Below are 57,671 nucleotides of genomic sequence, written 5' to 3'. Positions count from 1 at the left end.
GTGGTCATCCACCTGCACCACGACGTCCTGATCCTCCACACCGCGGAGCAGGCCCTGAAAGTTACGGCGCCCTTCGAAAGGCGAACGCAGCTTGACTTTCACTTGTTCGCCCGCGTGAGCGGCGAACTGTTGCAACGTGAACAGCGGCCGGTCCATACCAGGAGATGACACCTCCAGGGTGTACTCCGCACTGATCGGATCCTCGACATCGAGGACACCGCTGATCTGCCGACTGACCTTCTCGCAATCTTCAATGAGAACGCCATTGGCGTGATCGATATAAACGCGCAGCAACGAATGCCGCCCTTGCGACATAAACTCGATGCCCCAGCACTCGTAACCGAGCGCCTCGACCACAGGGGCCAACAAGTCCTGCAACTGTTCTAGCTTGCTCGACACCTGAACCCCTCGCGCATGCTGTGCAAATAAAAAATGGGCGAAACGCCCATCCATCAAACCGCCTAAACGGCTGTAAACCTGTCGTCCAGCTAGCAAAAAGCCCCTGAGAAAGGGGCTCCGCTACTACTGGTTGCGGGGGCTGGATTTGAACCAACGACCTTCGGGTTATGAGCCCGACGAGCTACCAGACTGCTCCACCCCGCGTCAAAGCTGGGGCCGAAGTATACGGCTGAACCCTCTACAGGGTCAACCAAACCTCCAGCGACAAGAAAGCCCGCATCGAGCGGGCTTTCTTGTTTAATTGGTACCGAGAAGGGGACTCGAACCCCTACAGCCTATGGCCACTACCACCTCAAGGTAGCGTGTCTACCAATTCCACCACCTCGGCAAAACTGCTTTTACTACGTTACTGCTGCTCTGGAGCTTGAGGTACGTCAGCCGCATCACTTGCCGGCTTTTGCTCTTCGAGCACCGGCACATCTTCAACTGCCGGTTTTTGTTGCACTTCCAACACAGCTGGATCAGGCAAACCGACCTGAGCCAACGCATCAGCCTTTTGATTAGCAAAGAACGCTAAGCCCAAGCTAGTCATGAAAAAAGCGGCCGCAAGTATACCAGTAACTCGGCTCAGAAAGGTAGCAGTTCCTTGGCTACCGAAAACGGTAGACGAAGCACCCGCACCAAATGAAGCACCAGCGTCTGCACCCTTGCCCTGCTGCAAAAGAACCAGCGCAACCACACCGATGGCGCCCAGCAGATGAAAAACGACTACGACTGTTTCCAGCATTTTTTCAGTTTCCTGCGGCGCGACAGATCGCACCGAATTCATCCGCATTCAGAGAGGCTCCACCAACAAGCCCCCCATCGATATCCGGCATACCGAACAACTCGGCTGCACTGGCGGCCTTAACGCTGCCGCCATAAAGAATTCTTGCCTGCTGTGCGACTTGCGCACTGCAAACGGCCAACTGCTCACGTATTGCTGCGTGCACTGCCTGCGCCTGCTCGGGAGTAGCCGTCAGGCCAGTACCAATAGCCCAGACCGGCTCATAGGCGATTACACCACCTACAAAAGCATCTACGCCCAATGCGTCAATTACCGCAGCAACCTGAGCCTTAACCACAGCAAAGGTTTGCCCAGCTTCTCGCTCGGCAAGGGTTTCCCCCACACACAACACAGGCACCAGACCTGCATCACGAGCCACTGCAAACTTGCGCACCAGCAGTGCGTCAGACTCAGCCAACAGCGAGCGACGCTCCGAGTGACCAATCAGCACATAACGCACACCAGCATCAACCAACTGCTGCGCAGCCACTTCACCAGTAAGCGCACCCTGCTCAGCTTGCGCCGCACAATTCTGCGCACCTACCGCTACGACCGAACCATCCAGCGCAGCAACGGCCTGGGTCAGATGCAACAGGGTGGGAAACACCACCACATCGACATCATCAGCAAACGCCTGACGCGTAAGACCTTCGATCAGCTCTGCGACGCTGGCGCGGGTACCGTGCATTTTCCAGTTACCAGCTACCAATGGGCGACGCATGCTTTACCTCGTCGGTCAAAGAGGGCGCAGATGTTACCCAACGAAAATCCTACTGGCAAGCCGAATCAAGCACATACCTGTGCAACAATTTTAGCCAATTCATCGGCATAGCCTCGCACCTGGGTTTCGTCATCACCTTCGACCATCACCCGAACCAGCGGCTCGGTGCCGGATTTGCGCAGCAGCACCCGCCCACGGCCTGCCATTTGCTCGGTCACCCGGGCACTGGCCTCCTGCACCGCCGGGTGCTCCAAAGGGTCCACAGTGCCAGCAAAGCGCACATTCACCAGGACCTGCGGACACTTGCGCAGCGCAAGGCGTGCCTGCGCCAGGCTCTGCCCATCGCGCCGAACCGCCAGCAGCACCTGTAGAGCCGCAATGATCGCATCGCCTGTGGTGGTGTGCTGGAAGCACACCAGATGCCCGGAGTTCTCGCCACCGATCTGCCAATCACGCGCCAGCAACTCGGCGATCACATAGCGATCACCGACCTTGGCGCGCACAAAGGGAATCTCCAGCTCAGCGAGCGCAAGCTCCAAGCCCAGGTTGCTCATCAGGGTACCGACCACACCACCGCGCAGCTTGCCGCGCTGCTGCAGGTCACGGGCGATGATAAAGAGCAACTCATCACCATCGACCAAGGCTCCCGTGTGATCAACCATCAGAACCCGGTCAGCATCGCCGTCAAATGCGATACCCAAGTCCGCCTGCTGTGCCACCACCGCCGCCTGCAGGGCTGCCACATGCGTCGAACCGCAGTCAGCATTGATATTCAGGCCGTCGGGCTCAGCCGAAAGCACCGACACCTGAGCACCGAGTTCACGGAATACACTCGGCGCCACCTTGTAGGCCGCACCGTTGGCGCAATCAAGCACCACCTTGAGGCCGGCGAAGCTGGTATTGCTCGGCACACTGCTCTTGCAGAACTCGATATAGCGACCAGCGGCATCGTTGATTCGCGAGACCTTGCCCAACTGGCTCGACTCAACAACGCTCATGGGCGCATCGAGCAACTCCTCGATCATCAGCTCGACCTCGTCCGGCAACTTGGTGCCCTGGCCCGAGAAAAACTTGATGCCGTTGTCGTGGTGCGGATTGTGCGAAGCGCTGATCACGATGCCCGCCTGCGCTTGAAAAGTGCGTGTCAGGTAGGCAATAGCCGGAGTGGGCATAGGCCCAAGCAACATCACATCGGCACCTGCAGCGGACAACCCCGCTTCCAGGGCCGACTCAAACATGTAACCGGAAATCCGCGTGTCCTTGCCAATCAAGATGCGGCACTTGCCATGCTTGCGAAAAGCCATGCCTGCCGCCCAACCTAACTTGAGCATAAAGTCGGGGGTGATCGGGAACTCGCCAACACGCCCACGAATACCGTCGGTGCCGAAATATTTTCTGCTCATGCTGCACATCCTTTCTATTATTCGGCCGCTTCGACAGCGGCAATCATCCTTACCACATCCACAGTCTCGGCCACATCGTGTACCCGCAGGATCTGCGCTCCCTTGGCGACCGCCAGCGCGGCCAGACCAAGACTGCCATACAAGCGGCCACCGACCTCATGCCCCAGCACTTTGCCGATCATGCTCTTGCGTGAGACACCGACCAGCACCGGCAGACCAAAGGCATGCAGCGCCTCCAGGTGCTTGAACAGACGCAGATTGTGATCCAGGGTCTTGGCGAAGCCAAATCCGGGGTCGAGTACCAGCCGCTCGCGGGCGATACCTGCCGTCACACAGGCCTCAATCCGCGCCTGCAGAAAGCTTTCGACCTCACTGACAATATCGGCGTACTGCGGATCCTGCTGCATGGTAGTGGGCTCACCGCGCATGTGCATCAGGCACACCGGCAACCCTGACTCCGCCGCCGCCGCCAACGCACCCGGACGCTGCAGTGCACGCACATCATTGATCAACCCGGCGCCGGCCCGCGCCGACTCGCGCATGACCTCAGCAGTCGAGGTGTCGACGGAAATAATCACATCCAGCTCGGCGGCAATCGCCTCGACGACCGGGATCACCCGCGCCAGCTCTTCCTCAGAGGAAACGGCAGCGGCGCCGGGACGGGTCGACTCGCCACCCACGTCGATCAGCGTTGCGCCCGCAGCGACCATAGCCGCTGCATGGCGCAGCGCCGCATCGCGCTGGCGGAACTGTCCTCCATCGGAGAACGAATCAGGGGTTACATTGAGAATCCCCATCACCTGCGGATGGGTCAAATCAAGAAGCCGGCTACCACAAGGTAGCCGGCTCAGGGACAAGGCAGTGGACATCTCAGGCCTTAATGCTCGGCAGCAGGACCGCCGATGGGCGTTTCGGGACGCGGCACATCATCGTTGCCAGCAACAGGTGTACCGCCCGTGCTACCACCACCGCTCCAGTCTTTCGGCTCACGGGCCGGACGACCGTTCATGATGTCGTCGATCTGATCGGCATCAATGGTTTCGTACTTCATCAGCGCTTCGGCCATGGCATCGAGCTTGTCGCGGTTTTCCTCGAGCATGCGCTTGGCGGTGGCGTAGCACTGGTCGATGATGCTGCGCACCTCCAGGTCGATCAGCTTGGCGGTGTCCGCCGAGATATTGCTGTTCTGGCTGCCCATGCTGCGACCCAGGAAGACTTCGCCTTCCTCTTCGGCATACATCAGCGGACCGAGCTTCTCGGACAGGCCCCACTTGGTCACCATGTTCTTGGCCAACTGGGTGGCGCGCATGATGTCGTTGGAGGCGCCGGTGGTGACACCGTCGAAACCCAGGGTCATTTCTTCGGCGATACGGCCACCGAACAGCGAGCAGATCTGGCTGGTCAGCGCACGCTTGCTCAGGCTGTAACGGTCTTCTTCCGGCAGGAACATGGTCACACCCAGGGCGCGACCGCGCGGGATGATCGACACCTTGTAGACAGGGTCATGCTCAGGCACCAGGCGCCCAACGATGGCATGACCTGCCTCGTGAAACGCGGTGTTGAGCTTCTCCTTGTCGGACATGACCATGGTCTTGCGCTCGGCACCCATCATGATCTTGTCTTTGGCCAGCTCGAATTCCTTCATCTCGACCAGGCGCTTGCCAGAACGTGCGGCGAACAGCGATGCCTCGTTGACCAGGTTGGCCAGGTCGGCACCGGAGAAGCCCGGTGTACCGCGCGCAATCACGGCAGGGGCAACGTCATCACCCATCGGCACCTTGCGCATGTGGACCTTGAGAATCTGCTCACGACCACGGATATCCGGCAGACCGACCACGACCTGACGGTCGAAGCGGCCCGGACGCAGCAGCGCCGGATCGAGCACGTCAGGACGGTTGGTCGCGGCGATCACGATGATGCCGTCATTCATTTCAAAGCCGTCCATCTCCACCAGCAACTGGTTGAGGGTCTGCTCACGCTCGTCGTGGCCACCACCCATACCGGCACCACGGTGGCGACCTACGGCGTCGATTTCGTCGATGAAGATAATGCAGGGCGCGTGCTTCTTGGCCTGCTCGAACATGTCGCGTACACGGGATGCACCGACACCAACGAACATTTCCACAAAGTCCGAACCGGAAATGGTGAAGAACGGTACTTTCGCTTCGCCAGCAACCGCCTTGGCCAGCAGCGTCTTACCGGTACCCGGCGAGCCGACCATCAACACGCCACGGGGGATACGCCCGCCGAGGCGCTGAAACTTGCCGGGATCACGCAGGAACTCGACCAGCTCACTGACCTCTTCCTTGGCCTCGTCGCAACCGGCGACATCGGCGAAGGTGGTCTTGACCTGGTCTTCGGAAAGCAGCCGGGCCTTGGACTTGCCGAAACTCATCGGCCCGCCCTTGCCACCTGCACCGCCCTGCATCTGGCGCATGAAGAACATGAATACGGCAATGATCACCAGAATCGGGAAGCTGGCCACCAGTAGCTGAGTCCAGATGCTCTGCTGCTCGGGCTGCTTGCCGACGATCTCGACGTTATTGTCCATCAGGTCCTTGATCAGGCCATTGTCCTGAATCGCCGGACGTACGGTCTCGAAAGACGAACCGTCGCCACGCACACCGCTGATGATGAAGCCATCAACCGTGACACGCTTGACCGTACCATCCTGAACCTGCTGGATGAACTCCGAGTAATTGAGTTTGGTGGACTCACTCGGGCTTGAGAAGTTGTTCATCACCGTCACCAGGACGGCGGCGATGATCAACCACAGGATCAGATTCTTTGCCATGTCGTTCAATTCGCTACCCTCTGCAGCAGGCCTCGTGACGAAGCGTGCTTCGCATGACGACCAGTTATGTACCGATCTAACTTACTACACAACGCCTGCCCCTGGCAGGCGCCGTCTGTAACCCTTTATTTGACCCTTCACTGCCTATGACTGGGCAATTACATCAGGGTTGCATCGTTTCGCTCGCCGCGGAAGCCGCGGGCCAGCATGTACTGCTCACGCGAGCGATCGCGCGACGACAACGGCTTGCGCATTTGCACCTTGTCGAACATCTGGCGCACCTGCTTGTGGTACTGGTCGAAGCCCTCGCCCTGGAAAATCTTGATCAGAAAGTCACCGCCCGGCCGCAGTACGCGGGCCGAGAGGTCCAGCGCCAGCTCGCACAGATACATCGCGCGCGGCTGATCGGACTCCCTCACCCCACTCATATTGGGGGCCATATCGGAAATCACAAGGTCTACGGGTGAATCACCGATGGCCTCGAGCAACTGGGCAAACACGGCGTCATCGGTGAAGTCGCCCTGGATAAAGGTCACATCCGGAATGCTGTCCATTTCCAGGATGTCGGAGGCAATCAGCGTACCGCGATCGCCAATCACCCGACTGGTGACCTGCGACCAGCCGCCCGGCGCCGCACCCAGGTCGACCACGGTCATGCCCGGTCGCAGGATGCGATCCTTTTCCTGGATCTCCAGCAGCTTATAGCTGGCGCGCGAGCGATAGCCGTCCTTCTGCGCCATCTTCACGTAGGGATCGTTGAAATGCTCTTTCAGCCAACCTTGACTGGTCTTGGAACGGGCCACGCGTTACCTCTAACTGTACTGGGCATGAATATCTGGGCGGCTCATCGGGCGCTCGGGTAAACTGATCGCCGCTTTTACCAGAGCTGTTTTTTTACCAGATTGCAGGAAACTGATTATGCCGCTCACTCAAGAGCAGAAGAAACAATTCAAATCTATCGGCCACCACCTGAAACCCGTATTGATCGTGGCTGACAATGGTTTGACCGAAGGCGTGCTGGCCGAGCTTGAGCGCGCCCTGAGCGACCACGAGCTGATCAAGGTGCAACTGCGTATCGTCGAACGCGAAGGCCGCATCGCCACCATTGAGGCGCTGTGCAAAGCGGGCCACGCGGAAGTGGTACAGATCATCGGCAAAATGGCGCTGATCTACCGCAAGAACCCCAAGGTCAACAAGAACCTGTCCAACGTACACCGCCATCAGGGCTAAGCCGCACTGACAGCAAGCACCTCTCAGACTGTACCCGGTGGCTCCTGGCCCCGCGGTACCGGCTGTAGCACCAGCAGCAACCCGCAAAATGCCATCGCCAGGTAACTGAACAGCAGCCACTGCTGCAGGCCAGGCAGCATGCTGCGCACCAGCAGGTAACTGGCGGCCGCCAGGATCACCACCAGCAGCAACTGCCCGCGCGAATCGCGCCACAGAGCAGTCAAGCCCCGATCAATCAGCAGAATCAAGACCTGTAGCCCGGCACAAACCGCTGCCAGACCGACCAACAGTGGTCGCAAGGTCGCGTCCAGTTCCTCGATCAGTAGCGGCGCCAGCCCTGTCTTGGCGATGGCTGGCAGCAGCAGAAAATGCAGCAGCCAAAGGCCACCAACCCAGAGCGTCTGGGTCAGCAGCCAGGCCACTGAAGCGGCCCGCAGGCCCACAGCGTTAGAGATGGCGAACCTCGACAATCTCATATTCGAGCTGGCCACCAGGGGTCTTGACCAGCACCACGTCGCCTTCTTCCTTGCCGATCAGGGCGCGGGCGATAGGCGAACCGACGGAAATCTTGCCCAGTTTGATGTCGGCTTCATCCTCACCGACGATCTGGTAGGTCACGCTTTCATCAGTTTCGCAGTTGGCGATTTCCACGGTGGTACCGAAGATCACCTTGCCGGTATGGGCAATGGTGGTCACATCGATGATCACCGCATTCTGCAGACGCCCTTCGATATCACGGATACGCGCCTCGACCATGCCCTGCTGTTCGCGCGCGGCATGGTATTCGGCGTTTTCCTTGAGGTCACCGAGCTCGCGCGCGGTGCCGATATCCTGGCTGAGCTTGGGACGCACCACCTTGGTCAGGTGTGCATGCTCTTCTTCCAGGGCGCGCGCGCCCTGGACGGTCATCGGGTATTTAGTCATGCGTTGATTCCTGCATGCAGATCCTGCAGCCGGCGCACGGTCTTCTCGGGACCAAACTTCAGCGCTTCACAGATCGCCTGGCCCGCCGCAATGGTGGTGGTGCAGTAGATCTTGTGCTGCAGAGCGTTACGACGAATAGAGTAGGAGTCAGCAATCGACTGACGACCTTCAGTAGTGTTGATGATCAGGGTGACTTCGTCATTCTTGATCATGTCGACCACATGCGGACGGCCTTCAGTCACCTTGTTGACCCGGCGTACGGGCAAGCCCGCCGCTTCGATCAGCTTGGCAGTACCGGCAGTGGCCACCACCTCAAAGCCCAGCCCGATCAGGTCACGCGCCACGCCCGCCACTAGCGGCTTGTCGTCATCACGCACACTGATAAAGGCCACACCGGCATTCGGCAGGATTTCGCTGGCACCCGACTGGGCCTTGGCAAAGGCTTCGCCGAAGGTATCGCCGACGCCCATCACTTCACCGGTGGACTTCATTTCTGGGCCGAGGATCGGGTCGACGCCTGGGAACTTGGCGAACGGGAACACCGCTTCCTTGACGCTGAAATACGGCGGGATGATCTCGGCGCTATAGCCCGCTTCTTCAAGCGACTTGCCGGCCATAACGCGAGCAGCCACCTTGGCCAGCGAGACGCCAACGCACTTGGAGACGAACGGCACGGTACGCGAGGCGCGCGGGTTCACTTCGATGACGAAGATGTCCTCGCCCTGCACGGCCATCTGCACGTTCATCAGGCCGACCACATTGAGCTCCAGGGCCATTTTCTTGACCTGGTCGCGGATCTCGTCCTGGATGTGCATCGGCAGCGAATACGGCGGCAGCGAGCAGGCAGAGTCACCGGAATGCACGCCGGCCTGCTCGATGTGCTGCATGATCGCGCCGATCACCACGGTTTCGCCGTCGCACACCGCATCCACGTCCACTTCGATGGCGCAGTTGAGGAAGTGATCGAGCAGAACCGGGCTGTCGTTGGAGACTTTCACCGCTTCGCGCATGTAACGCTTGAGCTCGTCTTCCTGGTAGACGATTTCCATCGCCCGGCCGCCCAGTACATAGGACGGACGCACCACCAGCGGATAACCGATGACTTTCGAGGCCGCCAGGGCTTCGTCTTCGCTGCGCGCGGTGGCGTTGGCCGGCTGACGCAGGCCCAGACGCTGAACCATCTGCTGGAAACGCTCGCGGTCTTCGGCGCGGTCGATGGCGTCCGGGCTGGTACCGATGATCGGCACACCCGCTTCTTCCAGAGCACGACAGATCTTCAGCGGGGTCTGGCCGCCGTACTGCACGATCACGCCTTTGGGCTGCTCGACGCGGACGATTTCCAGTACGTCTTCCAGGGTCACCGGCTCGAAGTACAGACGGTCGGAGGTGTCATAGTCGGTGGAGACGGTTTCCGGGTTGCAGTTGACCATGATGGTCTCGTAACCATCTTCACGCAGCGCCAGCGCCGCGTGTACGCAGCAGTAGTCGAACTCGATGCCCTGACCGATACGGTTAGGGCCGCCACCGAGGATCATGATCTTGTCGCGGCTCGACGGATTGGCTTCGCACTCTTCCTCGTAGGTCGAATACATGTACGCAGTGTCGGTGGCGAACTCGGCGGCGCAGGTGTCAACGCGCTTGTACACCGGCAGCACTTTGAGCTTGTGACGGTGGCTGCGCAGGTTCTTCTCGGTCACACCCAGCAGCTTGGCCAGGCGAATGTCGGAGAAGCCTTTGCGCTTGAGCTTGTACATCGAGTCGCGATCAATGCTGGACAGCGCCAGGGTCTTGATGCGCTCTTCGTCCTTGATCAGGTCTTCGATCTGCACCAGGAACCACTCATCGATATTGGTCAGCGCGAACACGTCGGCCACGGTTTTACCCGCGCGGAAGGCATCAGCGATGTACCAGATACGGTCCGCGCTGGGCACGGTCAGTTCGCGGCGCAGGGTGCTCTCGGCTTCAGGATCGGCCAGGTCGAGTTTTTCATCGAAACCGGCGACGCCGACTTCCAGACCACGCAGGGCTTTCTGCAGGGATTCCTGGAAGGTGCGACCGATGGCCATGACTTCACCAACCGATTTCATCTGGGTGGTCAGACGAGCATCAGCTTTCGGGAATTTTTCGAAGGCGAAACGCGGGATCTTGGTCACGACGTAGTCGATGGCCGGCTCGAACGAGGCCGGGGTGCGACCGCCGGTGATGTCGTTGCTCAGCTCATCGAGGGTGTACCCCACGGCCAGCTTGGCGGCGATCTTGGCGATCGGGAAGCCGGTGGCCTTGGAGGCCAGTGCCGAGGAACGCGACACCCGCGGGTTCATCTCGATCACCACCATACGGCCGGTGTTCGGGCAGATGCCGAACTGCACGTTGGAGCCGCCGGTTTCCACGCCAATCTCACGCAGCACCGCGAGCGATGCGTTACGCAGGATCTGGTATTCCTTATCGGTCAGGGTTTGCGCCGGTGCCACGGTGATCGAGTCACCGGTGTGCACGCCCATCGGGTCGAAGTTCTCGATGGCGCAGACGATGATGCAGTTGTCCTTCTTGTCGCGGACCACCTCCATCTCGTATTCCTTCCAGCCGATCAGCGATTCGTCGATCAGCAGTTCGCTGGTCGGCGACAGATCGATACCGCGGGCGCAGATTTCTTCGAATTCTTCGCGGTTGTAGGCAATGCCGCCACCGGTGCCGCCCATGGTGAAGGACGGACGGATGATGCAGGGGAAGCCGACCTTCTCCAGCACCGCGTAGGCTTCTTCCATGTTGTGGGCGATGCCGGAAACCGGGCAGGCCAGGCCGATGTCTTTCATCGCCTTGTCGAAGCGCGAGCGGTCTTCGGCCTTGTCGATGGTGTCGGCGTTGGCACCGATCATCTCGACGCCGAATTTCTCCAGCACGCCGTGCTTTTCCAGGTCCAGGGCGCAGTTCAGCGCGGTCTGGCCGCCCATGGTCGGCAGCAGCGCGTCGGGACGCTCCTTCTCGATGATCTTGGCCACGGTGGACCACTTGATCGGCTCGATGTAGGTCGCATCGGCCATGGCCGGGTCGGTCATGATGGTCGCCGGGTTGGAGTTGACCAGAATGACGCGGTAGCCCTCTTCTTTCAGCGCTTTACACGCCTGGGCACCGGAATAATCGAACTCGCAGGCCTGGCCGATAACGATGGGGCCGGCACCGAGGATGAGGATGCTTTTGATATCTGTACGTTTTGGCATAGCGGTTACTCGAATCCTTGGGTCAGTCGGCGAGGTTTAGCGGCGGTTGGCCATGGCTTCGATAAAACGGTCGAACAGCGGCGCCACATCGGCTGGGCCGGGGCTCGCTTCGGGGTGGCCCTGGAAGCTGAAGGCGCTCTTGTCGGTACGCTCGATGCCTTGCAGGGAACCATCGAACAGCGACTTGTGGATCGCCCGCAGGTTGCTCGGCAGCGTGGCTTCATCCACGGCAAAACCGTGGTTCTGGCTGGTGATCATCACCACACCCGTGTCCAGGTCCTGCACCGGGTGGTTGGCACCATGGTGGCCGTGGCCCATTTTCAGGGTCTTGGCGCCGGAGGCCAACGCCAGCAGCTGGTGACCGAGGCAGATGCCGAAGACCGGGATATCGGTTTCCAGCACATCCTGGATCGCCTGGATCGCGTAGTCGCACGGCTCGGGGTCGCCCGGACCGTTGGACAGGAACACGCCATCGGGATTCAGCGCCAGCACCTCGGCTGCCGGGGTTTGTGCCGGCACCACGGTCACGCGGCAACCGCGCTCGACCAGCATGCGCAGAATGTTCCACTTAACGCCGTAGTCGTAGGCCACCACATGGTGGGGCAAGTCGCTGGCTGGGATTTCCGGGTGGCTGTCGTCTTTCAGGTTCCACACGCTGGAGCGCCACTCGTAACGCTCGGTGCAGCTGACCACTTTGGCCAGGTCCATGCCCTTGAGGCCAGGGAAGCTGCGCGCCAGTTCCAGTGCTTTCTCTTCGGTGGCGTCATCGCCGACCAGAATGCAGCCGTTCTGCGAGCCCTTCTCACGCAGGATGCGGGTCAGGCGACGGGTGTCGATGCCGGCAATGGCGACGGTGCCGTTTTCCTTGAGGTACTCATCCAGTGGCTGCTTGTTGCGCCAGTTGCTGGAGGTCAGTGGCAGGTCGCGGATAATCAGGCCGGCGGCCCAGACGCGATTGGATTCGGCGTCTTGCGGCGTAGTGCCGGTGTTGCCGATGTGCGGATAGGTCAGGGTGACGATCTGCTGGGCATAGGAAGGATCGGTAAGGATTTCCTGATAGCCGGTCATGGCGGTGTTAAAAACCACCTCCCCAATAGTCTGGCCATCGGCACCGATGGCCTCGCCGCGAAAAATACTGCCATCAGCAAGAGCCAAAATGGCAGGTTTAAGGGCTGGCTTACTCAAGAAAACCTCCGAAAATTAAATCGTGAAGCAAACGCAGATTGTAAAAAAGCGGGATGACGTATCAACCGTCACCCCGCTTTTTTATCTGATTCATTCTGCGTAACTTTTAGTGGACACACTAAAGCGGGAAGCTTACAGAAAAATGCCTTTTTGGTCCACCGCCTGAAACGATTAATGACTCAGCAGTCGATTTTCCACCTGAATTTCAATGCAGGCCCAGCACATCCTGCATGTCGTACAGGCCTGCCTCGCGCTTGTGCAGCCACAGCGCAGAGCGCACCGCACCCTTGGCGAAGGTCATGCGGCTAGAGGCCTTGTGGGTGATTTCCACGCGCTCGCCGTCAGCGGCAAACAGCACGGTATGGTCGCCCACCACATCACCTGCACGCACAGTGGCGAACCCGATGGTGTCGCGCGCCCGCGCGCCGGTCTGGCCTTCACGGCCGTAGACCGCGACCTTCTGCAGATCACGCCCCAGGGCATCGGCGATTACCTCACCCATCCGCAGTGCGGTACCGGACGGCGCATCGACCTTGTGCCGGTGATGCGCTTCGATGATCTCGATATCGACTTCATCACCGAGCACCCGCGCAGCCGTGTCGAGCAGCTTGAGGCACAGGTTGACGCCCACACTGAAGTTGGCAGCGAAGACGATAGGAATGTCATTGCCCGCCTCGGCCAGCAGCTGCTTTTCCTCTACGGAAAAGCCCGTGGTGCCGATGACCATGGCCTTGCCGGCGCGGCGGCAGATGTCCAGGTTCTTCAGGGTCACCGAAGGATGGGTGAAGTCGATCAGCACGTCGAACTGGTCCAGCACGGCGCTCAGATCACCTACCAGATTCACACCCAGCTTGCCCAGCGCAGCCAGCTCACCCGCATCGGCACCCACCAGGCTGCTATCGGGCCGGTCGACGGCCGCACTGAGCTGCGCGCCCTCGGCTTGTTGCACCGCCTCGATCAGGGTCTTGCCCATACGCCCGGCGGCGCCCATTACTGCGATACGTTGCATAGATAATCAGCTCCAAGCTTCACGCTTAAAGCTGCAAGCCCGAGCGGCGCCGACGTGCAGCTTGCCGCTTAGCGCTTGCAGCTATTTGACCTACAAATCGCCGAAGAAGCGCTTCACGCCCTCGAACCAGCCATTGGCCTTGGGCGAGTGCGAGCTGTCGCCTTCCAGGGATTTGCGGAACTCCTCCAGCAACTCGCGCTGACGCCGACCCAGGTTGACCGGCGTTTCCACCGCGACCCGGCACATCAGATCGCCCGCGCCACCACCACGCACAGGCGCAACGCCCTTGCCACGCAGACGGAACAGCTTACCGGTCTGGGTGCCTTCCGGAATCTTCAGCTTGACCCGACCATCCAGCGTCGGCACTTCCAGCTCACCACCCAAGGCCGCATCGGCAAAGCTGATCGGCACTTCGCAGTACAGGTGCTTGCCGTCGCGCTGGAAGATCGCGTGCTCGCGCACGTTGACCACCACATACAGGTCGCCCGCCGGGCCACCCATGGCGCCGGCTTCGCCTTCGCCTGAGAGGCGGATACGGTCGCCGGTATCGACACCAGCCGGCACTTTTACCGACAGGGTCTTGTGCTCTTCCACCCGGCCGTGGCCGTGGCAGGAACCACAAGGATCAGTGATCATCTTGCCGCTGCCGTGGCAACGCGGGCAGGTCTGCTGCACCGAGAAGAAGCCCTGCTGCATGCGCACCTGGCCAATACCGCCACAGGTGGTACAGGTGACCGGCGCGGTGCCCTTCTTGGCACCCGAGCCATCGCAGGTTTTGCAATTGACCAGAGTCGGCACGCGAATGGTCACGGTGGTACCGCGCACCGCTTCTTCCAGATCCAGCTCGAGGGTGTAACGCAGGTCGCTGCCACGCTGGGCGCCACCACGCGAACCGCCGCGGCCACCGCCGCCAAAGAAGTCGCTGAACACATCACCGAAGATATCGGAGAAGTTCGCGCCGCCAGGACCTGCGCCACCACCCATTTGCGGGTCAACCCCGGCATGACCGTACTGGTCATAGGCCGAGCGTTTGGCCGCATCAGAGAGCACTTCGTAGGCCTCGTTAGCCTCCTTGAATTTCTCTTCGGACGCTTTGTCATCCGGATTACGGTCCGGGTGATGCTTCATCGCCAGGCGTCGGTAAGCCTTTTTCAGCTCCGCTTCACTGGCGCCGCGCTCGACACCCAGCACCTCGTAATAGTCACGTTTTGCCATAAGTCTTCAACACCCTTAAATCGTCTACTCCAGACACGCCAACGCGGGAGCAAGCCCCCGCGCGGCGAATCGTGTCGGTCATGACCTGCGCCCCGACCGGCTGGAGCGGCAGGCAGCAGGCGCCTGAACACCTGCTGCAGTACGAGCCTGGCTCGTTATTTGTTGTCCTTGACCTCTTCGAACTCGGCATCGACAGCGTCATCGGCGCTGCCCTTGCTGTCGCCGGCGTCCTGGGCCGCAGCACCTGGTTGCGGCTGTTCGGCATACATCTTCTGGGCCAACGGCGTGGTCGCCTCGGACAGAGCATTCATCTTCGCCTCGATAGCGGCCTTGTCGTCACCCTTCACGGCAACCTCCAGCTCACCCAGGGCTTTCTCGATGGCAGCCTTCTCGTCCGCGGTGGCCTTGTCGCCCGCCTCGGTGATCATCTTGCGCGTGGCGTGTACCAGTTGGTCGCCCTGGTTGCGCGCAGTCGCCAGCTCTTCGAACTTGCGGTCTTCCTCGGCATTCGCCTCGGCGTCGCGGACCATCTGCTCGATCTCTTCCTCGGACAGACCGGAGTTGGCCTTGATCACGATGGACTGGGTCTTGCCGGTGGCCTTGTCTTTGGCGCCGACATGCAGAATACCGTTGGCATCGATGTCGAAGGTCACTTCGATCTGCGGCACGCCGCGCGGCGCTGGCGGAATCTCGGCCAGGTCGAATTTACCCAGGGACTTGTTGCCGCTGGCCTGCTTACGCTCCCCCTGCAGCACGTGAATGGTCACGGCGCTCTGGTTGTCGTCAGCAGTGGAGAACACCTGGGACTTCTTGGTCGGGATGGTGGTGTTCTTCTCGATCAGCGCGGTCATCACGCCGCCCATGGTTTCGATACCCAGGGTCAGCGGCGATACGTCGAGCAGCAGCACGTCCTTGACGTCACCCGCCAGAACCGCGCCCTGAATGGCAGCACCCATGGCGACGGCTTCGTCCGGGTTAACGTCCTTGCGCGCTTCCTTACCGAAGAACTCGGTCACCAGCTTCTGCACCAGCGGCATACGGGTCTGACCGCCGACCAGAATCACGTCGTTGATCGCACCGATGTCGATGCCGGCATCTTTCAGGGCGATACGGCAGGGTTCGATGGTGCGCTGCACCAGGTCTTCCACCAGCGCTTCGAGCTTGGCGCGGGAGATTTTGACGTTCAGGTGCTTAGGACCGGTAGCGTCTGCAGTGATGTACGGCAGGTTGACGTCGGTCGACTGGCTCGAGGACAGCTCGATCTTGGCTTTTTCAGCCGCCTCTTTCAGGCGCTGCATCGCCAGCGGGTCACCCTTGAGGTTCATGCCGGTTTCTTTCTTGAATTCGTCGACGAGGTAATCGATCAGACGAATATCGAAGTCTTCACCGCCGAGGAAAGTGTCGCCGTTGGTGGCCAACACTTCGAACTGGTGCTCGCCATCGACTTCGGCGATTTCGATCACCGACACGTCGAAGGTACCGCCACCCAGGTCATAGACGATTACAGTGTGGTCGCCCTTGGCCTTGTCCATACCGTAAGCCAGCGCAGCGGCGGTCGGCTCGTTGATGATGCGTTTGACGTCCAGACCGGCGATACGGCCAGCGTCTTTGGTGGCCTGGCGCTGACTGTCGTTGAAGTAGGCCGGCACGGTGATCACCGCTTCGGTCACTGGCTCGCCGAGGTAGTCTTCGGCGGTCTTCTTCATCTTCTTGAGAATTTCAGCCGAAATTTGTGGCGGTGCCATTTTCTGGCCGTTCACTTCGACCCAGGCGTCGCTGTTGTCAGCCTTGACGATCTTGTACGGGACCATCTGGATGTCTTTCTGCACGACTTCTTCGTCAAAACGACGACCGATCAGACGCTTCACCGCGTACAGGGTGTTGTGCGGATTGGTCACTGCCTGACGCTTGGCCGACTGACCAACCAGAATCTCGCCATCGTTGGCGTACGCGATGATCGACGGCGTGGTGCGCGCGCCTTCAGCGTTTTCAATAACCTTGGCCTTGCCGTTTTCCAGCACGGAGACGCACGAGTTGGTGGTCCCCAGGTCGATACCGATAATCTTGCCCATGATTCACTCTCCCGAAACTTGAATATTCCCGCCGCTGAGCCTGTCAGCCGCGGTAGCACTAAAACGCTTGACTGTTAGATGGGGGCTGCTCGCCGATTTTCAAGCCTGCTCGTCGATCGACGGCGGCGCTTCGCTGGGCGCCTTGCTGACCACAACCATGGCCGGGCGCAGCAGGCGACCATTGAGCAGGTAGCCTTTCTGGAACACCTTGAGCACGCTATTGGGCTCGACATTGGTGCTCTCCTGCATCGCCATGGCCTGATGGTGCTCCGGATTGAACGGCGCGCCATGGGGGTCAATGGCTTCCAGCTGGTAACGCTTGAGGGTGTCCTGGAACAGCTTGAGGGTCAGTTCCATGCCTTCACGCACGGCCTTGATCGCCTCATCGTCAGGGCTGGACAACTCCAGGCCGCGCTCCAGGCTGTCGAGCACTGGGATCAGGTCGCCGGCAAACTTCTCCAGGCCAAACTTGTGCGCCTTCTCGACATCCTGCTCGGCGCGACGACGTACATTCTGCAGGTCGGCGGCCATGCGCAGAGCCTGATCCTGAGCCGCGCTCAGCTGCTCTTCGAGCGTCTGTACACGAGCCACCAGCTCATCGGCCGAGGCGGCCTCAGGCGCTGCGGTGGCCTCGGGGTTCTGCGGATCCAGGTTCTGTTCGTCAGCCATGCGGTTCTCCTCTGAAAATTCGACGCGAGCCTCAACTTGCGTACCTGCCGCCTATATGGGGTCGACTTGCGTCACTTCAAGGGCGCGCAGTGGATTGTCAGCCACAGGAAAAACACTGTATAAATAACCAGACAACGCCTTGGGAGACCTCGCCATGCTGGTGCACCTGTCCGTACACAACTATGCCATCGTTGAACACCTCGACCTGGAACTGGACCGCGGCATGAGCGTGATCAGCGGCGAGACCGGCGCCGGCAAGTCGATCATGCTCGACGCCCTCGGCCTGACCCTGGGCGACCGCGCCGACAGCGGCGTGGTACGCCCTGGCGCCGACAAGGCGGACATCCTCGCCAGCTTCGATCTGGACGACATTCCCGAGGCCCGCGCCTGGCTGGCCGAGCGTGATCTGGACAACGATGGCCCGTGCATCCTGCGCAGGGTGATTACTGCCGAAGGCCGCTCACGCGGCTATATCAACGGCACCCCCTGCCCCCAGGGCGACCTCAAGGCTCTCGGCGAACTGCTGATCGATATTCACAGCCAGCACGAACATCAGTCACTGCTAAAACCCGACACGCACCGCCGCCTGCTCGACGAATTCGCCGGCAGTCAGGACCTGGCACGTCAGGTGCAGCTGGCCGCGCAACGCTGGAAACAGACACGCAACGAGCTGGAACGCATCGCCAACATCGGCGACGAGCAGCGTGCCCGCCACCAGTTGCTCAGCTATCAGCTCGAAGAGCTGGACAATCTCGCCCTAGGCGAGGACGAACTCGAACAGCTCGAGCAGGAACACAAGAACCTGACCAATGCCGAAAGCCTGCTCAGCGCCTGCCGCCTGGTCATCGAGCAATGCAGCGAAAACGACGCGGGCAACGTGCTTTCGGCACTGACCACCAGCCTCAATCGCCTGAGCGCCTTCAAGGGCCAGCCTGGCGCCCTCAGCGAAGCCGGCAACCTGCTGGCCAGCGCGCAGATCCAGGTCGAAGAGGCCGTGGGCGAACTCAATCGCTTCCTCGATCACTTCGAGGCTGACCCCGAGCGCCTGCAGCAGATGGAGGAACGCCTGGACGCCATCTACACCCTGGCGCGCAAGCACCGCATTCAACCGGCCGAACTCGGCGCCTTGCAGCAACAGCTGTTCGAGGAGCTGGAAAGCCTCAACGCCGACGACCAGGCCGCCGAACGCCTCGCCGAAGAGCTGACCGCCTATTTGCGCCACTATCAGGAAAAGGCCAGCGAACTGAGCCAACTGCGCGGCGAAGCTGCCGGGCGCCTGGCCAAGGCGGTCGAAAGCGAGATGCAGAACCTGGGCATGCCTGGCGGGCGCTTCACCATCAAACTCAGCCCCCACGCCAACGACGAGCCGCACCCGCACGGGCTGGAGCAACTGGAGTTTCTGGTCAGCGCCAACCCCGGCCAGCCCCTCAAGGCTCTGGCCAAGGTCGCGTCAGGCGGTGAACTGTCACGGATCAGCCTGGCGATTCAGGTGATCACCGCGCAAACCTCAAGGGTGCCGACCCTGGTGTTCGACGAGGTCGACGTCGGCATCGGCGGGCCGACGGCTGAAGTGGTGGGCCAACTGCTGCGGCGCCTGGGCGAGCGCGGCCAGGTGCTCACCGTGACGCACCTGCCCCAGGTGGCTGCACAGGGTCATCAACACTTGTTCGTGCACAAGGTGCGCGAGCAGGACAGCACCCGCACCGCCGTGAGCAAACTGGACAACGATCAGCGGGTCGAGGAAATCGCCCGTATGCTCGGCGGCCTCGACCTCACCGCAGAGTCACTGGCCCACGCACGCAAGATGGTCAGCAGCGCTCAAGTCTGAATCCCAACCCACGCAAAAAAGGCGACCTGCAGGTCGCCTTTTCAGCTTAAGCGCCGGATTATTTCCGGGGCTTGGCGCGCACGTAGAGCACCAGATTGTGATCGACCAGCTCGAAGCCATGCTCCTGGACGATCTCTTTCTGACGCTTTTCGATCTCGGCATCGAAGAATTCGATGACGTCACCGGTGTCGACACAGACCATATGGTCATGGTGACCGCTGTCTGCCAACTCGAACACGGCATGGCCGCCATCGAAGTTGTGTCGCACCACCAGGCCTGCGGCCTCGAACTGCGTCAGAACGCGGTAGACCGTGGCCAGACCCACGTCCTCACCGGCCTCCATCAGCGCCTTGTAAACCTCTTCGGCACTCATGTGACGCTGCTCTGTGGAGTCGAGCATTTGTAGAATCTTGACCCGTGGCAGGGTCACTTTCAGGCCAGCTTTGCGTAGTTCGCTATTTTCAACCATGGTCTGCTTTCTCGCGGAAGCGGCTTCGCAGCTTCCTTTATTGCGGGTATGATCCGGGTTTACGTTGCCAAGCCAAGATAGTGGAAGTCGCCCACCGATGCAAAAAACCAAGCTCCTGCTGACCAGCCTCACCCTTTCGGGGCTCATCACGCTCGCCGGTTGTTCATTCCCCGGGGTTTACAAAATCGACATCCAGCAAGGCAATGTCGTGACGCAAGACATGATAGACCAGTTGCGCCCCGGAATGACCCGGAGCCAAGTGCGGTTTATCATGGGTAACCCGTTGATCACCGACACCTTCCACGCCAACCGCTGGGACTACCTGTACAGCCTGCAGCCTGGAGGCGGTCAACGCCTGCAGGAGCGCGTCAGTGTGAACTTCGACGGCAACGACCAGTTGGTCGGTCTGTCCGGCGACTTCATGCCCGGCGTCAGCCGTGACCAGGCGATCCTCGGTGAAGACGGCGATGCCGCCATCACTACGCCGCGCAGCGCAACGGAGCAGGCACCGGCGCCCGGCTCTCTGCTCGAGCAGATTCAGCGCGAAGTCGACGATGTTCAGGCCGTACCGGTGCCGACGCCGGAACCTCTGGACACCAACCCGCAGTAAGCCTGCTGAAATACGCTGCAGCAAAAAGCCCGACGTAGAAGTCGGGCTTTTTCGTTCCTGCCGACCTATTACTCGGCGTCAGCGCGCCCTTTGGCGGCTTTGGCCGCGCGCTGTTTGCGCACTTCTTTGGGATCAGCGATCAGCGGGCGATAAATTTCCACGCGCTCGCCCTCTTCGAGTACACGTGCGTCCGACTTGGCGACGGCCTTGCCAAAGATACCCAGCGGGCTGCCCGCCAGATCGAGGCCCGGGAAATGCTGATCCATCCCAGACTGCAGCACCGCTTCACGCACCGTGGTGCCATCAGGCACGCTGAGGCGCAGCAATTTCTGCTTGTCGGCCAGGGCATAGCCGATCTCGACCACGATCATGCGCTTATCCATACAACTGCTTCGCTCGCTGACAGAAGGCATCTACCAGGGTGTTGGCCGCCTGATTGAACAGCGGCCCCAAGGTCGCACGGACCAGTGGTCCGGCGTAGTCGAAGGTCAGATCCAGGCTGATCTTGCAGGCCTTTTCGCCCAGCGGCTTGAACACCCACTGGCCATGCAACTGGGTAAAAGGCCCTTCTTCCAGATTCAACTCGATCGATTGCCCCGGCACCAGCGTATTACGCGTGACGAAGCGCTGGCTGAGCCCAGCCTTGGACACCGCCAAGGCCGCACGCATCATGTGCTCATCGACCGCCAGCACTTCGCTGGCCGAACACCAGGGCAGAAACTCCGGGTAGCGGGCAACATCATTGACCAGATCGAACAATGCCTGGGCTGGATAAGGCAGCAGCGCCGAGCGCTGGATATGCGTGGTCATTTCACTAACTCGGCGACGAACACAATCAACACGCCCAGGGGCGCCACCACACGCATCGCCCAGTAGACCCAGGGAAACAGCCGCGGATGGCGCAACGCAAGCTCGTCGCGCACCGTCTCGCGTTGCAGCACCCAGCCGGCGAACAGCACGAACGCCAAGCCACCCAGGGGCAGCAGAATGCGGCTGGTCAGGTAGTCGATGCTGTCGAAGAAGTTACGTCCGCCCTCGGCGCCCCACTGGAACAGACGGAAGCCATCCTCAGCGAAAACGAAGAACTTGGCATCGGCGGCCACATTGAACGACAGCACCGTACCCATGCCCACCAACCAGCACAGCAGCGCCAAGACACTGGTGACGAACGCACGGCTGCGCTGCGTGCGCTCGACCAGATAGGCCACCGCCGGCTCGAGCATGGAGATCGAGGAGGTCCAGGCGGCAATCAGCACCAGAATGAAAAATACCGTACCCATCAGTTGGCCGAAGGCGATATTGCCAAAGGCCACCGGCAAGGTAACGAACATCAGCCCAGGCCCGGCACTGGGTTCGAGGCCGCCGGCAAACACGATGGGGAACAGCGCCAGGCCAGCGGTGAGCGCCACCAGGGTATCGAGCACGCCGACCGTAAGCACAGTGGCGCCGATGGACGCTTGGCGCGGCATGTAGGCGCCGTAGACCATGATCGAGCCGACACCCACACTGAGGGTGAAGAACGCATGCCCCATGGCCGCCAGCACGCCGTCGAGCAGACGATCCGGCTGGAAGTCGAAAAGAAAGTGGAAGCCCTGCATAAAATGCCCGGTGGTCATGCTGTAGCCCAGCAGCACCAGCAGCAACACGAACAGCAGCGGCATCATGATCCGCAGACCGCGCTCCAACCCTGCGACCACGCCGCGGGCGATAACGAACCCGGTCAACAGCATAAACAGGCTGTGCCACAGCGTCAGCCGCCAGGGATCGCTGGTCAGCGCGCCGAACGCGGCTCCCGCGCCCTCGGCGCTGATACCGTCGAAGGTACCGCGACCCATGCTGATGATGTAATCCAGCGACCAGCCAGCGACCACGCTGTAGAACGACAGGATCAACAGCGCAGCGACCATGCCCATCAGCGCGGCCCACGACCATTTCGGCGAGGCCCCGGCTTCCAGGGCCAGGCTTTTTAGGCTATTGACCGGGCTTTGCCGACCGCGCCGGCCGATCAGCGTCTCGGCCAGCATGATCGGCAGCCCCACCAGGAAGATGCACACCAGGTACATGATGACGAACGCGCCGCCGCCATACATGCCGGTCATGTAGGGGAACTTCCAGATGTTGCCCAGGCCGACCGCCGAACCGGTCGCCGCCAGGATGAACACCCAGCGACTGGCCCAGGCACCGTGGATCGAAACCTTGTCGCGCGTCATTGATGTTTTCCGTGATGCAGGTCGAAAAGAGCGCGCATTGTCCGGGATTCACCAGGCATTGAAAAGCGCAGCCAGGCGCCACGCGGCCCGCCACAGGTTGCATACGCCTGTCGCCAGCGGCAGCAGGACTCCCTATAATGCGCGCCCTATGGCTAAACAAACGAAACACCCTCAAGGCTCCATTGCGCAGAACAAAAAGGCGCAACACGATTACTTCGTCGAATCCCGCTTCGAGGCTGGCCTCGTGCTGGCTGGCTGGGAAGTCAAAAGCTTGCGCGCCGGCAAGGCCCAGCTGGTCGACAGCTACATCCTGCTCAAGGATGACGAAGCCTGGCTGATGGGCTGCCACATCACGCCGCTGAAAACCGCCAGCACCCACGTCATCGCCGACCCCACGCGTACGCGCAAGCTGCTGCTCAACAAGCGCGAGCTGGACAAGCTGTTCGGTGCCGTGCAGCAGAAGGGCTATACCTGCGTCGCCCTGGCGCTGTACTGGAAAGCGCACCTGATCAAGTGCGAGATTGCCCTGGCCAAGGGCAAGAAAGACTTCGACAAGCGCCACAGCGAGAAAGAACGTGACGCCGACCGTGAAGTCCAGCGCGCCATGCGCAGCAAGGGCAAGGACGAGTAACTCGTCCGTAGGGTGCGCCGCGCGCACCTGAATGCCTGTGTAGCCACAGCGGTGCGCAAGGCGCACTCTACGATTTGACCGCCCCCCGGCGCTGCGCGCGCGCCACCCGGCGCACTTCCTGCTGCACTTCGGACAAGACTTCCTGCACATAGTCGATGTGCCGATTGGACAGCTCCCGCGCCTGCTCGGCGCGCCCCTGCATGATGGCCTCGAACAACGCGCGATGCTGATTGATCAGCATGTCGCGGGTCTCGTCGCGCTGGGCGTACATGCCGCCGATATTGGTCACCACATTGCGCTTGAGCAGGTCGAACAAGCCGCGAATGGTGTGCAGCAACACGGCGTTGTGGCTGGCCTCGGCGATGGCCAGGTGAAAGCTGGCATCCGCCGCACCCTCTTCTGCACGGGTCACGCTGGCGCTGCGGCTGTAGCAATCCTGCAGCGCGGCAAACGCCTCACTGAGTCGCTGGCGGTCCAGCTCGGTGGCGCGCAACGCCGCGTAATAGGCACAGGAGCCCTCCAGCGTATGGCGAAACTCCAGCAGGTCGCGCTGCGCCTCGGTATTGCTTTCCAACAGATGCAGCAAGGGATCACTGAACGTCGAGCCCAACGATTCAGCCACGTAATTACCGCCGCCCTGGCGACTGACCAGCAGCCCACGCGCTGCCAATTTCTGAATCGCCTCGCGCAGCGACGGCCGTGACACACCGAAACGCTCGGCCAGCACGCGCTCGGCAGGCAGGCGCTCACCGGCCTTGAGCGTGCCCTCAAGGATCATGGTTTCCAGCTGCGCAACGATGTCATCCGACAGGCGGCGCTGGCGTACCTGACCTATTTCCATAACCCATCTCCATTGGTTTGACCGGCCACAACAGGCATTACCGCGGGCCAGAGCGGAAGCCTATAGCGCCGCTGATTGCCAGACAAGTCGAGTCTGTTCGACCAAAGTCGCAGAGCTGCGGATTGACATCACAGGAGCACGGCTTTTAACCTGAGCACCGCTGATTGTAAATTGGTATTACCAATTTAAACGCATGTGATAACAACTCCAAGAATGCTTCCGAGGTCCACCATGCCGCTTCGATCTGCCGTACCGCTTCGCGCCCTCCCGCCCCTGCGTCTAATGCGCCGCTGAGCGAGGAGCCTGCCATGACTACCGGACTTCTCGCGCTACTCGCCTTCTCGCCGATCCTGCTGGCCGCCATCTTGCTCGTGGGCCTGCGCTGGCCGGCCAAGCACGCCATGCCGCTGGTGTACCTGATGACCGCTGCTGTTGGCCTGTTTGCCTGGGACATGAGCGTTACCCGTATCCTTGCCTCCACCTTGCAAGGCCTGCTGATTACCCTCGGCCTGCTGTGGATCATTTTCGGCGCCATCCTGCTGCTCAACACCCTCAAGCACTCGGGCGGCATCACCGCGATTCGCGCAGGCTTTGCCACCATCAGCCCGGACCGTCGGGTGCAGGCGATCATCATTGCCTGGCTGTTCGGCTGCTTTATCGAAGGCGCTTCGGGCTTCGGTACACCGGCAGCGATTGCCGCGCCGCTGCTGGTTGCCATCGGCTTCCCGGCCATGGCGGCGGTGCTGCTGGGCATGCTGGTGCAAAGCACGCCGGTGTCCTTCGGTGCGGTTGGCACACCGATCATCGTCGGGATCAACAGCGGCCTGGATACCGCGACCCTGAGCGCGCAACTGCTCGAACAGGGCTCGTCCTGGGCGCAGTTTCTGCAGCTGATCACCAGTGAAGTGGCGATCACCCACGCACTGGTCGGCACCATCATGCCGCTGGTGATGGTGCTGATGCTGACGCGCTTCTTCGGTCGGGAAAAAAGCTGGAAAGCGGGTTTTGAAGTGCTGCCCTTCGCCCTGTTCGCTGGCCTGGCCTTTACCCTGCCCTACGTCGCCACCGGCGTCCTGCTCGGCCCGGAATTCCCGTCCCTGGCAGGCGGCCTGATTGGTCTGGCCATCGTCACCACTGCGGCCCGTGCCGGCTTCCTGATGCCGCGCAGCACCTGGGATTTCGCCCCGGCCAATGAATGGCCAAGCGAATGGCTGGGCACGGTCGAGATGAAGCTCGACAGCCTCACCGCCAAGCCGATGAGCGCACTGCGCGCCTGGTTGCCCTATGTACTGGTTGGCCTTCTGCTGGTGATCAGCCGGGTATTCCCGGCGGTGGGCAATGCGCTCAAAGCGGTGGTGGTCAACTTCCCCGACCTGCTGGGCGAAACCGGCGTCAGCGCCAACTTCCAACCGCTGTACCTGCCGGGCGGGATTCTGGTGACGGTGGTGATCGCCACCTTCTTCCTGCACCGCATGCGTTTGCAGGACCTGGGCAAAGCGGTGAAGGAGTCGTCCAGCGTGCTGCTCAGCGCCGGTTTCGTGCTGCTGTTCACCGTGCCCATGGTGCGCATCCTGATCAACTCCGGGGTCAACGGCGCCGAGCTCAGCAGCATGCCGATCCTGATGGCACGCTGGGTGGCTGACAGCGTCGGCGGCGTTTATCCGCTGCTGGCACCCAGCGTCGGCGCGCTGGGCGCCTTTATCGCCGGCTCCAACACCGTCAGCAACATGATGTTCAGCCAGTTCCAGTATGGCGTGGCCCACAGCCTGGGGATTTCCGGGGCCATGATGGTCGCGGTACAGGCAGTGGGCGCGGCAGCCGGCAACATGGTGGCCATTCATAACGTGGTCGCAGCATCGGCCACGGTCGGCTTGCTCGGTCGCGAGGGCAGCATCCTGCGCAAGACCGTGTGGCCTACCCTGTACTACGTGCTGGCAACCGGGGTAATCGCCCTGATCGCCATTTATGTACTGGGGATCAGCGACCCGCTGGTCATACCCCGTTGAGCCCCTCGCGCCGTCAGGGCAACCTGACGGCGCGAGAGCCGTTAAGCTGCACCCACAACAAGATGCCGTACGCAACGGTTTACCGCCCCCGGGCGGCCCCTTTGCCTGACTCAGGATGACGACCATGATCATTTCTTCTTCTACTGATTACCGTGCCGCCGCCCAGCGCAAGCTGCCGCCTTTTCTTTTCCACTATGCCGATGGCGGCGCCTATGCCGAGTACACCCTGCGGCGCAACGTCGAAGACCTGGCCTCGATCGCCCTGCGTCAGCGGGTGCTGCGCAACATGTCGCAGCTGAGCCTGGAGACCCAACTGTTCGGTGAGACCCTGGCCATGCCGGTAGCGCTCGCGCCCGTCGGCCTGACCGGCATGTTCGCCCGTCGCGGCGAGGTGCAGGCGGCCAAAGCGGCGGCGGCCAAAGGGATTCCCTTCACCCTGTCGACGGTGTCGGTGTGCCCCATCGAGGAAGTCGCGCCGGCCATCGACCGGCCGATGTGGTTCCAGCTGTATGTGCTGAAAGACCGCGGCTTTATGAAAAATGCCCTGGAGCGGGCCAAGGCCGCCGGCGTCAGCACCCTGGTGTTTACCGTGGACATGCCCACCCCCGGCGCCCGTTACCGCGATGCCCATTCCGGCATGAGCGGGCCGAACGCTGCCCTGCGCCGCATGCTGCAAGCCTTCACCCACCCGGCCTGGGCCTGGGATGTCGGCGTGATGGGCAAACCCCATGACCTGGGCAATATTTCCACCTACCGCGGCAACCCCACCGGCCTGGCCGACTACATCGGCTGGCTGGGGGCGAACTTCGACCCGTCGATCTCCTGGAAAGACCTGGAGTGGATCCGCGACTTCTGGGACGGCCCGATGGTAATCAAGGGCATCCTCGATGCTGACGACGCCCGCGACGCAGTGAAATTTGGCGCTGATGGCATCGTCGTATCCAACCACGGCGGGCGTCAGCTCGACGGCGCGCTGTCCAGCGCTCGCGCCCTGCCGGCCATCGCCGACGCAGTAAAGGGCGACTTGAAGATCCTCGCCGACTCGGGCATCCGCTCGGGCCTGGATGTGGTGCGCATGATCGCCCTGGGTGCCGACACCGTGATGCTCGGCCGTGCCTTCCTCTACGCCCTGGCTGCCGCTGGCGGTGCGGGTGTGAGCAACCTGCTGGACCTGATCGAAAAAGAAATGCGCGTGGCCATGGTGCTCACCGGCGCCAAGTCGATCAGCGAAATCAGCCGTGATTCGCTGGTGCGCGAGCTGGGTGTCTAGCCCGGCTGCACCCGGGCGTCGCACTGACGCCCGCTTATAAAAGGCTATGTCCCAAAACTGTGTCGCCACCTCAAATCGGCTTGTGTAGGAGCGAAGGGGGCGCCTAGCCTTTATTCGCGATTGTGCCGCGAATTTCGCGAATAAATTCGCTCCTACAGAAATAGCCTATTGAGACATAGCCTTATAACAAGGCCGCGCGAACGGCCTGTATCTACCGTGTTTTCTGGAGCCGCCATGAGCCTGCCTGCCGCCTTTCTGGCCGAGGTCGAACGCCTGATCCCGCCGACCCGCCGCTTCGATGACCCGCTGTCGACCCTGGCGTTCGGCACCGACGCCAGCTTCTACCGGCTGATCCCCAAGCTGGTGGTGCGCGTCGAGTCCGAGGACGAGGTGGTCAGCCTGCTCAAGCTGGCCAGTGCCGAGCAGGTGCCGGTGACCTTCCGTGCGGCGGGCACCAGCCTCTCCGGGCAGGCGCTCAGCGATTCGGTGTTGATCGTCCTGGGCGACAACTGGAACGGCCGTGAAGTGCGCGCCGAGGGTGCACAGATCCGCCTGCAACCTGGGGTTATCGGCGCTCAGGCCAACGCAGTACTGGCGCCCTTTCAGCGTAAAATCGGCCCCGACCCGGCCTCGATCAACGCCTGCAAGATCGGCGGCATCGTCGCCAACAACGCCAGCGGCATGTGCTGCGGCACAGCGCAAAACAGCTACCACACCCTGGCCGGCATCCGCCTGGTGCTGGCCGACGGCAGCGTGCTCGACACTGAAGACCCGGCCAGCGTGGCGGCCTTCAGCAGCCAGCATGCCGAGTTGCTCGCGCACCTGGCCGAGCTGGGTCGGGAGACCCGCGCCAACATAGAGTTGGCCGCGCGCATCCGCCACAAATACCGCTTGAAGAACACCACCGGCCTGTCGCTCAACGCCCTGGTCGACTACGACCAGCCGCTGGATATCCTCAGCCACCTGATGGTCGGCTCGGAAGGCACCCTGGGCTTTATCAGCGCGGTGACCTACGACACCGTGCCGGACCATCCGCACAAGGCCAGCGCGCTGATCGTCTTCCCCGATGTCGCCACCTGCTGCCATGCCGTAACGGTGCTCAAACAGCAACCGGTCGCCGCCGTGGAGCTGCTCGACCGCCGTAGCATGCGCTCGGTGGAGAACAAGCCGGGCATGCCCGAGTGGGTGCGCAGCCTGTCGAACAGCGCCTGCGCGCTACTGGTGGAAACCCGCGCGGCCAGCGACAGCCTGCTGCAGGAGCAGATCGCCCAGGTGATGGCGTCCATCGGCCACTTCCCGGTGGACAAGCAGGTCGACTTCAGCAGCGATCCGCTGGTCTACAACCAACTCTGGAAGATCCGCAAGGACACCTTCCCCGCCGTCGGTGCCGTGCGCCAGACCGGCACCACGGTGATCATCGAAGACGTCACCTTCCCCATCGAGTGCCTGGCCGAAGGCGTCAATCGCCTGCTGGCGCTGTTCGACCGCCACGGCTACGACGAGGCGATCATTTTCGGCCACGCCCTGGAGGGCAACCTGCACTTCGTCTTCACCCAGGCCTTCGACACGCCGGAGCAGATCGCTCGCTACGCGGCTTTTATGGACGAGGTGGCGCAGCTTGTAGCGGTTGAATTCGGCGGCTCACTCAAGGCCGAGCACGGCACCGGGCGCAACATGGCGCCCTTCGTCGAGCTGGAGTGGGGCCACGATGCCTACCAGTTGATGTGGCAACTCAAGCGCCTGCTCGACCCCAAGGGCATCCTCAACCCGGACGTGGTGCTGTGCGACGACCCGGATATCCACCTCAAGCACCTCAAGCCGCTGCCGGCTGCCGATGCGCTGGTCGATACCTGTATCGAATGCGGTTTCTGCGAACCGGTGTGCCCGTCCAAGGGGCTGACCCTGAGCCCGCGCCAGCGCATCGTCATCTGGCGCGACATCCAGGCGAAAAAACGCGCCGGCATCGACACCACCGCACTGGAGCGCGATTACCAGTACCACGGCCTCGACACCTGCGCAGCCACCGGCCTGTGTGCCCAACGTTGCCCGGTGGGCATCAACACCGGCGACCTGGTACGGGCCCTGCGCGCCCGCGCTGCGACCCACACAAAAACCGCCACCTGGCTGGCTGAGCACTTTCATCAAACGCTGCTGGCCGCACGTTTCACCCTGCACGTAGCCAATGGCGCGCGCCTGCTGCTCGGCGCCCCGCGCCTGGCCCGCGCATCGGCAGCCCTGAGCCGGGTCAGCCAGGGCCGCGTGCCGCAGTGGACGCCGGCCATGCCGCAGCCGTTGCAACGCCTCGACCTGCCCAGCCCGCGCAGCGACGATACACGCCCGCGCGTGGTCTACCTGGCGGCCTGCGTCTCCCGCGCCATGGGCCCGGCCGCAGGCGACCGCGAACAACAGCCGCTGCTCGACAAGACTCGTGCCCTGCTGGAAAAAGCCGGTTATCAGGTGATCTTCCCGGCGCAGCTGGATGAACTGTGCTGCGGCCAGCCGTTCGCCTCCAAAGGCTACGCCGCCCAGGCCGATGCCAAGCGCCAGGAACTGATCGACGCCCTGCTCAAGGCCAGCCGCGGCGGGCTCGATCCAATCTACTGCGACACCAGCCCCTGCACCCTGCGCCTGCTGCAGGACGGCCTCGATCCGCGCCTGCAAATCCACGACCCGGTGCGCTTTATCCGCGAGCACCTGCTCGATCGCCTGGACATTCAGCCCCAGGCCGAGCCCGTTGCCGTGCACGTCACCTGCAGCACCCAGCACCTCGGTGAAGCACAAGCGCTGATCGACATCGCCCGACGCTGCGCCCGCGAGGTGGTGATCCCGGAAGGCATTCACTGCTGCGGCTTCGCCGGCGACAAGGGCTTCACCACCCCACAGCTCAATCAACATGCTCTGCGCACCCTGAAAGACGCGGTACAACACTGCAGCGAAGGCCTGTCGACCAGCCGCACCTGCGAGATTGGTTTGTCGAGCCATAGCGGTATCGATTACCACAGCCTGGTGTATCTGCTTGATCGCGTATCCCGGCCGTTAGCGGCCGTTTGACAGTAAAAACATTGAACACCGGGCGCAGCAGGCCGGTCAGCTATTCAGAGCCCGAATGACTCGGGCAGACATCGACCCCAGCAGCTCCCCTTGAGCTGCTGCAAGATTTCTGCACAAGAGGATGATCTGATGAAGCGCACCGCATTGTTTTTCGCTGCCGCCGTACTCGCCGCCCCGGCTTTCGCCGACGACCTGTGCACCGTCAACCTGCAGAAGCTGGATGACAGCCTGACCACCTCCACCGTCGGCTCGCCCCTCAAGGAGCAAGTTGAAGAAGCGCACCAGGCCGCCCTGAAAGCGCAGAGCGCTGGCGACCTGCAAGCCTGTGGCACCCACGCTGAAAAAGCGTTGCAAATGCTTGAGCGCCCGAGCACTGACGGCTCCAGCAGCAGCTGAGCCCGAACACGGCGACCGGCCTGGCCGGTCGCCGTGACCTTTCATCGCCTACCCCGTCATCGCCCTCCTGCATTTCCTACAGTCAAAGCTCCCTCACACAGGAGTAATGACCATGCGCCGCCTGACCCTGCTGTTTTCCACACTGCTGCTCAGCGCTTCTGCCTGGGCCATGCACTGCCCTGCCGACATGGCCAAGATCGATGCGCTGCTGAAAAGCGATCCCCCCAGTGACGCCACTGTCCTGGCCCAAGTGCAACAGCTGCGCGCCGAAGGCGAGGCGCAGCACAAGGCTGGCAAGCATGACCAATCCGTGAAAAGCCTGGGCGAAGCGCTGCAGTTACTGGAAGCCAGTAACTGATGCTCGGCTAGAGCGCGTTAGCAGCCAAACGTAACGAGCTAACGCCCCACCCCGTTCAAAAATCGCTGGCACGGGAAGACATGGCAGCAGCGCCTAACAGCGCAGCTGCCACTCGGCGTACCTCGGCCAGATCGATCGGCTTGCTCAGGCAGGCTTGCGCGCCCTGGTCCAGAACCTCGGCGCATACGCTCTGATCGGCCGAAGCACTGATCACCAACACCGGCACGCCACTCAGGTGCGGCTCGCGGCGCATGTGCTGGAGGATGCTCAGGCCATCGCCATCCGGCAAATCGAGGTCGAGCACCACTAGATTTGGCGTGCTCTGCGCCAGTTCCGCCAGGGCGCGCTGCACCGAGCCCACGCCCCTGACCTGCGCCCATTCGCGCAGCGCTTCCTGCACGATGCGCAGACACGCGGGGCTGTCTTCGATGCACAGCACATCGGCTGCCACAGTAGCGCTGACTGCTAACGCCTGATCGGTGTCTGCAGCCATTGCTTCAGGCGGCGCGGCACCCGGCAGGTCGATCCAGAAGCGGCTGCCCTGACCGAGAGCGCTGGCAAAGCCCATCTCCCCGCCCATCAACGTGGCCAGTTCACGGCACAGAACCAGGCCGATACCCGTCCCGGGAATGCTCGAATTCTCTCGCCCCAGACGCTGAAACGGCTGGAACAGCTGCGCCTGCTGCGCGTCGCTGAGCCCTGGCCCACTGTCCTCGACCCACAGCCGCAGACAACCGGAACGGACCTCGTAACCCAGCGTGATGCAGCCGTGCGGGTTGTTGTACTTGATCGCATTGGACAGCAGGTTGAGCAGCACCTGGCGCACACGCCGCACGTCGGCCTGCACGTACAGTGAGGTATCAGCACTGGCCAAGACCTGCAGCTGTAACTGGCGCTGCTGCACTTCGGGTAGCACCAGCTCGGCGCAACCGTTGAGTAACGCGCCGATTTCCACTGGCTGCAATTGCAGCTGCTGGCGCCGGCTCTCGATGCTCGACAGGTCGAGAATATCGTCGACCAGAGACGTCAGGTGGCGACTGGCGTTGACGATCTCTCGCGCATAATCGGCCTCTTGCTGGGAGCCCGGTTTGTCCTGGGTTTCCATCTCGATCAATTGACCAAAGCCATAGATGGCATTGAGCGGCGTGCGCAACTCGTGGCTCATGCTCGAGAGGAAACGGCTCTTGGCCTTGCTCGCCTCCTGGGCGGTCAGGCTGGCGTGGCGCAACTCCTCCTCCACCTGCTTGAGCCGCGTGATATCCACGTGGGTACCGGCCACCCGCCATGCCCCGCCCTGGGCTTCGCGCTCCATTACCTTGCCGCGGCTGAGCAGCCAGACATAGTTGCCCTGGGCATCGGCATAGCGGTACTCGGCCTCGAACTGATCCTCACCACTGCTGGCAAACAGCTGGCGCAAATGGCGAATGCGCTCCAGGTCATCGGGGTGCACACGCAGGTTGAACTCGCTGAAGCTCATGCGCGCAGCAGGCAGGCCGAAGCGTTTAACGAAGCGCCCACTGAGGCTGATGGTCATGCCCTCGGCCTGGACCTCCCAGAGGCTTTCGGTGGTGCCTTCCAGCACCAGCTGGAGGATGCGCTGGGCCTCCTGGCGCTCGCCCTCACTGCTCTGCAGCTGGGCGCCGGCCTGCTGCACCGCCTCGACCAACTGAGTCATTTCCTCGATACGGCTGACCACCGGCGCGGGCGCGTAATCACCGCGCCCCAACTGGCGCATCATCGACACGATGCCCGCCATGGGCTGCGCCAACTGCTCGCTAAGACGCCGCGAGCGCAGCCACATCCAGGCGAAGAACAGCAGGTAGAACAGCACCAGCCCCGCAATCATCAAATAGCCAATGTGCAGGTAGCGCGTGGACAGCCGGTTGGTTTCACTGAACAGGTTAGCTTCATCGACCACCAGCAGCAGACGCCAGCCGGTCTGGCGGATATCGCTCCAGGCAACCAATTGGTGACGCCCACCCAGGCTCACCTCCTGCACGCGAGCGCCCGGGAGTTGCAATGCATCGAGCAGCGGGCGCAGTTCGGGGCGGCTGGCGAGGTTGAAGTCTTCGGGCTTGAGTACCTCGCGGCGTACCGCCTCGGCGTAGGAATACTCGGTCAATTCACGCAAGCCAAAATCGCGTTCCCCCGCACGCGGCAACGCGATGATGTTGTTATCGGGCGCCACCAGCATGGCGTAGCCCGCCCACGGCACCTGCAGCTCACCAATTTTCGCCAGCATCTGGTTGAGCGTGATGTCCTGCCCGACCACACCTTCGAGAAAATCACCGCGGTAAACCGGCGCCACCGCCGACATCATCCAGCCCTGCCCAGCCGGGTCCAGGTAGACATCGGTCCAGACCACCTTGCGCTCGGGGTTATGGGCCGCATCGGCCAGGTAATAGAAGTTGTACGCGGGGATGTTCATGTCATGGGGATACTGGTCCGGCGTCATGAACCACGGATAGATGCGGTTGTAACTGTCCCAACTATTGAAATACACCGCAGCCACCAGCGGGTCCGCGCGGCGGATCGAGCGCATGACTGGGTCAAGCTGCGCCAGGCGCAGCGCCTTGGCATGGTCCTGCTTGGCCACCGGCGTGCTGTTGGCATAAAAGGACGCCGCCCGACCATCGTCGCTGCGGCTATAGAACACACCGCTGGGCGTCAGCCCATGACGGCTGCGCTCCAGCGCATCCGGCACGAATGCCGTGTTGGCCAAGGCCTCGGCCGCCGCATCGCGCAGAATCTCGACCTGAGTCTCGATGGCCTGCAAGCGCCCATCGATCACCTGCCCCTCACGGACCGCTGCGGCTTCCAGGTCCTCCACTGCGCTCTGCTGCAAGTGGCCAATCTGCGCGTCACGAATGGCGGAGTTGCTGAACAGGTAGACGGCAATCAGCACCGACTCCACAAGGATCAACGGCACCAGCGCACTCTGTGCAAACACTCGCCAGATCCAGTGGCGCAACGGGTAACCGGGCGAAGATGACGGCATACGTGGGTCTCATCCAAAGACAGGGCAACAGCACAGGTCGCCATCATAGCCGCACAGAGTCCCCACGCCCACGCCGCCGCGCAGGTCGACGCAGCACAGGCTTTGGCGTAGACTAGGCCCGTCACCGCGTAACGCTGACCAGTTTTGGGGCCGATTAGGATTCGACGCCGGTAGCGAAGCTCTAGGTGCATGCCGACTTGGTAACAGAAGTCGTAAATCCACTGTTGCAACTTTCTATAGTTGCCAATGACGAAAACTACGAGGGCTACGCTCTCGCTGCGTAAGCGGCGCGACTAGTCCTTCTGGTAGCTTCGGCTCCAGCGATCACTAGGGGATGCCTGTAAACCTGAAGTGATTGTCATGCAGAACAGGATCGCCGCGTAGTACGTTGTGGACGAAGTGGCTAAAACTTACACAACTCGTCCAAAGCACCCTGCCCGTCGGGCGGCTGCGGATTAACTCAATAGACACGGCTAAGCATGTAGTACCGACAGTGGAGAACTGGCGGACGGGGGTTCAAATCCCCCCGGCTCCACCATTTTGTCTTCCCAGGAAGACCCAGAAAAGCCGTAAAGCCTAGAGAAATCAAAGCCTTACGGCTTTTTTCTTGCCCGCGTTTTCCCACCTAATCCCAGGGCATCCCACGGTTGACGGGGGCATATATGGGGGCATAAAACGCTCATCAGCTCGCTCGGAGAGGATGTGCCCCCAATGCCCCTGAAAGACACCAACTGCCGCAACGCAAAGCCTCAGGACAAGCCCTATCGCCTGTACGACGAACAAGGTTTGTACCTGGAAGTGCAGCCCAGCGGAGGCCGTTACTGGCGTTTGAAGTACCGGTTTCTGGGAAAGGAAAAGCGCTTGGCGCTTGGTGTTTATCCTGAGGTTGGCCTACAGGAGGCCCGGCGCAAGCGTGATGACGCTCGTGTTCAGCTTGCCGGCGGCCAAGACCCTTCGCTGCAAAGGCGTATGGCCAAGGTGGTCAGCCAGCTTGATCACCAGCACACCTTTGAGTCAGTTGCCACGCAGTGGTTGAGTATTCGCGAGTCATCCTGGGATCCTGAATACACCCGCACGGTGCGGCAGCGCCTTGAGCTCAATGCCTACCCCTGGCTGGGAAAACTCCCGATCAGCAGCATCAGCACGCCCATGCTGGTCGAAAACCTGCAGCGCATCATCAAGCGCGGTGCTCGCGAGACGGCGCGTCGTGTTGCACAGATCTACAAACAGATTTTCGAGTTCGCCGAAGCTGCCGGCATCACCCCACCCAACCAGATCGGGAATCTCTCGCGTACTCTCCCAGCCAAGCGGGTGAAACACTTTGCTGCCGTGACCGACCCTGAAAAGCTCGGCGCTCTGCTTAAAGCACTGGATAGCTACAGCGGAACGATGCCTGTTTGTTGTGCGTTAAAACTGGCTCCGTTGCTGTTCTGCCGACCCGGAGACCTTCGACACATGGAATGGTCGGAGGTCAATCTGGATGCTGGAGAATGGCTGATTCCCGGCCACAAGATGAAAGGGCTCACTGTCACCAAACAGGATCGCCCGGATCATTTGGTTCCCCTAAGCCAGCAAGCAATCGCTATTCTGCGCGAGCTGAAACCACTCACCGGCAGACATCGGTACGCCTTCCCCTCGGCACGAGGAGGCGACCGGCCGATGTCCAACAATGCCGTACTTAGTGCGTTACGCCGAATGGACATCAGCGGCGACGAAATGACAGGGCACGGCTTTCGTGCGACCGCGAGAACCATAGGCGCTGAGGTGCTGGGGTTTCGCCCCGACCTCCTAGAGCATCAGCTTGCTCACACGGTAAAAAATCCGCTGGGACGTGCGTACGATCGAACCACTTTCTTGCCGGAGCGGCGCGAAATGATGCAGACATGGGCCAACTATTTGGACTCGATAAAGAGCTAAATGCTCTGTCAACTGCGCCCTTGGTCGGGCCAATGCCTACCCAACCAAGGAGAGGGGCATGCGAGTTGCTATCGAACATGCTCGCATGTTAAAAATCGTTCGTCCCAAGCGATCCCTATCGATCCGCAACGGTCCGCCACGTCGCCCTGGTAACGACGTTAAAAACTTTCGCCTCGTTCGTATCCGCTGAACGGGCCGCATCAGCTGCCATTGGTTGATTTGCGTATCTGGGCAGAACACTCTCAGTCCGTTCTGCCCCTAGAAGCCTCACGGCCTAGAATTTCTGTAGCCCACAACGACCTCCGACGCTACCGAACATTAATCTCGGAAACGCGCATATATCTATGCGTGTGGCAAATGCCCGTGCTCGCTATATAGCCAGCCGATATCCGTCTTTTACCCTTTTTAGCAGTAGTGCCGGAGGACGCTGCCTCACGCTTCAGGACCTAGGACTCAAAACCTATGGCAATGCACGTTAGCAACTTTGACGACGTCGGCGACGATGACAAGATTCTTCGTTTGCGCGATGTCGAAGCAATCGTCGGCCTAAAACGGTCAACGATCTATCGGAAAATATCGGAAGGCCTTTTCCCGCGACAGCGCCTTTTGTGCGGCTCCAGCGTCGGTTGGCGTAACAGCGAGATCCAGGCTTGGATTCGGCAAAGGGAGGCGCTGTGATGCAGCGCCAAACACCTCAACAGCCGGGCTGGGCGGTAGAACTCACAGCGGCAGTCGATATTCCAGTGGAAAAAATCCAATGGATTTGGCCTGGCTGGCTACCAAGGGGAAAGCTATCCATTCTTGCCGGCGCTGGTGGATGCGGCAAAACCACCTTGTCGATCTCGCTGGCCGCCACGCTCAGTAGAGGTGGTGACTGGCCAGACGGCAGCAAAAGTGAGACTGCTGGCAACGTCGTAATTTGGAGCGGCGAGGATGGTATAGCTGACACCATCATTCCTCGCCTTACGGCTGCAGATGCAGACCTAACCCGCGTGCACATTATCGAAGGGCTCAGGGATCGGAGTGGGAACAGGCGACAATTTGATCCTGCAGCCAACTTTGCCCTTTTGAACCAGGCAGCCGCACGGATTGACGGCGTTTCATTGCTGATTTTCGACCCACTGATAAATCTCATTCGTGGGGACATGCACCGAGCCAATGAAGTTCGGCAGGGACTACAGATGGTGGTGGATTTTGCCGAACAGCATTGCTGCTCTGTGCTCGGTATATCTCACCTCAGCAAAAGCGCCTCTCAGTCCTCTGTAGCTGATCGAGTCATCGGCAGCCAGGCATTCTCAGCACTTGCTCGCACGGTACTGGTGGCCGGGAAAGCTAATAATTCTGAAGCTCGGGTGCTTGTCCGGGCCAAGTCGAACGTTTCGATCGATATAGGGGGGATAGAGTATTTCGTTGAGCCCATCGTGATAGACGAGCAGCTGGAAACAACCTGCATCCGGTGGGGAGAGGCCGTCGAAGGAAGTGCTGAAACTATTTTGGCGGATATCGAGCGAACGGGTGGAGCGAGACCAGCATCAGCGACTCAGGAAGCTTGCAGCTTTCTTGAAGCCACGCTGCAAGCAGGCCCCGTCTCGATCACTGCGCTGCAGTCTTTAGCTGAAGAGTCATGCATCTCTTGGGCATCAATTCGTAGAGCGCAGAAACAGCTAGGTATACGTTCACGCAAAACAGGTATGCAGGGCGGATGGGCATGGGAGCTGCCCGCCTATACCTGAAGATGCTCACTTCACTCGAAGGTGCTCAAAGAATATTGAGCACCTTCGTATTTTTGAACACCTTCGCTTTCCGATACCTCACAGATCATCCGAGGACGGTTCATGGCCGTATGAACCGCACGTCTGCCTAGCAAGATGCTTCTGACTTTAATACTGCGATGGCCTAGCTTATATCAGTTCCTTTTCCTCACTTCCTAGCGACCTTTTTTGATGCTGCTTTCGTATCCACACCGCGCTTGGTCAGATCGATCCCAATCACCTTGATTTCTTCGACACCTGGGAACTGTGGCGCGAGGATAGTCCAATGATTTTGAAGCGCTTCTATCAAGGCACCGAAACTCTCAGCACGTTTACCATTCGGCAGATCCCAACTGGCCTTGACTCCATGAAAAACGAGCGCAAATATCCCGCGGCTAGATCGCCGATCTCGAAGGTAGTCTCCACAAAGTTGTACCTCAAGGCGCTCAAAGAGATGCGGCCCGGTCCATTTGTCGCCGAGCTTGAGCTCTACCGGCACCGGCCCATCGAAACCAACGCCATGAAAGCGCAGGTCAGGCCTTTTGGCGTCGGCGAGCTCCTCCTCTTGTGGAATCACATATCGACCACCTGAGCGCTCTCGGCACCAGTTTCCGATATATTTTCGGATCTCCGTTTCTCGGTCTACTGGCTGCAGAATTGATGCGATGCTCGCATCGCCTTCCTCAAGATCATGCTTGAGATCAAGCATACGATCGACGGCAAGACTCCAGAGATCACGATGATTGGTCGGTGTACGTTCTAGCCGATCGTGGAAGTCGCGTACTTGCAGTGGCGACCAGGCATGAGCATCTGCATCAAGAGTCGCTTTGGCCTTGGCATAAAACGCCATCCAGGGACGCGATTTTTCGGCGGGATGCGCGCGTGAAATATCCATCAATGCAAGAAAAGCCTCTTTGCCTGGAGTCTCCCTAATAAACGAAAACAGCGCATCGCGTGCATCCTGAGCATCATCGCGCAGGCCCGGTGAGTACACACCATTTCCGGCGCGCTCGATGTCATCCTCCAGACGCACATAGTTGTGCGTCAGGAGGTAAAGCGCTTTCATGTGCTCGACCGTGCGGAAGGCTTGGCGAGTACTACTGTTTTGACGGCGATCACCAATTAGCGCCGTGATAAAACACATAGCAAAAAGTGTTTGGTTATCGATCCCCTTAATCTCGGCAAGCCGCGCAGCAAGCGCCGGAATAGCAACCCCTGGATCAACTCCCACCCACATCGCAAACCAAAGCGGCGCGGCTCTAAGGTTTTTGGTCGTTTTAGTCTTTTGTGCTGCTAGCTTCGCAATAGCCACATCGTCGACCGATGAACCTTGCACGACGCTGAGCATATAGCGCAGGTTGCCGATATTCTTCGGCTGCTTGCGTAACCGAGCGATTATTAATGGTGCGAGCCGATCCCACATCCAACTGCCGCTCCAGCTAGCGTCATAGAGCACATAGTGGCTTGAGCTATCAGAACTCTCTGTTGTGAGCTCATAGTCAATCTCGGTGATCACAACATCGATGACTACTTCGGGATAGGCCACATAGAGCCCTGGCAACCAACTAGGAAAACCGTTGAGCTCGTGTAGCGCGAAGCGGGTTGCAATATTTGCCTCCGCGATAGAGATGTCCTTGAGCCAGCCAGGGTGCTCTCGTGTCTCGATCGACAAACCTGTAAGCCCAAAGATGACGCTGAAGGGGGTGACATTAGGCTTAGCCCCCTCGGAAAGTAATGTCGGACGATGGCAGCGCCAAAAGTTAACCGCACCGTCGCGGAACGCTCGCGCAATCGACTGACCGAACTCAGGGATGAGCGAGCACCAGTCTCCCTCACTCCATTGGTTGGAACTATCGGTGTTCTCGCGCATTCGCTGGTGCAGATAATATTGGGCGTTAGTGATAACCCCCTGAGCGCCCGGATCGCGCAGCGCCTCGATATTAGCGTCGAGATGCTCCTTCCATTTGCGCTTATTCGTTTCTCGGTTCGCTACGTCCTTTGCCGCCTGCTTCTTCCAGCGCGCCTCGCGCTGCTTCCAGATTTGCCGGCCTTGGGCCGGAGGACGTAGTAACGCGTCCAGTGTTGACCTCAGCTCGCCCTCGCACTTTGCAAGGTCTTTCAAGCGAGCTCGCCACGCAGCGGGACGACCACTCTCTCGGTAGATAGAAAAGGCTAAAGTGAGTGCGACAAGTTTGTCGTCTAACAGTGTCCGGATAGCGATGTCATCACACACGGTATCGAAGCTGTCGGCACCTACCATCCAGAGATGACCAAATATGCCGACCTGCCAATAATCGATGAGACGTTCGTCTTTCTTAACCTCAAGGGCAGCGCGTGTTTCGGCAACATCGTGCCAGAACAGCGCATGATTGAGTTCGGGCCATTCGACGATACGTTTCGAAAGATCGCCACTTAAGTCGCGAAACTCGTATTCGCCATATCCCTGGGCAATAGGTAGCGTGCGCAGGATCGACAACGCAGCGGGCTCGAGTGCACTCAGATCACGAGCGTCTATAAGGCGGCGAACAGTCTGAGCTGCGGCTTGCGCCAGCCAGCTGTATCGCGTCGATATCTCACAAAAGCGCTGCTCGATGACCGGTGGCCTCTTCAGGAGGGCATGGAAGCCGGCAAGCAGTCTGGGGAGAAGCAGCAACGGCCATTCAGTGACCAGTTGCGACAAAGAGCGCATCAGGCTGTCAACTGCGAACTGTTCTTTGGCTGGCGTGCGCTCCAGCGCCGCGAGCAGCCATTCAACGGCGTTGCCGCTCTCCGGAAGCCCGGGAATCAGCTCGACGAGCCAATCGCGTCTAATCTCTTCGCTCTCGTGAAGTAAGGCGCACCGTACCTCATCATGATCAGCGGCTGATCCGACTGCCGCCAGCGCGCGAAAAGCCGCGATTCTCGTGTATTTGTTACGCGAAACCAGCGCGAAACTCTTGGCTTCGGAGGCGGCCCCCCTGATCTCCCCTTGCCAGACCATACGGAGCAAGAACGAGGAGATATCATCGTCCTCAGCATATTGGACGAGCAGCGCCTTGATATCGTCAGTGAGATCTATATTCGCAAAGCGCTGAACTGCTGAGTAATCAGTAAGTGACCGGCCATGCGCAGGCTGTGCTAGTTGCTCGCAGGCTTGACACAAGATATCGCTCCGCGTTTCGCGCGGCAGCTGGCTCGGATCACCACCCTCGAAGAGAATTTCAGGTGCGAGACGACGGACTCGGGCGAGGATACGTCCGTCTAGTATGGCGAGCCAGGGCAGTACCGGCCGCATCGTAGGGACGATAACTTCGATGCCATACTGCGACCGGAAGAACAAACTCTCAATCCGCTCACGCGAGCCTTCGTCGACGATAAGCGTATGTAGCCACTCGGCAGTGAGATATTCGCGCACCGATCGGTGATGAAAACGAACCGTACCGTAGATGCCCTCGTCAAATATTGGCCGGCTGAGTAAAGTCGCGCAATCGGTGTCGTTCCAATCGGTAAGAACCTCCCGGATAGCGATACCCTTCGCGTTGTTGACCCCATCAGGGACTCGAATCGCCGACTCCTGGGTTAGCGTAGTCGCGGCTGCCACCAGGCGCGCTCCGAGACGCAAGCTATCGCTCGAGATCGGACGCGCCTCAGAACGATCTTGGTCACGCTCCGCTAAGCGGCGAGTAATACTGCTCTGCATAAGCTCAAAACGTGAACCGATCCGCTGATGGTCATTCCAGAACTCAACGAGTTCAGCCAGATCCTGCGGGCGGGTGGTCAGCGACCAAGCATCCTTTCGATCCACAGCATCGCGGAAAGCCTTGACGTACTCCACATTTTTGTCATGCAAAAATGTGTCGATCTGTGCACCGTGAAGATCATCGAGCGCGACGATTTTAAATGGGGCAGTAAGGTTTGCATCGACCGCCACTGTGTGGGTGGCGATATCCCGCGCCTCCTCCGCTGACGCGTTCTCATCAGCAGCATTCTCGCCTGAGCGATAGGGAAGCGAGTTACTGCACAGCAGCAAATCGGTCTTCGCTCGCCATGCTGTCGTTCGTCCTGTGATGACGATATGTGCCTGTTGTGATACTGGTGCGAGCAACCGGCCGAGCTTTCTGATGGCACGTTCAAAGTCTTTGGGGTCGCGCAACCTGGCTTCGTCCACCGAGTCGAGAAGCAACCACCCTTCTTCTCCTGACGCCGCCCAAGCACTGAACTCTTCGAAACTGCCTTCTTCGAAGGCATCCTCGAAATCCTGACTAACGTGCTCAATCCGAACAAAGAAAGCAGGCTTTCCTTCTTGTCGAAGCTTGCGGGCGGTATTGCGGATTTCCTCCGTTTTACCCGAGCCAGCCTCCGACAGCAGGATTACGCGATACTCGCTTAAAAGACTGGGCCAACGAAGGCTTTCGCGCTGCCCCAGACGGCGAGTCAGATCGACATCGTCGTTCGCGTCCGACTCGAGTGCTAGCTCATGGAAAGTCCGATCGAGCGGGATGTATTCGTCTAGAGGGGCAGTCATGGAAGTCCTTTTAAAACTGTTTCCCGAGATTGAGCAGCAAGGCTATTCATAGCTGTAGGCCGTTAAGATGCCTTCGCCTGCCGCTAGACCTGAGTCGACTACCGAAGCTAACAAACGGCCGCTTCTGCGTCCATCGAACACTTTTTCCTGAAATCGCCTCTGCATCTCAGCCTACAGTGGGCTGACCGCTTGGGGCTATGGTCAGTGTAAGTTCTAAGAAATGACCGGGCGTATCCGAAAAATCAATCACGGAAAACTATCGTTCGTGGATGTTTTTACTCAGGTAACGATACAACGTTGTCCTCGAAACCCCGTAACGTGCTGCCACACTAGCAACTTGAATTTCTGGATCCTTTAGCAAGGCCTTAATTTCACGGATCTGCAACTCAGCCAGAGCCGGCTTGCGCCCACCTTTCCTTCCACGGACGCGGGCTGCAGCAAGTCCTGCGCGGGTCCGCTCGCGAATAAGGTTGCGCTCGAACTCGGCCAGCGCAGCGAACACATGAAAGATCAGCTTGCCGGCAGCGCTAGTAGTTTCGATTCGTTCGTTGATGGACTCGAAGGCCGCACCCTCCCGCTCCAAACGACTGACGATCCCAACCAGGTCAGGCAGAGAGCGCCCGAGACGATCCAGTCGCCACACGACCAAAGTATCCCCGCTGCGCAAAGCCTTGAGGCAATGCCCCAGTTCCGGCCTGTCCGCTGACTTGCCACTCATTGTCTCTTCGTAAACTACGGAGCACCCAGCCAGGGCAAGTGCATCTCGCTGCAGGTCGAGATTCTGATCATCAGTCGAAACTCGGGCGTATCCAATCCGTTTTCCCATACGTTTTTCTCACACTGATTTCGGTATGGGAAAAGTGACAGGAAAGCGGTAAATCCCAAGTCCAAAAGATCATCTGGAATAGGTGTGCCATAAACGACCGTTTACGGGACGGATACGCTCGTCAATTTCAGGCGCTAAATGCGACCGAAAACGAAGCCCAGGATATTTTTTCTCGCTCAACATTTCCTTTAGCAGCTCAGCACCTGAGCTGAATGGAGAAATGACCCATGAAGCAGAGTTTCCACTCACATTTTGATCGGGACTTGACCAAGGCCGGCTCGGCGGTACTCGGGGAGGCAGTCCGACGCAGGCTACTTGGGCAACACGAGGCCATGATCCACGACCAGCAATGGGCGCAGTTCTGTGTTTATGCCAGGGACTCTCATGAGGTGGATATCCTGGAATTCGTCAATAAAAAACTTGTGAGGGAGTACGGGGAAGAGCTGTACATCCAGGCATACCAAGGGAACCTTCCGCAGCAAAACGTAATCGCTCTGCTTGAGACTGTACATTCAGTAATGAGCTTCGCAAGTGATGGACGCTGGAAGGGCTCAGCGGCTGATGCTGGTAGCAGGCTTGGCTTTCCAAGCCATGCACGGATTACGGTACCTCGCGGTCTTGACCGAACTAGGTTTGAAGCCGCGATGGTAGATATTCAGGCTCTCCACTCAGAGCAGCTAGCAACATTGATCAGATTGGTTCGATACCTCGGCATGTCAATGCTAGACGCTTTTTTCTTCGACGCAGAAGATGCTCATAAAGAAGCCGAGGCGGAAAACATCTTTTATGCGTTCAGCAAAGATAAGCGTGAGCATCGGATCATTAATATTTCTGATCCTGAGCAAATTGTCATTCTGGATAAGGCCGCAGCATTTCAAAAACGACATGGCAGCAGGCGCCCGAAGCCTGCAGCTTGGCGTACATGGAAATCAAAGAACCTACCTGCAGCGCAAGAGCTTTTACTTTCTCACGGACTAAACATTGATGACTGTCGCGCAGCATATGCCTGCGAGCTCTACCAGCGGTCGTCTGGTCACCACGCCCCGATTCTTGGAGGAAAAGCACCCGACGATGAGGATCTGGAGGCTCGGAATGACGTCGCCTACGAGTTAGGGCATTTGCATATTTGGGAAACTGATGCGTACGTCGGTGCTAGGGCCTACATGCGGAAAGAGCCTGCCGGCACCGGGCGCAAAGCCGTCTCACAGTAGATTTGGGATTCGATCAAAAGCCCTTAACCTTTAGACCTCAAATCAAAGGAGTAAGGGCATGGATCGTTTTGAGCTGCTTGTATATGCCGTGCTTGCCGTCGTCAGTGCGCTGACCATCGCAGGCGCTATTGGCTAATTGGTCGCAGCGCGTCTGGACAAAAAGCGTGGCGACGACTGAGTCTTCAGCGGTACGGCCAGCTACCAGCAGCAAACTGCCCGCTGCCTCTTTTGGCAGCGGGCGCTGATCCAAATCCAACGGCAGGGCACCCTACCGCTGCGATACGCAGTATTTTCCCAAGCCTGTGAGGTCATGGGATGACTTCGGAAGGGCTGTCAGTTTCGGCACCCTAGCGAAAGTGAGCAAAACGCCGAAGCGTTTAGATCAGCTACATGTACGCACGCCATATGGCGAGCTAGCTTGCCCAGCAAGATAAACTCGTGCGCCGACTCGCTGACAACAGCTGACCTTGGGTTTTCAGGAAGTTACCGGAGAGTGTCTAGCGACCTCATCTATCCGGAGCACAAGCATGGAATTTCGTCACCTCAGTAACGGGCAATACTTCCCACCTATTGCACCAAACGGTCGGGTTTACGCTGTACCTCTTGGGCAGGAAACCCAGGTACAGATTTTCTGCCTGGCCCCAGTAGGCATCATGGGCGCGGGCATCCAATTACACTGGTCAGAAATCCTTGGTTGTTACTACGACGACGAATCATGGGAGATCATCCCGCGCAACTACTCGGGACGAGGGATGCGCTTCCGCAGAGGCCTATCCTGCATCATGGTCATCGCAGGCAACGAGGCTCTCACGACCCACATCCAGGGCTACCCCATCCCCATCTGCGTAATGAACCGCATTGCATTCGAACAGCAGAGAGGCAGCGAGGGGTAGCGCGTTACCGTCACCACCCGCTGCGCGACACGGGTACCAGCTGGAACGGCACTTACCAATGTTTATTTTATGAAAGTGAAGCCTTTCACTACTAATACAGATCAAAGCTGGCCGGCTGACCTGGTCTTAAGCGTCACTGCTAATAGCAAATACGGCCTCCGCCCGCGCCTGCAGGGGCCTGCTGGCTGACAGCGAGTAGATTTAGCGCCCAACACTGCTTATAGCCCGAACCCGTCGCCTTCCCTGATCAAGCGCAGCAATATATCTCGCCGTAGTTCACTGCTGATACGAGAAAGCCCCGCCAGACCAAGCTGCACGGGGCTTTCGGGATTTACAATCGGGTCAAATCTGTTCGGCACTGCTTATAGGTACTCAGCCGCTACCCTGCCGAATAGAGGTCGCCATGATTAAGCGCTTGGTATCTAGACAGCTTCTTCTCATAAGCGACCAACGTCCGACGTAGCTGACGATTCTCGCTCGCAACGCGGCGAATCTCTGCAAGCCGCCCCTCAACTTGCAGAACGAGGTGACGGTATGGATATTCAACAAACTCAAACGAGGAAGCCGGGTATTTATGTTTGCCATTCCCCTTGGCAATAGTCAGGGGCGCGAATTTGTTTTTTTGTCCTTGCAGCGGCACCAGTTTGCACCAGTAGATTGAATACGCATTAGGGCTCACCTGCTTGATTGATACGCCGGCCACAACAGATTTGACCCCGGTCTTTTTGTACAGCTTCATGGACGCATCCACATAGCTTGCTACCAAGCATCTCGCGTCCGCAAGCAACTGCTCGTACTGCTGATCCAGCAGGATGACTATCGTTTGTGCTTCTTTACTCATGGCCAAGGCTCTCTTCGCTGTAAGAGCCAAAATGGTGACCGATCGCTGAGCACCCGGGATTCGATTTCAGACCGTTCTACCGTCGGAAATATACGAAAGCTGGGCGAACTGGCTCACGCTGTGACCCAGCTTCGCATCAGATGACCGACGGATGACGACATGTCAGTCGCAGTAAAACATAACATGCAAAGGATGCAGGATAGATGACGACGGCAGCCTTGACCCTGAGCGGAACAAGGTCGACTTGTTAGAAGCAGATTACAGCGAGCGGGCGTGTATCCCTGCCAAGCTGCAACTGGCCAATTTCTGCCAGTTACGACAGGCAGAAATCGGCCAAAAGCAGGCGGCCGCAAGCGTCTAGGAAGGCTGGGGCGATTCACTATTGCTCGTGACCGGTAGGCACTTGGGGATTGATCAAACGCCACTTTTTTATGGGCAAGGGATTGGTGTTCTGGTGTTTTATGAGCAAGTACCTCAAGCAGAGCGTTTTGTGGGCTGATCCCTCGCTAGACACGTCCCGGCCTATTCGAACCGCATCTGCCTGTGTACCTCGCAGCGGCAGCCGTGGACCCGCTTCAGGATGTTGTTATAGGTTCTGGGAGCGACTTCCTTGTTGGTATGGGTGCAACTGAATCGGTAGGTCACCCCAGGCTTCGTGGTTCTCCATTCGCTGTCTAGCAACGTCAATCCTAGCTTTTGGCCCTTCGATCTCAAGCTTTCGAGATGTCGAGGATAATGGACACGCATCGCGGCATGGGCCTGAGCACGTACTGTTGAATTGCGGGTCACGCAGGAGGGGCATTGAGGCCATTTTGCCTTCAAGCGTAGAGCATACGACGTCTTGAACACGTGTTCGCACGCGTTGCACGTCCAAGTGTAGTGATGGTGCTTTCCGTACCAAGCCTTCTCTTTGACCGTTAAGTTGTGCGCTTTCGCCAGATCCAGCAGGCTCTTTAACCCCTGCGCATGGAGCATCGGCGTGTGAGCCTGCAAGGGGAGGGGGTCTGGCAGTGCCCAGGGTCGCTTTAGATTGGCCTTTAACAGCGCCGATTCGAGTTTTTGTCGAACATCGACGGCTTGGAATGGATATTCGAACTCATGCACCTCGATCAAGGCGATATGAAGCGCTTTGCACATGACGGCTTTTTGTGCGTCACGCTGTAACTGCTCACGATAACTGGCTTCGGACTTGTGGCGCTGTCGTTGTGAATGCCAGGCACCTTGGTATTCGAAAGCGATTTGATGCGTGGCGTCATAGCCATCGAGCTCCAGCCAGGCATGAGGCGTGACCAGTGCGGGGTGATCGTTTTGATAGAAGCGCTTCTTGCGCAGCGATACTCGCAAAACACTGTCGAGGACACTGCGGGTGATCGCTTCACCCACAAAAGGCGAGCAGTCCGGGCATCCGCGTCCACTGAAGATTTTTTGCGGCACGTGATACACCTCATGCCCTTCGTTGCAGCGCATAAATGCCTTTTGGCTTTGATTCACGTAATCCTCCTCCTGCTCAAGAAACGTAAAGCCGTGCTCGGCCAGCCGTGTCCTCAGTACTTGATAGGGAGTTCGATACCTAAGACGTGATGCGTCCCCCTTGCAGCGTTGGCAGCCTGCCGGTGAGCGCCTGCCTTGCTGCACATGGGCGGCAGCAGAGGGGGTAAAGGTGAAGCTGTGCTCTGGACAAAAAACAGTAACCTTACTGACCCACGTGTGGAGCTCATTCTCCAGGGCAGGGTATTGATATTTTCCGCCATGGGTCTGGAACGCCTCTAATTTGAAGGCTTGTATCAACGAGGGTTGATTGCGTTGACGACGTTCGGCGGTCGATAGCTTTCTGCTGGCGGCTCTGCATTGAGGGCAAAAATGACTGCCACGCAGATGCGCTTCGGCGCTTTGGCTGGACACCAACTCGTGCTCAACGCAGCGAACGGTGATGACCTCCTTGGCACTGGTGCTCTGGAAGGCGACGCGGCTGTAGTCGTTGCGCTCACCGAAGAGTGCCAGGGCGTTGGCGATAAACGCCCGTTGATAGTCGCAGACATTGCAGCCCTGTCCATCGAGATGGGCTTGGGGAAGCATTCTGGACCAGCCATGTAGCTGGCAGGTTATCTCGCAGTAGCGGGACATTGAGACAAACTGCGCTTCCGCATATTGGTACCGCATCGAGTGTTTCTTATCTGCAGCGATGACAAACTCTAGAAAATTCGGATTCTCGCAGTTGAGCAGATGCGCATGATTTGGAGGCAGCGCGTTGCGGAGCGCCTCCAATCGGGGTGCATTTTTCTGCAGCCGAACACACTCGCGACATCCGTTGCCCACGAGTAACGACTGCGCTTTGACGCTCCAGTGCACGTCATGAACGCTGCAGTGAGCATGAGTCGGCGTCGCAAACCCTGACCATGGTGTCTGGATCGTCACTGTCAGTTTCGAGCCAAACTTGTCATGGATTCGAGCGCGCCAGTCCTGTTCTGTGAGCTTTAGGCTCTCGGATACGCAGTCCTTGCAGTCAGAGCCCTCGGCGTGCCGTTGCGCACGCTGGGAAAAGGGACCGTGCTCGGGACAGATGATGGTGACATCCAGGTTGAAGCCTCGATAGCTGGCTTCGTCATATTGGTAGTAGTCGCTATGGCGTTCCCGCGCTCGCGTCAGGAACTCAGGGAATAGCACCCTTTTACTCGCATACAGTGGCTCATTGGCCAAGCTGATTTTTTCGCCCTTGCACCGTGGACACCCAGCGCCTCGGAGGTGGACGTCGGGCACTTGTTCAAACTGGCGCTCGTGCCGTCGACAGTAGATTTTTACTGCGATGTGGGCGTTGATATAGTCCACGGCTCCATAATCAAAAGCGTCGCCGTGTAAAGTCTGTGCTTCGGCAATGAATCCGTCGCGACCCTTGCCATGGCGGGCACGGGCACCGTCGGCCTTGCATTGACGGCACCCGCCTTTTTTCCTGAAGTGCCGATCCGGCGTCACCTCAAACTTTTTGGCTGCCGAATGGTGCAGGCAGTAGAGGACAAGCGGCGTACGAGCATCGACATATATTGCGTCTTGGTAACCGAATTGCTGGTCGTATTTGGCCCTAGATTTGGCAATGAAAGATTCTGTGTCGTGGACGCGACTCATGGGCGATCTCCTGAATGACTGGCCAAAGGCGGGGCATCCGATTCTCCCTGGCGCGCGCAATACATTATTATGTTGGCTGTGGCTGAATCGACCTAGTTTTCGTCGACAGTGTTGAGTGCCAGCTTTAGGTCGAAAACGATCAATCGTGCCTGACAGCTAAAGGCCGTTAGCTACTGATCAAGGTCCATCACGCCAAGACGAACCTTGAACCTAGTAGGGCGCTATCGGCCAAGAGCCGAAGAGCCGACATCGAGCGCGAGTGTTACATTGAATACGGGCTATGGCCTGGCAGCTGCTACTTGCTCGCGTCGCAGGATGACGGCCTTGCGCCAGGTGTCCAGCCTCTCGATGTCTCCGCTGAGCTCGTCAGGATCAGGAACAGGTAATCTTCCGACGCGCATGGCCGCATCGTGCTCAAACTTAGAGCTCTTGGTCATGCCGGCATCGATTTTGCGATAGTCGTCGTCAGTAACAACCACTCGCTTGAGCCGTTGGGTCGACACCCCTTCGCCGAATCGTTGGATTGACTCATTGAAAAGGACTTCTTCGATGCATCGCTCCCAGGCGAGGCGCAGATACCCATAGACCTCTGCCGTCAGTTTGCGGTGGCTGTCCTCGTCGCCTGCCTTGTGTGCCCTCCGGACATCCTCAAGCATGAGTCGCAGCCGCCCAATCCGGTCCTTGGTCCCGAGCACGTCAAACGGTAGATCCTCTGAGTGCACGCCGAACCCTGCTGCGGTTCTACGGATGTAGTTCTTGGCCAGACTGGCTCCTGCCTCTTGAGAAGGCAGCAATCGGCCAAAAGCAGCTCATTATGAGTGACGGCTTTATACCCATAGCGGACATCTTTAGCTTGGGCTGCTTCGCAACCCACCGGCGGTGGGTCCGATTCTCGGCCTCCACTCTTAGAAACCCCGTAGATTAGCGTCTACGGTTTTTTATTGGGCGGCATAAAGTATGCCCTACAGGCATCTTATGTCGTCCCTAAAATATTGTTTGTGTAATAGGCATTCACAGTGGTGGGATTGTCGTGCATCATGCGAACGAGCCTAGCTTACAACATTCTGTAGTTTTAATGGAAGTGAGAAATATATCATATGGATAAGAAGAGTAGTCAAACTGCTGACGGAGTGGTAAAGCTTCTGTACGGAATTGTTTGTAGCGCTGTCGTAGTAGTGTTTGCTGTGTTTTCTTTTTACTTTTACAAATTTGGTGCCTACTCTTTAAGTGCGGACCGTGGTGATTGGGGCACGTTTGGCGACTATTTAGGTGGTACCCTCAATCCGATTCTAAGTTTTTTTGGGTTGATCGCCTTGCTTTTAACCATCGTGTTGCAAGGGAAGGAGTTGGAGTTAACAAGGCGAGAGCTACAGCGTTCCGCAGAGGCGCAGGAGCGCACGCAAGAAGTGCTTGATGAGCAGTCTAATACGCAGATAAAACAACAGTTTGAGGGCACTTTTTTTGCACTACTTGATCAGCATAATCGCTTATTGAGTGATATCAGCAAATCAAGCGTTCTGTATGAGTCGATAATAGAAAAAACGCTTTTGAACGCTACCGCAACTGGAGTGGGTATTGCTGACGGTGGTGATCAGCATTATTTTATTTTTCGGAAAGTAATTAACTATATTAATATAACTAGGGAGCTCCTAAAGTTTAACTTTTATAACGCCCCTGGTGGTGATATTGGCCCATCCTATATAGGTAATCTTGAAGAGGCTCCCTATCCGACACGAAGTGAGCGGGTATATGCGGACATTGTCAAGGCTCATCTGACTGATGAGGCTGCTATTCTTATTTCAATTTATGGGGCTTATGAGGCTAGGTTAGATGACCCTCTGGGATCTTTGTATTCACTCGTAAAAAGATATGATATAGCCCAAGAAATTCGAATCCTGCCGGATAGTCCCTTTCTTAAAATCCTGCTTGAGATTAACGGCGAATACCAAGACGAGTATTCCTAACCCCTATTTTTCTTGGTCCAAACTATTCTTGAGTTCCTAAAAAGCCGCGCCATAAACCGCATTCCACACTACCGAAAAGGGGACACGAAAAGGGGACAGATTTATTTTTCTATCACTGTCCGCTTTTGGCCGGTTCCTGCCTGTCGTCCCTGAGTGGAATTACCACCTTGTCAGCAATCCACAAACCAGTTGTAAAAACGATATCCCGCAAAAACCGACACCGCGCAGGTTACAAGGGTCAATAGAGGCCATTGCCCTTCAATGCCGAGCCACCACTGCACTTTGAAGAAAAATGCCCCCACCAACACACAGGTCAGAACGCCCAAAGTCAGGCCAACCAAAGCGAACAGTTGAGCTCCTAATCCTGGATTCCCGCCGTGCCAGTTCTCACTAAGGCAAAAGGGACAGTGATTCGACGAAGGCGAATATCCCCAGAAACCACGGCTATATGTCGCTCTCGGAACCATAGCTTTGCCACAGTTGTGGCAGGTAGCCATCGAGTGTCTCATACCGCACCTCAGCTCAAATCGTCCTAGATGAGCCTATGGTGCGCTACCGCTGAAAATACCCAACTACGTGACCTTACATCTACCCAGCGTCCGGTCTGAGCTGGACTTAAACCCTCGTAGCCAGATAACCGAGGCTATGCTGTACACGACCGACTCCATTGAACGCTCGCCGGTGGCTGACTGGCCTCGCCCGGTCGCAGCACGATAATTCAAGACGCCAGTTCAACTCCTCAAATAGCCGCTCATCGGAAATACGTGCACGGGGGCACTTATGGGGGTACTTAATAATATATCTGCAAATAAATCTATTTAAAACAATAGGTTATACATTTAATTCAAATCCCCCCGGCTCCACCAAATAAGCCCTTGAAAATCTTAGATTTTCAGGGGTTTTTCTTTTGGGTGTCGATAATATGTCGAAATCGTAGAGGATGGCTTTACGACAACACTGTCAAGGATGAGTGATGAATTACAGGCAAGCTAAGAGAAAGGCAGCAAATCAAGCGATTATCGCCTTCGTTGTGATGGTATCGGGGCTGATCGCTAGCATCGTTTCAGCAATGAAGATGATCTATTTCAGGCTGGACGATGGAACAGCTTTAAGCGGAATGCTTACAGCTCCCCTAAAGAATCTGATCTCATACCTGTACTACCAGCCATGGTTTCCAGAATGGTTGTGGCAGATCTGCCCGACACCTAATCCATTTGCTATTACTGATCCAGAAAACATCAAGTTTCTGGTGGTTTACGCAGCTATTTTCGTGGGTGCCGCAATCTCAGCGGGCGCTAGGAAATCCAAAGTTCGCCTTGCCAAAATCAACGAAGAGATTGAGAACGAGCTGCTGCGCCAGTCACTTAGAGGGGAGAGTACTAGCAATAGCAGAGCATCGATGGAGGAAAATGCCGTTATTCCACAGCAAAGCATTTTCAGCCAAGTGCACCAGCTGTACTTAGCCCCGATTGTTGTGACGATCATCGGAGCCTTACTGCTCAAGTTTGGTTTTGGTATTTGATGGCAGGGCCGAGCCTTACGGCCTCTTGCAGATGATCCGGGGCCAAGTGTGCGTAGCGCATGGTCATGGCAAGGCTGGAATGCCCCAGGATGCGCTGCAGAGTGACGATGTTTCCGCCGTTCTGGATGAAGTGGCTTGCGAAGGTATGCCAGAGGCCTTGAGCGGCCTGCCCTTTCGGTAGCTGGACAGTCATCTTGGCCAGTGCACGACGGAACGAGGTAATGGCCGAGTTTGGCTGGCCATGCTTTTCCAGTGTTGGCGGGTCTTGGCTTCCAGCTCTGCCGTAATCGGCACAGAACGCACCTTCCGCTCTGAACGTAATCACCGCATTGCGTAGGCCGGTCGGCTTGAGCTTTTCGGCCTCAGACCATCGAGCACCGGTAGCCAGGCAAATAAGCGTGATGATCTCGACATGTGGGTTATCGCAGCGATCACGGATGACCTGTAACAGCTCGGTGATTTGCTCACTGGTCAGCCAGGATAACTCACGTTCCTGAATCTTCAATGGCTTCACCAGGGCCAACGGGTTGGCGTGGTGATGACGCCCAAACCGCACAGTTCGTTGTAGACCGAACGCTGTAGTGGTCAAGCCATTCTGGACAGTGGGTTAAGTTTTTCTTCGGCCACGGCGGACGGAGACATATTTTATGAGGGGATAGATAGCGCTTCACGCCAATATCGTAACGGCACTTGATCGCATGGCTCACGCGTTTGCTGGATAACCTCCTCCAAGATGACGAAAAGTCTCTGCGCCTGTGCCCGGTAGCCCAGTAAGCACAATGATTTTAGAATGCGCGTCATTCGCAGGTCGTTGTGATTCTGCCTGAATGCCCAGTTCTGACTCCGGCTATCCCAGTCGCTTGATTTCTCGATACGCCCTGACGCTTGTTGGCGTAAACCATAGAAACTCAGTATGCGACGCAGAGCGCGCTCTACCCCGCCTCTAACGACCTCGTCGTTCGCTAGCTCGTCGAACTCAGCAAGGCTGGCCACTGGAGAGTGGCCGTTGTAAGCACTAGGCTCAGGCAGCGGAAACCACCATTGTATGAAGTCATGTGTGCTTTCCAGGGCGTCATCATCCCAAGCCAGTGACTGGGCTAATGTACGTTGGCGATGGTCCATGCCATCGTAACCCAGATAGTTGCGAATCAAATCTTTCGCGCTCGCCATGCATTGCCCTCGTTACGCTTTATTGGCCACCAGTTCCAGCGCTTTACGGATGACATCAGGCGCTACTTCTGGTTGGTCTTGCGTTGTCCGCTGGAAGACAACGATAGTGATCTTTTTGCGACGCTGCTTATCAGCACCGTAACGAGCAGCCTCCGCCAACGCCAACACCAACCCCGCAATCGCCAACGATGGATCAATTCCACCGTGCCCGGCGCCTAGCACTGGCATGACCACTTCGTTGATCCGCTTGTCAGCAAGCAGCTCGAACAGTTCCTGCATACCATCGAATACGTAGGACATCCTGGCGGCAAGCCCTTGCCCGGCGCGCTGCGTGGTGGTGGAAACCAAGGCTATTGCGGCCGCGTTTTTCGAGGGGTCCGAAACAAGGATGGCTCGGCCGGGACCATAGCTTTCGCTAGACTCATTCATCGTCTTTTGTTGCAGCGTACCGACACCAAAGCGCATCTGGCATTGCTGCCTGACAAGATCCGAAAATTCCGACGTCGTTTCGGCGCAATGCCGGTTGATATAAACGCCCAACGCACTCCGGGTATCGCGGGTGCAATGGTCTTCAAAATACTCATTGCAAGGTAACGCCACCACGGTTGTTTTCGCGTCCACAGGATAATTTTCGATACGCCCAGTAACGATGCAGATCTCACTCTCTCCGACGCTGGTACAGAAGCCGCCGGGACACTCCCAGACATTGGTGGTATTGCCCTTTTGCTGCACGATACCTTCGATGAAATCACACAACACGCGGTGCTGAATGGCCTGTGCATCAGCCGGCTTGGCGATGGAAAAATGATCTGACAACGGGACCTTTAAAGCATCGCCGAAATAGATGGCCCCACTGACCGGAGGCACGACCTGTGCAAACAACAAAAAGCGCTTGAGCACCACGAACTGGTCTTCCACCAATTCCCGACCATGGATCACCAGCTTGCGGCTCATCAATACATTGCGAAAATCACTATTCAGATCGTTGAGCCAGACATTGTTCTGACAAAACGCCAACGCCTGACCTTGAACATGCCCCATAAACTTTGCGATCGGCCCAAGCCAATTAGCATAGGACGAACCCAGTGAGGGCGAGGCGATCAGGAAAAGCCCAACTTCAGCACCACGCCCTACCAGGTCATCCAAGCGCTGCACGATATAGCGTCGGGCCACGATGCCCCCCATACTATGAGCAACGAAGACAATTTTCCGCGCCCTATTGACACCATCGAGGTACAGGCATTCCTTCAATGCATCGACAACATCGCCTAAGCTGTAGGATCCGCTGAAGAACTCCGTGCGATAGGTGAACTCATAAATGCCTACGCTATCTATAGCCGCATGCTGGGAAAGCAGGTCCGGCCAGTAGGTTTTATTTTGATGACGCCAGCACGTTTCACCGTCGGACAGCACCCCATGCAGAAACACTACGGCCATCGGCGATGCCGTATCGTCCATTGCTCTGATCCAGCGTCCCTTCATAGTGCTCCTCTCACGTCCATTCCTGCACATTCACAAATCATAAAAAGGCGCAGTTAACCAATGCCGGTAAAGCGACTCCAGCCTTCCCCCGAACATTCCAGGTACAGACGCTGTCGAGCGCGGTTTTCTCTGGATTGATCTGGATAACTTTGCAGCCCGCCCGGCTCGCCTCTTTTGGAAGCCGAGCGGCAGGGTGGACATTGCCCGATGTGCCCACCACGATGAGCAGATCGGATGAACTGGTTGATTTAAATGCCCTATCTAGCATGCCCTGAGGCAACAGCTCGTTGAACCATACAACGCCTGGCCGAATCTTACCCGCACATGTTTGGCACTGGGGTGGCGACAAGCGCCCGTCCTCTGCAGGCATCTCAAACGTGCTATCCACCAACGAGAACGGGCTCGCGCACTCGAAGCACCGTGGGTGGTGAAGACTGCCGTGGAGATGCTGCACTTCGGTGCTTCCGGCACGCTCATGCAGATCGTCGACGTTCTGGGTAAACAATGTAAGTTGCGGGACACGGCGAGCAAGCTCGGAGATGGCCACATGAGCGGCATTAGGCACCGCCGCAAGAACCTGCGCTCGCCGCCACTCGTACCAGCCCCACACCAAGGCAGGATCGCGCCGGAACGCTTCGGGCGTGGCAAGCTTCTCGGCGTCGAAATTCGCCCAAAGCCCGGTCAGTGCATCGCGGAACGTCGGAATACCGCTTTCAGCGGATACACCCGCTCCTGTCAACACGGTGATCTTTTGCGCACCTTGCAGTGTCGTGATCAATTCGGGATCAAAATTGGTGAAGTCCATGGCACCTTTCTGACGGCCTACTCCACGTCCAGCACGTGGCGCTAACCGAATCAGTCCTAGGGATGAGCGGGGCTCTACCTGGCAATCCGAAACCAGAACGCTTCTGGCTCCTAACATCCCAGCGCAAAATTTTACGTAAAATCACGAAATAAAAAAGTTTCTTGGATTGCATCTGAGCCACCCTGACTTCTACACAACCCAGCTGGGATATGAATCTCGGGGGTATTAATGGGGGGCACCTACACATACTTATAATAAATTTACTTAAAAACCATAAAGTTAAATTAATTATTTTACCCCCCGATTCCACCAAATAGAAACACCTTAGCCCCCTGACTTCCCATGAGAATTTCAGTTTTTTGCTTTAGACACTTATCGACTGTTCCGAAAGTGTAATGCCTGCCAACAGCTACCAGTAATCAGGCTTAACAATGGCCGGTTTCCTGGGCAGAGGGACTTTGGGCGGGAGCTGAGAGGCTGACAGCTCATCATCTGAATATAGCGCCGCACCCAGTCGGCAGATGCTTTGAGCGACCCAGGTGGATCACGAACAAGCTCGCCTGAGTCCAGGCGGTGAGGCAGGATCACACCCAAACGGATATGCGGGTAGTCTGATCGAATGGCAGCTAAAGCGGGCGCAATATCGGTATCACCCGAGACAAGCACAATCTGTTCAACCTGCAGTTGATCGGCACGGCATGCAGCACGGTACATGCCCAGCGCTAGGTTCACGTCAGTCTCTTTCTCTTCAAGCTGCCAGACTGCGACCTGATTCTGTCGAGAAGCCTTTTCACCTTCGACAAATCGGGGAGCATAGCCTTTAGCAAGGCGATGGGTGCCCAGCGTTACCGAAACACCCCTAGCCTGCAGAGCACGGATATAGCGACTCTGAGCATCGTTAGACGCCTGACCACGAGTAGCTAGCCGCGCAATGACTGGGGAGGTGTAGTAGTCGACTGATACAAGCTCCGCACCGGGATCTTGTATGCGAAGGATAGAAGCCAGCAGGTCGGGGAGATCTAACCACTTGTGGGCCGACCCATGCAGCACGCCGTAATAGAGGTTGTAACCGTCTACGAAAAAAGCTGTACGCACAAATTCTGATCCCTAGAAACGAAAAAACCGGCTGTTAGGGAAACTCTGAAGAAGACTTCCTGATTTTGGCAAAATACCCGGATTCCACCCGCCGAGTTTTCCGATGAAGCAGATGACCTTTGCCGACGCCGAGTACGCAGGCAAGCGCAAGCAGACCCGCAAGGAATTGTTCCTGATCGAGATGGATCAGGTTGTGCCGTGGAAGGGTTTGATTGCCTTGATCGACCCGCATTACCC

General features: G+C 58.5%; 47 protein-coding genes, 2 tRNA genes, 1 other RNA gene and 2 pseudogenes (1 of these 52 running past the window's edge). 18 read left to right on the top strand and 34 right to left on the bottom strand.

Annotated features, from left to right (window positions below):
• From rimP to rlmE, 9 genes are all read right to left on the bottom strand, one after another.
• Positions 1 to 399, bottom strand: the 5' portion of a protein-coding gene (rimP, locus tag BMW49_RS18540) for a ribosome maturation factor RimP (protein WP_069519597.1). The gene continues 60 nt to the left of window position 1, outside the view; 399 of the gene's 459 nt are visible here — the first part of the coding sequence; the start codon lies at positions 397 to 399; its stop codon lies off the left edge, out of view.
• A gap of 127 nt (positions 400 to 526) precedes the next feature.
• Positions 527 to 603, bottom strand: a tRNA-Met gene (locus tag BMW49_RS18535).
• A 98-nt stretch (positions 604 to 701) separates the two neighbouring features.
• Positions 702 to 787 (bottom strand) — tRNA-Leu (locus BMW49_RS18530).
• An 18-nt stretch (positions 788 to 805) separates the two neighbouring features.
• Positions 806 to 1,186 carry a preprotein translocase subunit SecG gene (gene secG, locus BMW49_RS18525; RefSeq protein WP_069519553.1) on the bottom strand — a complete coding sequence of 127 codons (381 nt, stop codon included), beginning with the start codon at positions 1,184 to 1,186 and terminating at the stop codon, positions 806 to 808.
• 4 nt (positions 1,187 to 1,190) lie between these two features.
• A complete protein-coding gene (gene tpiA / locus BMW49_RS18520) occupies positions 1,191 to 1,946 on the bottom strand; it encodes a triose-phosphate isomerase (protein WP_069519554.1) in 756 nt (251 codons plus the stop codon).
• A gap of 65 nt (positions 1,947 to 2,011) precedes the next feature.
• Positions 2,012 to 3,349, bottom strand: coding sequence for a phosphoglucosamine mutase (glmM, locus tag BMW49_RS18515; RefSeq protein ID WP_069519555.1), 1,338 nt, complete (start codon positions 3,347 to 3,349; stop codon positions 2,012 to 2,014).
• 17 nt (positions 3,350 to 3,366) lie between these two features.
• On the bottom strand, positions 3,367 to 4,218 hold the full coding sequence (folP, locus tag BMW49_RS18510; protein WP_069519556.1) for a dihydropteroate synthase: 852 nt from the start codon (positions 4,216 to 4,218) through the stop codon (positions 3,367 to 3,369).
• A gap of 8 nt (positions 4,219 to 4,226) precedes the next feature.
• Positions 4,227 to 6,143, bottom strand: a complete 1,917-nt coding sequence (gene ftsH, locus BMW49_RS18505; RefSeq protein WP_069519557.1) for an ATP-dependent zinc metalloprotease FtsH — start codon at positions 6,141 to 6,143, stop codon at positions 4,227 to 4,229.
• Between the two features lie 158 nt (positions 6,144 to 6,301).
• Positions 6,302 to 6,946 carry a 23S rRNA (uridine(2552)-2'-O)-methyltransferase RlmE gene (gene rlmE, locus BMW49_RS18500; RefSeq protein WP_069519558.1) on the bottom strand — a complete coding sequence of 215 codons (645 nt, stop codon included), beginning with the start codon at positions 6,944 to 6,946 and terminating at the stop codon, positions 6,302 to 6,304.
• Between the two features lie 115 nt (positions 6,947 to 7,061).
• Between rlmE and yhbY the strand changes: the two genes are divergently transcribed.
• Positions 7,062 to 7,373, top strand: a complete 312-nt coding sequence (yhbY, locus tag BMW49_RS18495; RefSeq protein WP_069519559.1) for a ribosome assembly RNA-binding protein YhbY — start codon at positions 7,062 to 7,064, stop codon at positions 7,371 to 7,373.
• A 23-nt stretch (positions 7,374 to 7,396) separates the two neighbouring features.
• Here yhbY and BMW49_RS18490 read toward each other — a convergent pair whose 3' ends face one another.
• The 8 genes and pseudogenes from BMW49_RS18490 to grpE all read right to left on the bottom strand — a co-directional run.
• A complete protein-coding gene (locus BMW49_RS18490) occupies positions 7,397 to 7,810 on the bottom strand; it encodes a DUF4149 domain-containing protein (RefSeq protein WP_069519598.1) in 414 nt (137 codons plus the stop codon).
• Between the two features lie 10 nt (positions 7,811 to 7,820).
• Positions 7,821 to 8,297 carry a transcription elongation factor GreA gene (gene greA / locus BMW49_RS18485; RefSeq protein ID WP_069519560.1) on the bottom strand — a complete coding sequence of 159 codons (477 nt, stop codon included), beginning with the start codon at positions 8,295 to 8,297 and terminating at the stop codon, positions 7,821 to 7,823.
• Positions 8,294 to 11,515: a carbamoyl-phosphate synthase large subunit gene (gene carB / locus BMW49_RS18480; RefSeq protein WP_069519561.1), complete on the bottom strand. Its 3,222-nt coding sequence runs from the start codon at positions 11,513 to 11,515 to the stop codon at positions 8,294 to 8,296. The genes greA and carB overlap by 4 nt, the downstream gene beginning before the upstream one ends.
• Positions 11,516 to 11,551: 36 nt before the next feature.
• A complete protein-coding gene (carA, locus tag BMW49_RS18475; protein ID WP_069519562.1) occupies positions 11,552 to 12,700 on the bottom strand; it encodes a glutamine-hydrolyzing carbamoyl-phosphate synthase small subunit in 1,149 nt (382 codons plus the stop codon).
• Positions 12,701 to 12,905: 205 nt separating this feature from the next.
• Positions 12,906 to 13,709, bottom strand: coding sequence for a 4-hydroxy-tetrahydrodipicolinate reductase (gene dapB / locus BMW49_RS18470; protein WP_069519563.1), 804 nt, complete (start codon positions 13,707 to 13,709; stop codon positions 12,906 to 12,908).
• 90 nt (positions 13,710 to 13,799) lie between these two features.
• Positions 13,800 to 14,924, bottom strand: coding sequence for a molecular chaperone DnaJ (gene dnaJ / locus BMW49_RS18465; protein ID WP_069519564.1), 1,125 nt, complete (start codon positions 14,922 to 14,924; stop codon positions 13,800 to 13,802).
• 155 nt (positions 14,925 to 15,079) lie between these two features.
• Complete coding sequence (gene dnaK, locus BMW49_RS18460; RefSeq protein ID WP_069519565.1) at positions 15,080 to 16,996, bottom strand: molecular chaperone DnaK; 1,917 nt, start codon at positions 16,994 to 16,996, stop codon at positions 15,080 to 15,082.
• A gap of 99 nt (positions 16,997 to 17,095) precedes the next feature.
• Positions 17,096 to 17,668, bottom strand: a pseudogene (grpE, locus tag BMW49_RS18455) (nucleotide exchange factor GrpE); the annotation flags it as partial.
• 151 nt (positions 17,669 to 17,819) lie between these two features.
• Here grpE and recN point away from each other — a divergent pair.
• Positions 17,820 to 19,493: a DNA repair protein RecN gene (recN, locus tag BMW49_RS18450; protein ID WP_069519567.1), complete on the top strand. Its 1,674-nt coding sequence runs from the start codon at positions 17,820 to 17,822 to the stop codon at positions 19,491 to 19,493.
• A gap of 58 nt (positions 19,494 to 19,551) precedes the next feature.
• On the opposite strand, the gene fur is transcribed toward recN, so the two are convergent.
• Entirely contained in the window at positions 19,552 to 19,962 is a 411-nt protein-coding gene (gene fur / locus BMW49_RS18445; RefSeq protein WP_069519568.1) for a ferric iron uptake transcriptional regulator, read from the bottom strand.
• Between the two features lie 97 nt (positions 19,963 to 20,059).
• Between fur and BMW49_RS18440 the strand changes: the two genes are divergently transcribed.
• On the top strand, positions 20,060 to 20,572 hold the full coding sequence (locus BMW49_RS18440) for an outer membrane protein assembly factor BamE (protein ID WP_069519569.1): 513 nt from the start codon (positions 20,060 to 20,062) through the stop codon (positions 20,570 to 20,572).
• A gap of 68 nt (positions 20,573 to 20,640) precedes the next feature.
• Here BMW49_RS18440 and BMW49_RS18435 read toward each other — a convergent pair whose 3' ends face one another.
• Genes BMW49_RS18435 through BMW49_RS18425 form a run of 3 tightly spaced genes read right to left on the bottom strand, consistent with a single transcriptional unit; the run spans position 20,641 to position 22,782 of the window.
• Positions 20,641 to 20,955, bottom strand: coding sequence for an RnfH family protein (locus BMW49_RS18435; protein WP_069519570.1), 315 nt, complete (start codon positions 20,953 to 20,955; stop codon positions 20,641 to 20,643).
• The gene (locus BMW49_RS18430; RefSeq protein ID WP_069519571.1) at positions 20,948 to 21,382 is read right to left on the bottom strand and encodes a type II toxin-antitoxin system RatA family toxin; all 435 of its coding nucleotides are present in this window, start codon (positions 21,380 to 21,382) and stop codon (positions 20,948 to 20,950) included. The genes BMW49_RS18435 and BMW49_RS18430 overlap by 8 nt, the downstream gene beginning before the upstream one ends.
• Positions 21,379 to 22,782, bottom strand: coding sequence for a sodium-dependent transporter (locus tag BMW49_RS18425; protein WP_069519572.1), 1,404 nt, complete (start codon positions 22,780 to 22,782; stop codon positions 21,379 to 21,381). Before BMW49_RS18425 ends, BMW49_RS18430 begins: the two co-directional genes overlap by 4 nt.
• 148 nt (positions 22,783 to 22,930) lie before the next feature.
• On the opposite strand from BMW49_RS18425, the gene smpB reads away from it, so the two are divergent.
• A complete protein-coding gene (gene smpB / locus BMW49_RS18420; protein ID WP_069519573.1) occupies positions 22,931 to 23,413 on the top strand; it encodes an SsrA-binding protein SmpB in 483 nt (160 codons plus the stop codon).
• A gap of 67 nt (positions 23,414 to 23,480) precedes the next feature.
• Here smpB and BMW49_RS18415 read toward each other — a convergent pair whose 3' ends face one another.
• A complete protein-coding gene (locus BMW49_RS18415) occupies positions 23,481 to 24,254 on the bottom strand; it encodes an FCD domain-containing protein (RefSeq protein WP_069519574.1) in 774 nt (257 codons plus the stop codon).
• A 308-nt stretch (positions 24,255 to 24,562) separates the two neighbouring features.
• On the opposite strand from BMW49_RS18415, the gene BMW49_RS18410 reads away from it, so the two are divergent.
• From BMW49_RS18410 to BMW49_RS18390, 5 genes are all read left to right on the top strand, one after another.
• Positions 24,563 to 26,260 (top strand): L-lactate permease, encoded by a 1,698-nt coding sequence (locus BMW49_RS18410; protein WP_069519575.1) that lies wholly within the window; start codon positions 24,563 to 24,565, stop codon positions 26,258 to 26,260.
• Positions 26,261 to 26,384: 124 nt separating this feature from the next.
• The gene (gene lldD, locus BMW49_RS18405) at positions 26,385 to 27,530 is read left to right on the top strand and encodes an FMN-dependent L-lactate dehydrogenase LldD (RefSeq protein WP_069519576.1); all 1,146 of its coding nucleotides are present in this window, start codon (positions 26,385 to 26,387) and stop codon (positions 27,528 to 27,530) included.
• A gap of 234 nt (positions 27,531 to 27,764) precedes the next feature.
• Positions 27,765 to 30,581 (top strand): FAD-binding and (Fe-S)-binding domain-containing protein, encoded by a 2,817-nt coding sequence (locus BMW49_RS18400; RefSeq protein WP_069519577.1) that lies wholly within the window; start codon positions 27,765 to 27,767, stop codon positions 30,579 to 30,581.
• A 129-nt stretch (positions 30,582 to 30,710) separates the two neighbouring features.
• Positions 30,711 to 30,977: a hypothetical protein gene (locus BMW49_RS18395; protein WP_069519578.1), complete on the top strand. Its 267-nt coding sequence runs from the start codon at positions 30,711 to 30,713 to the stop codon at positions 30,975 to 30,977.
• Positions 30,978 to 31,089: 112 nt separating this feature from the next.
• Positions 31,090 to 31,335: a hypothetical protein gene (locus BMW49_RS18390; protein WP_069519579.1), complete on the top strand. Its 246-nt coding sequence runs from the start codon at positions 31,090 to 31,092 to the stop codon at positions 31,333 to 31,335.
• A 55-nt stretch (positions 31,336 to 31,390) separates the two neighbouring features.
• Here the strand turns inward: BMW49_RS18390 and BMW49_RS18385 are convergent, their stop codons facing one another.
• Positions 31,391 to 34,333, bottom strand: coding sequence for an ATP-binding protein (locus BMW49_RS18385; protein WP_069519580.1), 2,943 nt, complete (start codon positions 34,331 to 34,333; stop codon positions 31,391 to 31,393).
• A gap of 146 nt (positions 34,334 to 34,479) precedes the next feature.
• Here BMW49_RS18385 and ssrA point away from each other — a divergent pair.
• The 4 genes from ssrA (at position 34,480) to BMW49_RS18365 (ending at position 37,983) form a co-directional block, all read left to right on the top strand.
• Positions 34,480 to 34,871, top strand: a transfer-messenger RNA (tmRNA) gene (ssrA, locus tag BMW49_RS18380).
• Between the two features lie 173 nt (positions 34,872 to 35,044).
• Positions 35,045 to 36,250, top strand: coding sequence for a tyrosine-type recombinase/integrase (locus BMW49_RS18375; protein ID WP_069519581.1), 1,206 nt, complete (start codon positions 35,045 to 35,047; stop codon positions 36,248 to 36,250).
• Between the two features lie 462 nt (positions 36,251 to 36,712).
• Positions 36,713 to 36,928 carry a helix-turn-helix transcriptional regulator gene (locus BMW49_RS18370; RefSeq protein ID WP_069519582.1) on the top strand — a complete coding sequence of 72 codons (216 nt, stop codon included), beginning with the start codon at positions 36,713 to 36,715 and terminating at the stop codon, positions 36,926 to 36,928.
• Positions 36,928 to 37,983 (top strand): AAA family ATPase, encoded by a 1,056-nt coding sequence (locus BMW49_RS18365; protein WP_069519583.1) that lies wholly within the window; start codon positions 36,928 to 36,930, stop codon positions 37,981 to 37,983. Before BMW49_RS18370 ends, BMW49_RS18365 begins: the two co-directional genes overlap by 1 nt.
• A gap of 187 nt (positions 37,984 to 38,170) precedes the next feature.
• On the opposite strand, the gene BMW49_RS18360 is transcribed toward BMW49_RS18365, so the two are convergent.
• Both BMW49_RS18360 and BMW49_RS18355 read right to left on the bottom strand, forming a co-directional pair.
• Positions 38,171 to 42,505: an NACHT domain-containing protein gene (locus tag BMW49_RS18360; RefSeq protein ID WP_069519584.1), complete on the bottom strand. Its 4,335-nt coding sequence runs from the start codon at positions 42,503 to 42,505 to the stop codon at positions 38,171 to 38,173.
• Between the two features lie 256 nt (positions 42,506 to 42,761).
• Entirely contained in the window at positions 42,762 to 43,331 is a 570-nt protein-coding gene (locus BMW49_RS18355) for a recombinase family protein (RefSeq protein ID WP_069519585.1), read from the bottom strand.
• A gap of 227 nt (positions 43,332 to 43,558) precedes the next feature.
• Here BMW49_RS18355 and BMW49_RS18350 point away from each other — a divergent pair, with 227 nt between their 5' ends.
• The gene (locus tag BMW49_RS18350; RefSeq protein WP_069519586.1) at positions 43,559 to 44,542 is read left to right on the top strand and encodes an integrase; all 984 of its coding nucleotides are present in this window, start codon (positions 43,559 to 43,561) and stop codon (positions 44,540 to 44,542) included.
• Positions 44,543 to 44,579: 37 nt separating this feature from the next.
• On the opposite strand, the gene BMW49_RS18345 is transcribed toward BMW49_RS18350, so the two are convergent.
• Positions 44,580 to 44,798 carry a hypothetical protein gene (locus BMW49_RS18345; RefSeq protein WP_090391047.1) on the bottom strand — a complete coding sequence of 73 codons (219 nt, stop codon included), beginning with the start codon at positions 44,796 to 44,798 and terminating at the stop codon, positions 44,580 to 44,582.
• A gap of 271 nt (positions 44,799 to 45,069) precedes the next feature.
• Between BMW49_RS18345 and BMW49_RS18340 the strand changes: the two genes are divergently transcribed.
• Positions 45,070 to 45,435 carry a hypothetical protein gene (locus BMW49_RS18340; protein ID WP_069519587.1) on the top strand — a complete coding sequence of 122 codons (366 nt, stop codon included), beginning with the start codon at positions 45,070 to 45,072 and terminating at the stop codon, positions 45,433 to 45,435.
• 379 nt (positions 45,436 to 45,814) lie between these two features.
• Here BMW49_RS18340 and mobI read toward each other — a convergent pair whose 3' ends face one another.
• The 3 genes from mobI to BMW49_RS18325 all read right to left on the bottom strand — a co-directional run bounded on the left by mobI (position 45,815) and on the right by BMW49_RS18325 (position 50,118).
• Entirely contained in the window at positions 45,815 to 46,276 is a 462-nt protein-coding gene (gene mobI / locus BMW49_RS18335) for a conjugative transfer protein MobI(A/C) (RefSeq protein ID WP_069519588.1), read from the bottom strand.
• Positions 46,277 to 46,798: 522 nt separating this feature from the next.
• Positions 46,799 to 49,396, bottom strand: coding sequence for a hypothetical protein (locus BMW49_RS18330; protein ID WP_069519589.1), 2,598 nt, complete (start codon positions 49,394 to 49,396; stop codon positions 46,799 to 46,801).
• A gap of 278 nt (positions 49,397 to 49,674) precedes the next feature.
• Positions 49,675 to 50,118, bottom strand: a complete 444-nt coding sequence (locus BMW49_RS18325; RefSeq protein WP_208600981.1) for a hypothetical protein — start codon at positions 50,116 to 50,118, stop codon at positions 49,675 to 49,677.
• 375 nt (positions 50,119 to 50,493) lie between these two features.
• Here BMW49_RS18325 and BMW49_RS18320 point away from each other — a divergent pair, with 375 nt between their 5' ends.
• Both BMW49_RS18320 and BMW49_RS18315 read left to right on the top strand, forming a co-directional pair.
• On the top strand, positions 50,494 to 51,360 hold the full coding sequence (locus tag BMW49_RS18320) for a hypothetical protein (protein ID WP_069519591.1): 867 nt from the start codon (positions 50,494 to 50,496) through the stop codon (positions 51,358 to 51,360).
• A 973-nt stretch (positions 51,361 to 52,333) separates the two neighbouring features.
• Positions 52,334 to 52,882 carry a YniB family protein gene (locus tag BMW49_RS18315; RefSeq protein ID WP_069519592.1) on the top strand — a complete coding sequence of 183 codons (549 nt, stop codon included), beginning with the start codon at positions 52,334 to 52,336 and terminating at the stop codon, positions 52,880 to 52,882.
• Here the strand turns inward: BMW49_RS18315 and BMW49_RS18310 are convergent.
• The 5 genes from BMW49_RS18310 to BMW49_RS18290 form a co-directional block, all read right to left on the bottom strand.
• Positions 52,860 to 53,387, bottom strand: coding sequence for a tyrosine-type recombinase/integrase (locus BMW49_RS18310; RefSeq protein ID WP_244168376.1), 528 nt, complete (start codon positions 53,385 to 53,387; stop codon positions 52,860 to 52,862). The genes BMW49_RS18315 and BMW49_RS18310 overlap by 23 nt on opposite strands.
• 140 nt (positions 53,388 to 53,527) lie before the next feature.
• Positions 53,528 to 54,052, bottom strand: coding sequence for an opioid growth factor receptor-related protein (locus BMW49_RS18305; protein ID WP_069519594.1), 525 nt, complete (start codon positions 54,050 to 54,052; stop codon positions 53,528 to 53,530).
• A 12-nt stretch (positions 54,053 to 54,064) separates the two neighbouring features.
• On the bottom strand, positions 54,065 to 55,510 hold the full coding sequence (locus tag BMW49_RS18300) for an esterase/lipase family protein (protein WP_069519595.1): 1,446 nt from the start codon (positions 55,508 to 55,510) through the stop codon (positions 54,065 to 54,067).
• A 61-nt stretch (positions 55,511 to 55,571) separates the two neighbouring features.
• On the bottom strand, positions 55,572 to 56,339 hold the full coding sequence (locus BMW49_RS18295; RefSeq protein WP_069519596.1) for an SIR2 family NAD-dependent protein deacylase: 768 nt from the start codon (positions 56,337 to 56,339) through the stop codon (positions 55,572 to 55,574).
• A 372-nt stretch (positions 56,340 to 56,711) separates the two neighbouring features.
• Positions 56,712 to 57,434, bottom strand: a complete 723-nt coding sequence (locus tag BMW49_RS18290; RefSeq protein WP_341864818.1) for an NYN domain-containing protein — start codon at positions 57,432 to 57,434, stop codon at positions 56,712 to 56,714.
• A gap of 103 nt (positions 57,435 to 57,537) precedes the next feature.
• Between BMW49_RS18290 and BMW49_RS24630 the strand changes: the two are divergent.
• Positions 57,538 to 57,671 (top strand): annotated as a pseudogene (locus tag BMW49_RS24630) (IS5/IS1182 family transposase); the annotation flags it as partial.

The sequence above is a fragment of the Pseudomonas cuatrocienegasensis genome (assembly GCF_900110925.1).
GTDB classification, from domain to species: Bacteria; Pseudomonadota; Gammaproteobacteria; order Pseudomonadales; family Pseudomonadaceae; genus Aquipseudomonas; species Aquipseudomonas cuatrocienegasensis.
The sequence above is the reverse complement of the archived record's forward strand: the minus strand, read 5'-3'. Positions and strand labels throughout refer to the sequence as shown.

Coding starts and splice junctions, on each gene's coding strand:
- folP (WP_069519556.1), bottom strand. CDS start 4,218: ATGTCCACTGCCTTGTCCCTGAGCCGGCTACCTTGTGGTAGCCGGCTT.
- secG (WP_069519553.1), bottom strand. CDS start 1,186: ATGCTGGAAACAGTCGTAGTCGTTTTTCATCTGCTGGGCGCCATCGGT.
- BMW49_RS18330 (WP_069519589.1), bottom strand. CDS start 49,396: ATGAGTCGCGTCCACGACACAGAATCTTTCATTGCCAAATCTAGGGCC.
- BMW49_RS18360 (WP_069519584.1), bottom strand. CDS start 42,505: ATGACTGCCCCTCTAGACGAATACATCCCGCTCGATCGGACTTTCCAT.
- BMW49_RS18390 (WP_069519579.1), top strand. CDS start 31,090: ATGCGCCGCCTGACCCTGCTGTTTTCCACACTGCTGCTCAGCGCTTCT.
- BMW49_RS18320 (WP_069519591.1), top strand. CDS start 50,494: ATGGATAAGAAGAGTAGTCAAACTGCTGACGGAGTGGTAAAGCTTCTG.
- carB (WP_069519561.1), bottom strand. CDS start 11,515: ATGCCAAAACGTACAGATATCAAAAGCATCCTCATCCTCGGTGCCGGC.
- dnaK (WP_069519565.1), bottom strand. CDS start 16,996: ATGGGCAAGATTATCGGTATCGACCTGGGGACCACCAACTCGTGCGTC.
- dnaJ (WP_069519564.1), bottom strand. CDS start 14,924: ATGGCAAAACGTGACTATTACGAGGTGCTGGGTGTCGAGCGCGGCGCC.
- recN (WP_069519567.1), top strand. CDS start 17,820: ATGCTGGTGCACCTGTCCGTACACAACTATGCCATCGTTGAACACCTC.
- BMW49_RS18300 (WP_069519595.1), bottom strand. CDS start 55,510: ATGGACGATACGGCATCGCCGATGGCCGTAGTGTTTCTGCATGGGGTG.
- BMW49_RS18315 (WP_069519592.1), top strand. CDS start 52,334: ATGAATTACAGGCAAGCTAAGAGAAAGGCAGCAAATCAAGCGATTATC.
- BMW49_RS18400 (WP_069519577.1), top strand. CDS start 27,765: ATGAGCCTGCCTGCCGCCTTTCTGGCCGAGGTCGAACGCCTGATCCCG.
- BMW49_RS18355 (WP_069519585.1), bottom strand. CDS start 43,331: ATGGGAAAACGGATTGGATACGCCCGAGTTTCGACTGATGATCAGAAT.
- BMW49_RS18365 (WP_069519583.1), top strand. CDS start 36,928: ATGCAGCGCCAAACACCTCAACAGCCGGGCTGGGCGGTAGAACTCACA.
- BMW49_RS18350 (WP_069519586.1), top strand. CDS start 43,559: ATGAAGCAGAGTTTCCACTCACATTTTGATCGGGACTTGACCAAGGCC.
- lldD (WP_069519576.1), top strand. CDS start 26,385: ATGATCATTTCTTCTTCTACTGATTACCGTGCCGCCGCCCAGCGCAAG.
- BMW49_RS18370 (WP_069519582.1), top strand. CDS start 36,713: ATGGCAATGCACGTTAGCAACTTTGACGACGTCGGCGACGATGACAAG.
- BMW49_RS18395 (WP_069519578.1), top strand. CDS start 30,711: ATGAAGCGCACCGCATTGTTTTTCGCTGCCGCCGTACTCGCCGCCCCG.
- mobI (WP_069519588.1), bottom strand. CDS start 46,276: ATGAGTAAAGAAGCACAAACGATAGTCATCCTGCTGGATCAGCAGTAC.
- fur (WP_069519568.1), bottom strand. CDS start 19,962: ATGGTTGAAAATAGCGAACTACGCAAAGCTGGCCTGAAAGTGACCCTG.
- BMW49_RS18415 (WP_069519574.1), bottom strand. CDS start 24,254: ATGGAAATAGGTCAGGTACGCCAGCGCCGCCTGTCGGATGACATCGTT.
- BMW49_RS18425 (WP_069519572.1), bottom strand. CDS start 22,782: ATGACGCGCGACAAGGTTTCGATCCACGGTGCCTGGGCCAGTCGCTGG.
- yhbY (WP_069519559.1), top strand. CDS start 7,062: ATGCCGCTCACTCAAGAGCAGAAGAAACAATTCAAATCTATCGGCCAC.
- BMW49_RS18375 (WP_069519581.1), top strand. CDS start 35,045: ATGCCCCTGAAAGACACCAACTGCCGCAACGCAAAGCCTCAGGACAAG.
- BMW49_RS18340 (WP_069519587.1), top strand. CDS start 45,070: ATGGAATTTCGTCACCTCAGTAACGGGCAATACTTCCCACCTATTGCA.
- dapB (WP_069519563.1), bottom strand. CDS start 13,709: ATGCAACGTATCGCAGTAATGGGCGCCGCCGGGCGTATGGGCAAGACC.
- greA (WP_069519560.1), bottom strand. CDS start 8,297: ATGACTAAATACCCGATGACCGTCCAGGGCGCGCGCGCCCTGGAAGAA.
- smpB (WP_069519573.1), top strand. CDS start 22,931: ATGGCTAAACAAACGAAACACCCTCAAGGCTCCATTGCGCAGAACAAA.
- BMW49_RS18430 (WP_069519571.1), bottom strand. CDS start 21,382: ATGACCACGCATATCCAGCGCTCGGCGCTGCTGCCTTATCCAGCCCAG.
- BMW49_RS18385 (WP_069519580.1), bottom strand. CDS start 34,333: ATGCCGTCATCTTCGCCCGGTTACCCGTTGCGCCACTGGATCTGGCGA.
- BMW49_RS18295 (WP_069519596.1), bottom strand. CDS start 56,339: ATGGACTTCACCAATTTTGATCCCGAATTGATCACGACACTGCAAGGT.
- tpiA (WP_069519554.1), bottom strand. CDS start 1,946: ATGCGTCGCCCATTGGTAGCTGGTAACTGGAAAATGCACGGTACCCGC.
- BMW49_RS18305 (WP_069519594.1), bottom strand. CDS start 54,052: ATGGCGAGCGCGAAAGATTTGATTCGCAACTATCTGGGTTACGATGGC.
- glmM (WP_069519555.1), bottom strand. CDS start 3,349: ATGAGCAGAAAATATTTCGGCACCGACGGTATTCGTGGGCGTGTTGGC.
- ftsH (WP_069519557.1), bottom strand. CDS start 6,143: ATGGCAAAGAATCTGATCCTGTGGTTGATCATCGCCGCCGTCCTGGTG.
- BMW49_RS18410 (WP_069519575.1), top strand. CDS start 24,563: ATGACTACCGGACTTCTCGCGCTACTCGCCTTCTCGCCGATCCTGCTG.
- BMW49_RS18435 (WP_069519570.1), bottom strand. CDS start 20,955: ATGGATAAGCGCATGATCGTGGTCGAGATCGGCTATGCCCTGGCCGAC.
- BMW49_RS18440 (WP_069519569.1), top strand. CDS start 20,060: ATGCAAAAAACCAAGCTCCTGCTGACCAGCCTCACCCTTTCGGGGCTC.